Genomic DNA, 57,671 nt, shown 5'->3' with positions numbered 1-57,671 from the left:
AATGGCATGCTTACCATTCCGGCTGGTCAGGGGCCCTTCCCGGCCGTGGTGCTGCTCAGCGACAGCGGCCCGCACGACCGGGACGGTACCGTGGGCGACTTCGCCCCGCTGGGCCAGCTGGCCGATTACCTCACCCGCCGCGGCATCGCCGTGCTGCGATTCGACGACCGCGGCGTGGGCAAATCGGGCGGTACCCCCGCCGCTACCACCGCCGACCTCGTGAGCGATGCGCAATCCGGCCTCAACTACCTGCGTACCCGCCCCGAAATCGACCTCTCGCACCTGGGCCTAATTGGCCACGGCGAGGGCGGCAACGTGGCCCTGCTGGCCGCCGCGCAGCCCCTGCCGCCGGCTTTCGTGGTTACGCTGGCGGCCTATGGCCTGCCGGGCCGCGATATTGTAGTGCAGCAGCAGGCTACCACCCTGCGTACCCTCGGCACCGAGAATGCCCAGATTGAAGCCGCTACCAAGCGGCAGCAGGCCATGCTCGAAATTATCCGTCAGACCACGGACAACTCACAGGCCCAGGCCATTGTGGCCAATATGCTGAAGCAGAACAACGCCGCCATCGACAACGCCACGGCCCAGGCCAGCGCCACTGAGATGACTTCGCCGCACTACCGCTACTTCCTCGCTTTCAACCCCATCGAAAAATTGCCCACTGTGGCCTGCCCCGTGCTGCTGCTCAACGGTACTTCCGACCTTACCGTGAATGCCGATGCCAACCTGAACGCGTTGGAAAAAGGCCTGAAAGCCAGCAAAAAGACGGTAGTAGTGCACAAAATGCCCGGCGTAAACCACCTGTTTCAGCCCGAGCAGACCAAATGGCCCATCATCAATGGCCAGCAGCAGCCCAACTTTTCGCCCGAGTCAGAAGAGATTATCCGCGAGTGGATTATCGTTCAATCCAAAAAGTAAACTGCTGACGAGCAGTAATTTTTACTGCTTGTACTGCTGCGTCGCAAAAACGAGTTGTGCAGGAACAAAAAATGCCCGGTATAGCCGGGCATTTTTTGTTCCTGCATTAGCTAGCGGAAATCAGCGAAAACACGGTTAATCCACGCCAATCAGTAGCTTATTTAATCAGGTCAACCTCGGCCTTAACCATGGCGTTGTAGCGACGGCCTTCGCCATTGGTCAGCGTGAGCAGGTTCCAGCCGATGCCGAGGGTGTAGCTCCACGTCAGACTTTCCTTGAACTCAAAGGTGGGACGCAGCACGTGGTCTTCCCCCACTGCCTCGGGGCCTGGGCTTTCGGCGCTGCCAAGCCACTCCATCGCCACAAAAAAGCCTGCACGGGGAGCCGCAATGCGGTAGGGGGTCAAGTCAATATCAACCCATTTGCCGCCAGCGGGTGCCGCAACAATCAGTGGCTGCGACAGTAAATCAGTGCCAGGCATCCCCGATGCTTCGTTGGCTTGGTAAATGTGTACGCGGAAGGGCTTTTGCGGTGCTCCTTTCGCGTCGATGAAGAAGGAAACAGACCGGATATTGCCTAGGGTAGCATCCCGCCGGTTATTAATCCGCAAAGCGAACTGCGAACCCGGAGAGCCGTGTATTTCGCCTTCGTCTGGGCGATGGGCCCGTGAGCCCAACACGACGCTCGGAACGTGAGGAGCCGGTGCCTGGCCGGCACAACGATTGGCCAGGCCAACCGCCATGCACAAGAATAATAGGTGCGAGCGCATGATTAAAGAGTTGACAATAGAATACTCTTAATCAGCCTACGCCTTACTTGTACATGTCGACCTCGGCCTTAATCATGGCGTTGTAGCGGCGGCCGGCGCTGTTGGCCAGCGTGAGCAGGTTCCAGCCCTTGCCGATGGTATAGCTCCAGGTACGGCTCTCTTTGAACTCGAACGTGGGGCGCATAATCTGGCCGTAGGGCGTGTAGTTATCCATGAAGTTGGTGGTGTAGAACTTGTCGCCGCCCACAATCCACTCCATGGCCACAAAAAAGCCTTCCTCGGGCGCTTTGATGTTATAAGTGCTCAGGTCGATGGTGTACCACTCGCCGCCGCGCGAAGCCGATACCACGACGTTTTCCGTTAGCAGGTCGGTGTTGGGGGCGTTGTAGTTGCCATCAGCTTTGTAAATGCGCACGCGGAAGGGCTCACGCGGGAAACCGTTTTCGCCGATGTAGAACGACACCGTGCGCACGTTACCGAGCTTCTTCTGCTTCTCGTTTTTCACGAAGAAAGCGTATTGGCTGCCCGGCAGGCCCTGAATCATGCCCTCGCCCGGGTTGTTCGAGTTGGAGCCCAGTTCCAGGTTCTTAATGTTTTTGGCAGTCACTTTAACATCGGAAAGCTCGATGAAGCGCTTGTTAAGCTCTACAATCAGGTCTTCGGTGCTGCCGCGCTTGATGAAGATGGCGCTACGGTCGTAGCCCAGCGTCATCACGATAAGCGAGTCCTGGCTGGTTTTTTCCAGGCCGGCCAGCTGAAAGTAGCCGTACTCGTTGGTGAGGGCTCCGGTGCCTTCTTCCCGCAGGGAGATGGAAGCAAACGGCACCGGGTCTTTGGTTTTAGCATCCACGACGCGGCCGGTAATGCGGTTTTCCTGCGCCCAGCTCAGTGCCGGGAGTAGCAGTAGAACCCATAAAGCAAGAAAAGGTATGCGTTTCATCATCGCCAAGAATAGTTATAATGGGTGTAGTCTGGCAAATTTACAAATTCCGCACCACATATGGTAGTGATGGAGGCGCGGAATTGGTGAAAGGTAGGTTGGTAGAATAAACTTTTTTCGGCCCTTAAACGCTCTTAAATGGCGTTTATTGTGCTGGCAAAGGCTTTTGATAGGAGGGCAGAATTGTTTAAATTGCTGCTGCGCGGTGTTAAAATTAACTCATCGGCAGCAATTCCGTACCGGAAGCCAAATAATTTCTTTCACATTTTCTTGTTCATTCTCCATGATGAAGTACCTCCTGCCTGGCTTGGCTGCCACTTTGCTGCTAGCCAGCTGCGAAACCAAGCGCTCCGAAACCAAAGACCAACTCGGCGAAGCTGGCCAGGATACGGCCGTAATGGCCCGCGATGGCCAGACGGCCAGCCAGATGGCTGGCGATGCCACCGCCTCGGCCGCCGATGCCTGGGACATGACCAAAGCCAAGCTGGCCGATGTGAAATTCAAAGAGGTGACTACCGCTGGCGTAACAGTGCGCGGCGATAGCACCTACAGCGTATACAGCGTGGACGAAACCGTGCTCTTCGATACTGATAAGGCCGAAATCAAGCCCAGTGCGGCCGCCTCGCTCCAGCAAATCACGGCCTCCATCGGCCAGCGCTACGCTACTCAGCAGGTACGGGTGATGGGCTTTGCCGACTCACGCGGCGACAAAAGCTACAACCGCGAGCTCAGCGAGAAGCGCGCCGAAGCCGTGAAAAAATACCTCGTCGATACCGGTAAAATTGCTGGTGCGCGTGTAAGCGTTGAGCCCATGGGTGAAGCCCAGCCCGTAGCAACCAACGCTACCGCCGCCGGCCGCAAGGAAAACCGCCGCGTCGAGATTGCCGTGCGCACCCGCTAGCCTCAGCCATCCGGCGCTGCACTTGCTACAAGGCCCATCCTGTTTTTAGGGTGGGCCTTGTTTGTGGGCCACTAGCAAGGATTGCTCAAGCATGCGCTTTTTCCGGGGCTGAAAGGGGGCATTCTCTGTACTCATCCTGCTTTTCCGTACCTTGCAACTGCCCTAGTCAGGGCTGTTGACATATGAGAAAAAAATACATAACCCTGTTCCTTTCATTAATTGCTTGCAGTACGCTGGCGGCTGAGGCGCAGACCCCCGGTGCCGCTGCCGAAGCCTTGCCGCTAGGCGGCTTGTGGAAAGGAAAGCTGGCGGTGCTGGGCGGGCGGCTGGATTTGACTATCAGTATTGTGCCCTTGGCTGGTGGCAGGTTTTTCGCCGCCCTCGACGTGCCGGCTCAAAAAGTGACCCGTATGATGACGGAGCTGACCGTGCGTGGCGATTCCGTGTTGTTTGTGATGCCCGGCGCGGGCAGCCGTTACGCCGCCCGGTACGTAGCCACCAAGCGCCAGCTCGAAGGTACCTGGACGCAGTCGGGCGTGAAGTCGCCCCTGGAGTTGTACTACGCCCCTATGCCCACGCTGGGCAGTGGCACAACCAGCCGCCTAGCTCCACCCTACCACGAGGAGGAAGTCATGTTCAGCAATCCGGTTTCGCGGCTTAATCTGGGCGGAACCTTCACGGTGCCGCCGGGCAAGGGCCCGTTTCCGGCGGTGGTGCTCGTGAGCGATATTGGCGCGCAGGACCGCGACGGTACCATTGGCAATTTCCACCTGTTGGGTACGCTGGCCGACTACCTTACCCGCCGTGGCATTGCCGTGCTGCGTTACGACGACCGGGGCGTGGGCAAGTCGGGGGGCAACTCGGCCCTGGCTACCACGGCTATGCTGGTGAGTGATGTGCAGGCCGGCATGAATTTTCTGCGCTCGCGCATCGAAGTGAACATCGGCCATATCGGCGTGATTGGCCACGGCGAAGGGGCCGACGTCGCGCTGCTCGCCGCCGGCCAACCGCTGCCGCCGGCCTTCGTGGTCTCAATGGCCGGCTACGGCCTTACGGGCGAGCAGACGCTGCTTCAGCAGCAGGTGGCGCAGCTAAAAGCCAAAAAGCTGGACCCCGCCATTGTGCAGGTCGCCTACGAGCGCCAGAAGACGATGTATGAAATTATCCGGCAGAGCACGCCTTCGCAGGCCCTGTCCATCGTCAGCAACATGATGCGGCAGGACCAGCCCGACCTCACGCCCGAAGCGGCGCAACTGGCCGCCGCCGAGCAGCTCACCCCCTGGCGGCGCTACTTTCTCACCTTCGACCCCGTAGCCGAGCTCGACCAGGTGAAATGCCCCGTGCTGCTGCTCAGTGGTACCGACGATGCCGAAGCCCCCGCCGACCTGCACCTGGTCGCACTGGAAAAGGAGTTGCGCAGCATCAGCCACAGTACGGTGGTGCGGCGTTTGCCCGGTGCCAACCACCTGTTTCAGCCCCCCAAAACCGAGTGGGTGTTGATGAACGGGGAGATGCAGCCCATTCTGGCGCCCGTCGCGGCCGATGCCATCCGCGAATTCATCGAGGGACTAGGGCCGAAAAAGCCCGTTGCCCCTGCCGAAGCCAAGGCAAAATAATCTCGAAGTAAAATGAATAAAGAAAGGCCCTGCTTGCAAGCAGGGCCTTTCTTGTGATGTGGTAATATTGCCCAACAACAGGGCTACTTACTTAATCATGTCTACCTCGGCTCGAATCATGGCGTTGTAGCGCAGGCCCTGGCCGTTGGAGGCGGTGATGAGGCTCCAGCCCTTGCCCATGGTGTAGTTCCAGGTACGGCTTTCCTTAAACTCGTAGGTTGGGCGCATAATCTGGCCGTAGGGCGTGTAATCATCCATGAAGTTGGTAGTGAAGAACTTATCGCCGCTCACTACCCATTCCATGGCCACAAAAAAGCCTTCTTCTGGCGCAATGATGTTGTAGGGCGTCAAATCGACCGTGTACCACTGCCCGCCCTGCGGAGCCGATACTACCACGTTTTCCGTTAGCAGGTCGGTGTTGGGGGCGTTGTAGTTGCCGTCGGCCTTGTAGAGGCGCACCCGGAAAGGCTCGCGGGGGAAACCGTTTTCGCCAATATAAAACGATACCGTACGCACGTTGCCAAGGCGCTTCTTCTTGTCATTTTTCACGAAAAAAGCGTATTGGCTACCCGGCAGGCCCTGAATCATACCCTCGCCTGGGTCGTCGGAGCGCGAGCCCAGGCCCAGGTTTTTCACCTTGCCGGCTTTCACGGTTACGTTGCCCAGGGCTACAGCCCGCTTGGGTAGCTCGATGGTGAGGCTGGCCACGGCCACGCCCCGCTTCACAAGTACGGCCCGGCGGCCGTAGCCCAGCGCCACAACTATCAGCGAGTCGGCCAAATTCTGCGTAGGAGCAGGTACCACGAATTGGCCGTGCTCATTGCTAAGCGCCCCAATTTGTTCGTTTTTAAGACCGATAGAAGTGAAAGGCAACGGTTCTTTGGTATCCTTATCGATAATCACTCCTTTTATCTCCACCTTTTGCGCGCGGGCCAGGGGCACAATGGCAGATAAGAATAATGCTATAAAAAGTAGTCTTGCGTACATAGTTTATCGAGTAGTTCGAACAAAATTACAAATCAAGGGCTGAAAGTTAGTCGTTTTTTTTGCCGCGAGCAAGCAATTGCCGTTTTAGGATTCTGCAAAGATGGATGAATTGTTTGAAATCGAATTATTAGGGGATAAAAAAAATTGCGGGGCTGGTAAGAAAATGTCGGTGTACCTTTGTTTGTATTCTTTCTAAATAAGACTTTCGCGTTTTTACAGTGGCTCTTTTCCGGCGTAATCTTCCTTCTGCTTCCGTTGGGTCTGCGCGGCGTAGCGTGCGCGACTTGCGGTTGGGCGAAACCGGCACCGTATGTTGCCTCGAAGACCCTGAGATGGCCCTCAAGCTGCTGGAGATGGGCTGCGTGCCCGGCGTGCAGATACGCCTGAGCGGCCGTGCGCCCCTCGGCGACCCGCTGATGCTGGTACTGGGCGACCAGGAGTACACGCTTTCGGTGCGGGCCAGCGAGGCGGCCACCATTTTACTGAAAGAATAGCGCGTATGGCGGCAATCGCAGGCAATCCGGCTCCCACTAAGGTCGCCGGCCTTCCGGCCGACTCGCGGCCCCTGCGCATTGCCCTCATTGGCAACCCCAACAGCGGGAAGACGTCGCTTTTTAACCAGCTCACCGGCCTCAATCAGAAGGTGGGCAACTTCCCGGGGGTGACGGTGGACCGCAAAACCGGCGTGGCGCAGCTCACGGCTACTCAGCGGGCCGAGATTATTGACCTGCCGGGCACCTACTCGCTTTATCCGAAGAGCCTGGATGAGAAGGTGATTACGGATTTGCTCTACGACAAAGCCGCCGATAACTACCCCGATTTCGTGGTGGTGACGGTGGATGCTAACAACCTGCGCCGCAGCCTGCTGCTGTTCACGCAGCTCGGCGATTTGGGGTTGCCGGCCGTACTGGCCCTCAACATGATGGACGTGGCCGAGCGCCATGGGGTGAACATCGATTTGCCGGCGCTGGAACGCGAACTGGGCGTGCCCATCATTCCGATGAATGCCCGGAAAGGCATTGGCGTGGCGGCCCTCAAGATTGTGATGGCCCAGCGGCTGGATGCGCCGCCGGTGCGCTTTTGGCAACCCGATGAAAAGGTGCTGCCTCTGGTGCGCCAGATTCGCTACTACTTTGGCCTGCACAACGATTATCTGGCGCTGCACTACGCCCAGCAGTATCGCCAGGTTGGCTTTCTCACGGCTGAGGAAAAGACGCATATTCAGGAACTGACGCAGCAGGCGGGGTTTGATGCCACGGCAGCGCAGGCGGCCGAAACCATTGGGCGCTATGCGCGCATCAACGAGATTTTGCTTGAAACCGTGACGGTGGTGCGGACGGAAAAGCGTGAGCCGATAAGCAACCGGATTGACAAAGTGCTGACGCACTGGCTGGGCGGCTACCTGATTTTTTTGGGAATTTTGTTTCTGCTGTTTCAGGCCATTTTCGCCTGGGCACAATACCCGATGGACTGGATTGACCAGGGGATTTCGGGGCTGAGCGCGGTTATTCAGGCCAACTTTTCGGGGCCGCTGGTGCGGCTGCTCACGGAAGGGGTGCTGGCCGGGCTGGGCGGGGTGCTGGTGTTTATTCCGCAGATTGCGCTGCTGTTTGGCTTCCTGGCCATATTGGAGGAAACGGGGTACATGGCCCGCGTTACCTTTCTGATGGACAAGCTGATGCGTCCGTTTGGGCTGAGCGGTAAGAGTGTGGTGCCGCTGATTTCGGGGCTGGCCTGCGCGGTGCCGGCCATTATGGGGGCGCGCACGATTGAGAGCTGGAAGGACCGGATGATTACGATTTTCGTGACGCCGCTTATGTCCTGCTCGGCGCGCATTCCGGTGTACACGGTGCTGGTAGCGCTGGTGGTACCTGACCAGGCCGCCTGGGGCATTTTCAACCTGCGCGGCGTGGCACTGATGTCGCTGTACCTGCTCGGGCTATTCTCGGCGCTGGGTTCGGCCTGGGTGCTGAAAAAGGTGCTGAAGGCGCGGGAGCGGAGCTACTTCATCATGGAGTTTCCGGTGTACCAGTGGCCGCGCTGGAAAAATGTGGCGCTCACCATCTATCAGAAGGTGAAGACGTTTGTGCTGCAGGCGGGCAAGGTGATTATGGCTATTTCGGTGCTGCTTTGGGTGCTGGCCAGCTACGGGCCGGGCCAGCAGCAAGCCACGGCCGAAGCCCAGGCGCGCCGGGAAGCCACCGCTCGCGGCTGGGATGCGGCCGAAACCAGCCGCCAGGTAGCCTCGGCGCGGCTGGAAACTTCCTACGCCGGTAAGTTTGGCCACGTGCTGGAGCCGGCCATTCGCCCGCTGGGCTACGATTGGAAAATTGGCATCGCGCTGCTCACCTCGTTTGCGGCGCGGGAGGTGTTTGTGGGCACTATTTCCACCATCTACAGCGTGGGGCAGGATGCCGACATGGGCACGCTGCAGCAGAAGCTGAGCGCTGAAAAGGACGCCAATGGGCAGCCATTTTTCACGCCGGCGCGGGCGTTTTCGCTGCTGGTGTTCTACGTATTTGCCATGCAGTGCATGAGCACGCTGGCCGTGACGTACCGCGAAACCAAAAGCTGGCGCTGGCCGCTGGCGCAGCTCGTTTACATGACGGGGCTGGCCTACGCGGCGGCGTTTGTGGTGTACCAGGTGCTGGCGTAGCCAAGCGTTTTCACTCCGGTGGTGCAGGCCTTTTGTGTTGCGCAAAGCCAACTTTAAATAGGTAGCTGGGTTGGGGTAGAAACAGCCATGGCCAAGCGAAACTCGCCCAACGACATCCGGGAAATCGACGACCTCAACCGGCTCGGCGAAATTGTGGTGGACAAACGCAACGGTAAGCGGGCCGATGCCAAGAAGAGCCGGCGCAACCGCCACTACGAGAAGCAGTTTATCAAAGAGGCGCTGAAGGACGACCTGTACGGGAGCGATGCGGCATAGACCGGCAATGTGCGGTTCTTGTGTCATCGGGCAGCGACAAGACCTCCAATTATTACGTCGAGACTGTCCGGTTTGCACGCAGGTGTTCAGAAAAGGACACCTTTTTTCGGCGTTACGGAATCGAATACGGTAATAAAATGCTGAAAATCAATTGATTGAATAAATGGCACGCGGCTTGGCAACAGATGGGAGAACCTCCCTTTCTGCTGCACGAAAATGGACAGAGCCATTGCCAATTCAATTCAAACCCAACGCAAGCGCCGCCGCTGGCTCGCGGTAGCCGGGGCCGTGGTGCTGGTGCTGGGGGCCGTGCTGGCCTTCCGCACGATGCTGAAACCCAGTTTGCGGCGCGCCGATATCCTGACGGCCACCGTGGAAACGGGCGAGGTAGAAGCGGCGCTCACGGCCGCCGGCACCGTGATTCCGGGCCGGGAGGCGGTGCTGACCAGCCCGATTCAGAGCACTATTCGGCGGGTGGCGGTGGCGGTGGGCGCGCGGGTTCGGCCGGGCGAAACCATTCTGGAGCTGGATAAGGAGCTGGCTAATTCCAACCTGGCCAAGCTCGATGATGAGCAGCTGCGTAACCAGAACAAGAACTCGCAGCTGCAGCTGACCCTGGAGCGCAGCCTGACCGATTTGCGCGCCCAGGCCCAAGTGCAGGCCGTGAAAGTGCGCAGCCTGCAGTCGGCCCTGCGCGACGAGCAGCAGCTCTTGAAAATAGGTGGTGGTACCGCCGAAAACGTGCGTCAGGCTGAGCTAAACCTGACCGTGGCCAACCTCGAAGCCGACCGCCTCACGCGCCAGATTCAGACGCAGCAGCGCTCGAATGCGGCCGATGTGCGGGAGCTGGGCTATACGGTTTCGATGCAGCAGCGCAGCATTGCGGAGCTGGCCGGCAAGCTGCGGCAGGCCGACATCAGCAGCCCACAGCCCGGCGTGCTGACGTGGGTGAACGACAATCTCGGCACCACCGTGCAGGCCGGCGAGGCCTTGGCGCGGGTGGCCGATTTGAGCAGCTTTCGGGTGCGGGCCACGATTTCGGATAGCTACGCCGAGGCTCTGCACCAGGGCGACCCGGTGAAGGTTCGCATCAACGACACCGATTTGCGCGGCACGGTAGCCAGCATCAGTCCGAGCGTGGAAAAGGGCGTGGTGACGTTTTTCGCCCAGCTTGATAACCCGCACCACCCGGCGTTGCGGCCCAACCTGCGGGCTGATGTATTTGTGATAACCCGCGCCCACCACGGCGTGCTGCGCGTGAAGAACGGCCCGTTTTACCAGGGCGGCAAGGAACAGCCGGCGTTCGTGCTGACCAACGACGGGCGCGTGGTGCGCCGCACGGTGCGCTTCGGCGACAGCAATTTCGACTTCGTGCAGATTACGGGCGGCCTGCGGGCGGGGGAGGAGATTGTGGTGTCGGACATGAAAGAGCACCTGGATACGCCGGAGCTAACCCTGCACGATTAGCGCCTGATGACCATGAAATACCCTGCCTTTCTTCTGCTGCTGATGGTGTTGCTGACGGGTGGCCGCGTGCTGGCGCAGTCCGCCGCGCCGCCACTCACGCTAGCCGAAGTCATTGCCCAGGCGCTGGCCCACTCGGCCGCCGGCCAGCAAACCGTTACCAACCGTGAAACCGGCTACTGGGCCTGGCGCGGCTACCAGGCCAACTACCGGCCGCAACTGGGCCTGGCGGGCACCCTGCCCAACTTCAGCCGCGTGATTACGCCCGTGGTGCAGCCCGACGGTACCACCGATTTCCGGGCCGTGCGCATCAACAACTCCAACCTGGCCCTGACGCTGAGCCAAAACATCGGGCCGACCGGAGCGCAGGTGTTTGTGGGGGCCGAAGTGCAGCGGTTCGATGACTTTAACGGCAACCTGAAGCGCTACAACAACCAGCCCTTCACGCTGGGCATTGTGCAGCCGCTGGGCCAGTTCAACGGTCTGAAATGGGCGCGGGCCATTGAGCCGCTGCGCTACCAGGAAAGTGCCCGTAGCTACGTGGAGGAGCGCGAAACCGTGGCTCAGCGCGTCACGGAGCTGTATTTCGACGTGCTGCTGCAACAGGTGAACGCCGCCGTGGCCGGCCAGAACGCCGAGGCCACGGCTGAGCTGCTGCGCATTGGCCGCGAGCGGTTTGCACTGGGGCGGCTGTCGCAGAGCGACTTGTTGCAGCTGGAGCTGAACCTGCTCGATGCCCAACAGGCCCGCAATCAGGCCCGGCTCGATGCCGAAATTGCGGCCGTGGCCCTGCAGGCCTACACCGGCCAGCCGGCCGCCGAAGGCCCGCTGGCGCTAGCGGTGCCCGCGCCGGCCCCGCAGCCGGCCGTGCTGCCCACGCAGGCGCTAGCCGAGGCCCGGCAGTACCGCAGCACCACGCTGGCGCTGCGCCGCCGGCTGCTGCAGGCCGAGCGCGACGTAGCCCACGCGCGGGGCACCACTGGCTTTCAGGCCAGCCTCACGGCCAACCTGGGCTACGTGAACCAGGCTGCTGTCTTTGCCGATACCTACCTGAACCTGCAAAACCAGCAGCAGGTGCGCCTGGCCTTTGCGCTGCCGCTCGTGGACTGGGGACGCCGCCAGGCCATTGTGAAAACCGCCGAACTCATCCGCGACCAGACCCGGCACGATGTGGCCCAAGAAACCCAGAGCTTCGAGCAAACCGTGCTCACGCAGGCCGGGCAGCAGCCCGCGCTGGCCGAACAAATTCAGTTGGCTGGTCGCGCCGACTCGCTGGCTCAGCGCCGCTACGACATTGCCCGCGCCACCTATCTGCTAGGCCGCATCAGCCTGACGGATTTGACCCTGGCCTCGGTAGCCAAGGACGGGGCCCGGCGCGGCTACATCTACGCCCTGCGCGCCGGCTGGGTCGCTTACTACCGCCTGCGGGCCCTCACTTTATTCGACTTCGAAAACCAAACGCCCCTCCTCAAATGAACCCGGAAACCGACTTCCGCCACGCCGTGCCTACCACGCCCGCCGCTATGCCTGTTCTGCGTCTGCGCAACATTGAAAAAATCTACCAGACTAAAACCATTGAAACGGTGGCGCTGAATAGCGTGAACCTGACCATTGACCGCGGCGAGTTCGTGTCCATTATGGGACCGAGCGGCTGCGGGAAGTCAACGCTGCTCAGCCTGATGGGGCTGCTCGACGAGCCCACCAGCGGCACGATTGAGGTGGACGGCCGCGCCGTGACTTCCTACTCCGACAAGGAGCTGGCCGGGCTGCGCAACCTCAAAATCGGCTTCGTGTTTCAGAGCTACCATTTGATAAACGACCTTTCGGTGGTGGACAACGTGGAGCTGCCCCTGCTGTACCGGCCCGGCATGAGCGGCCGGGAGCGTCGGCAGCTGGCCCTCGCGGCGCTGGATAAGGTGGGGCTGAGCGCCCGCACCGGCCACTTCCCCAGCCAGCTGAGCGGCGGGCAGCGGCAGCGGGTAGCCATTGCGCGGGCCCTGGCCGGCGGCCCGGAAATCATTCTGGCCGATGAGCCCACCGGCAACCTCGACTCGGTGATGGGCGAGGAGATTATGGACCTGCTGCTGGACCTGAACCGCGAGCAGGGCGTGACCATCGTGATGGTGACCCACGACATGCAACAAGCGCAGAAGACCCAGCGCGTGATTCGATTTTTCGATGGCAGCCAGGTGGGCTGATTCAGGTCACTAAATCATTAGGGCTTCATGCTTCGACTGCACTTGGCACGACGTTCCTGTAAAATCAAAAAAGCCATGTTTTTAAGTTACTTAAAAATCGCCTGGAAGGTGCTCATGCGCCGCAAGTTCTTCACCTTCATCAGCCTGTTTGGTGTGAGTTTCACGCTAATGATTTTGCTGGTGGTAATGGCCATGTTCGACCACCTGGTAGGGCCGGGCACGCCGGCGAAGCGCGTGGACCGGATGCTGTTCGTGAACGTGATTCGGCAGCAGGTAGTGGGCGGGCGCGGCTGGATGAACATGCCGGCCAGCATTCACTTTGTGGACGACTACGTGCGCAAGATGAAAACCCCGGAGTTGGTAGGCATCAGCACGGGCACTTCCAACGCCACGGCCTTCACCCGGAGCAAGCTGCTGGCGCTGGACCTGGCGTACACCGACGGCAACTTCTGGCGCATCATGGACTTTGAGTTTTTGGGCGGGCGGGCGTTTACCGGCGGGGAAGTGAAGAGTGCCCAGCCGGTGTGCGTGCTGAACGAAGCCACGGCCCGCGCCTACTTTGGCAGCACCGCCGTGGTGGGCCGCACCATCGAAATCGACCTGAAGCGCTACCGCGTGGCTGGGGTGGTGCGCAACGTGTCGGCGGCCAAGGTATTTGCGTATGCCGACGTGTGGGTGCCCTACACGCTGAGCCCGCAGCTCTATAAGGACAACCGCCTGAACGGCGAGTTTATTGTGACGTTGCTGGCCCCCTCGGCCGCCGCCGTGCCCGCCGTGCGCGAGGAGTACCAGCAGGTGATGCGCCGGGTGGAAATCCCTAATCCCAAGGAGGTGGAGGCCGTTTTTTCCTACACCGACTCCATTCTGACCAGCTTCACGCGGGCAATGTTCAACAACCTGGATGACGACAACCTCGGCAAGTTTTACCTGCTGGTGGGCGGGCTGGCCCTGCTGTTCATGCTGTTGCCAGCCCTGAACCTGGTGAACCTGAACGTGACGCGCATCCTGGAGCGCTCGGGCGAGATTGGGGTGCGCAAGGCCTTTGGGGCGACGGGCAGCAATTTGGTGAGCCACTTTCTGGTCGAGAACGTGGTGCTGGCCCTGGTGGGCGGGCTGCTGGGGCTGGCGCTGGCCGCCGGGGCGCTGGCCCTGGTGAACGAGGCCCACCCCGTGGCCTACGCGCACTTCGCCCTGAGCTGGTCGGTGTTTGGCTGGGGAGTGCTGCTCACGCTGATTTTCGGGCTGATGAGCGGCGTGTACCCGGCCTGGAAAATGTCGCGCCTGAACCCCGTGGCCGCCCTGCGCGGCAGCGGCGGCGAACAGAAGTAAGCCATTGTGTTGCGCCTGTCATCCTGAGCGCGGCGAAGGACCTTGTCACCATCTCTTTAATTGACTATTGCCAACTGTTGAGCGGCGGTAAGGTCCTTCGCTGCGCTCAGGATGACAGACGGTTTTCCTCCCTGCTTTCCTATCCAAAACTCATGCTCCGCCATCTTTTTACCCTCATCTGGAACCGCAAGCGGGCCAACCTGCTGCTGATTTCCGAAATCTTTTTCTCTTTCGTGGTGCTGTTTGGAGTGGGCACGGTGCTCATCACCACGGCCAAAAACTACTTTGCCCCGCACGGCTTCAACTACGAGCAGGTGTGGCGGCTGGAAGTGCGCGCCGGCCAGAACCTGAAAATGCCCCGCGCCGAGCTCGACGACGTACTGCGGCAGGTGAAGGCCCTGCCCGGCGTGCGCACGGTGACCCTCACCAGTGGCAACTTCCCGTTCATATTCAACACCAACAACTCTAATCTTGCTTACAAGGGCAAGAAAACGCCGCCGGCTAATAACTACGCCGCCGATGACCGCTACGCCGAGGCCATGCAGCTGCACTTGCGCGAGGGCCGCTGGTTTGCCCCGGCCGACGACGGCAGTAACCACCGCCCCGTGGTCATCAGCCAGGACCTGCGTAAAATCATGTTTGGCGACGGACCGGCCCTAGGCAAAATTTTCACCTATAGCGAGCCCGGCCCCAACCCCAAGTCCGAAGACGAGTTCCAAGTGATGGGCGTAGTGGACAACGTGCGGATGGAAAGCGACTTCTCGGCCGCTATCCCCTCGGTGTGGCTACGCCTGCTGCCCTACGACACCACCCATTGGGAAACGGCCAACGTGCTGGTGCGCGTGGCTCCCGGCCAGGGCGGCGAGCTGCAGGAGAAAATAGCCCGCACCGTGGCCGGCGTCACGCGCCAGTGGACCACCGAAGTTCGCGTGATGGACGACGACCGCCTGCACCGCCGCCGCTACACGCTGGTGCCGGTGGTAGGGCTGTGCATCATGGGTCTGTTTCTCATTATTAATGTGGCGCTGGGGCTGTTCGGGGTGCTGTGGTACAACATCAGCCAGCGCCGAGCCGAGATTGGGCTGCGCCGGGCCATGGGGGCCACCGGCGCGGGCATCGGCCGGCAGTTTCTGGGTGAGACGATGGTGGTGACCACGTTTGGCGTGGTGCTGGGCGGGCTGCTGGCGGCGCAGTTTCCACTACTCAATGCCTTCGACCTGCCGGTGCAGCCGTACTTGCTGGCCATTGGCGCGGCGGCAGCGGCGGTGTACGCCATCACAGCTTTATGCGCCTGGCAGCCCAGCCGGCTCGCGGCGGCTATTCAACCGGCTACCGCTCTGCGCGAAGAGTGAGTTTTCCCATTTGTCATCCTGCGCTTGCGCAGGATGACAAGCTTTTCATAACTACTCACCCGCTCCGGTAACGAACCGTTACCTTGGCCGGTACCCCGGGCAACCAAACATTACCAAGCGGCATCTGCCGCTACAGTACTTCCGGCTTTTCTCCCCTTTTTTCTGTTTCAACTATGAAAAACCTTCCCGCCACCGCCTTCTTCTGCCTCCTGAGCACGGGCGTTGCCTTCGCCCAAACCGCTCCGCAGCTACGCGACGTGGCCAGCTTCCATGCCGTGGAGGTGAGCAACGGTATCGAGCTGAGCTTAGCCTCCGGCACCACCCAGCGCGTGGAAGCCAGCGCCGACGATGCCGACCAGCTCGAACGCCTCAAAACCGAAGTGCGCGACGGCGTGCTGAAAATCAGCTTCGACCGCAAGCTGAGCGAAACCTGGACCATGACTAAAACCCGCCACCTGCGCGTGAACGTGACGGCCACCAGCCTCGATGCCCTGCACGCCAGCAGCGGTGCAAAAGCGGAAGTTGTCGGTGCCTTCACCACCCAGAAACTCGACGTGGAAGCATCGTCTGGGGCCACAATCAAGGCTAATTTCAGCAGTACCGACCTGCGCGCTCAGGTGAGCAGCGGTGGCGTGGCCACGCTGGCTGGCAGCGCCCAGCGGCTTGATGTAGCGGCCAGCAGTGGCGGCGTGTTTAGGGGCGATGCCTTGATGGCCCGCGCCTGCGAAGCCACGGCCAGCAGCGGCGGCGATGTGGCCGTGGCCGTGCAGGAAACGCTCACGGCCCACGCCAGCAGCGGCGGCGACGTGCGCTACGCCGGCTCGCCCCGCGTGAGCAAGCGCACCAGCAGCGGCGGCAGCGTGCGAGGGCGGTAGGTTTCGCCCTCAAAGTCTGTCATGCTCATCTGGCGTCCGCGCAGCCGAAGCATCTCTACCGCACCACGCAATCCAATCGATTGGGGATTACTACTGTGGTGGAGATGCTTCGGCTGCGCGGACGCCAGATGAGCATGACGTGCCTTTATTTGGTAAATTTCAAGCACCAGCAACCTACCATGTTTCTCATCGTCGACGACGACCTTGCCATCCGTACTTCGCTGAAGCTGCTGCTGAAACAGGCCGGCTACCCGGCGCAGGCCGTGGCCACGCCCGCTGAGGCCCTGGCCGCCGTCCGCGAAGCCCTGCCCGAGTTGGTGCTGCTGGACATGAACTTCTCGCTCGCCACCACCGGTCACGATGGCCTGGCCCTGCTGCGCCAGCTGAAGGAGCTGGCCCCGCAAGTGCCCGTGGTGCTCATTACCGGCTGGGGCAGCATCGAACTGGCCGTAGCCGGTATGAAGGCTGGCGCGGCTGAGTTCGTGACCAAGCCCTGGCACAACGACTCGCTGCTCCAGACCATCGGCACGGTGCTGGCCCTACAGCAGGCTCCCGCCACGCCCACAGCCCCGGCCGGCCCGGCCAACCCGCGCCACCAGCTCGACCAGCAGTTCCACTTCCAGCCCATCATTGGGCACGATGCCCGGCTGCTGTACATATTGCGTCAGGTGGGCCAGGTGGCCGCCACCGACGCCGCCGTGCTCATCGAAGGCGAAAGCGGCACCGGCAAGGAGTTGATTGCCGAGGCCATTCACCGCAACAGCCACCGCGCCCGCCAGCCCTTCGTGAAGGTGAACCTGGGCGGAATTTCAGCTTCGCTGTTTGAAAGCGAGATGTTCGGCCACCGCCGGGGCGCGTTCACCGATGCCAAAACCGACCGGGTGGGCCGCTTCGAGCTGGCCAACGGCGGCACCATTTTCCTGGACGAAATCGGCGAGCTGGAGCTGGCGAGTCAGGTGAAGCTGCTGCGCGTGCTGCAGGACCGCACCTACGAGGTGCTGGGCGACTCGAAGCCGCGCCGGCTCGATATCCGCGTTATCGCCGCCACCAACCGCAACCTGGCCGAAATGGTGGCGCAGGGCTGCTTCCGCGAAGACCTGTTCTACCGCATCAACCTGATTGCCGTGCGTCTGCCCGCCCTGCGCGAGCGACCGGCCGATATTCCGTTATTAACGCAGCACTTCATCGCCGAGCTGCGCGCCACCTACCAGCGTCCGGCCCTCAAAGTGGGTGCCCGCGCCCTGCACTGGCTGCGCGAGCAGCCGCTGCCCGGCAACATCCGCGAGCTGAAAAACCTGGTCGAGCGCGCCGTGCTCGTCAGCGGCCACGAAGAGCTGGGCCCCGAAGATTTCCAGGCCAACGCGTTGCCGGCCACGACCCAACCCGGGCCCGCGCCTGGCGAATTGCCTGCCCCCGGCTCGATGACGCTGGATGAGCTCGAATCCCACATGATTCGGCAGAGTCTGGTGCACTACGCCGGCAATATCAGCCGCGTGGCCAGGGCGCTGGGGCTGAGCCGGGGGGCGCTGTACCGGCGGCTGGAGAAGCACGGCATTCCGTATGATGCGTAGCGGTGAAGAAAAATAGAACGTCATGCTGAGCTTGTCGAAGCATCTCTACCGCTTCGTTGAACGGCCCTTGCGAAGCGGTAGAGATGCTTCGACAAGCTCAGCATGACGGTTTAGACTCAGTAAACTGACTTAGAAACTGCTGTAAATCAATTACCACTACTGCCCGCGAGATGCTTCGGCTGCGCTCAGCATGATGGCCTTCAATCGTCTATTGGCCTGCTTCTGCTATTATGTCCCTCCGCGTTCAGTTCCTGCTTTTTGCTACCCTCATTCACGTCGTGCTCATTGCGGTGGCGGCCCAGCTGCGCACCACCAACGTGCCGCTGTTTCTGGGGAGCGAGGTGCTGCTGCTGCTCAGTATCACGCTCACTGCGAAGCTCTATCGGGGCTTTGTGCGGCCGTTTGAGCTCATCGCGGCGGGCACGGCGGCCATGCAGGCCCAGGACTTCAGCATGAAGTTCGTGCCCGTGGGCCAGCGCGAGATGGACCAGCTCATCGGCGTGTATAACCAGATGATTGATGCCCTGCGGCGTGAGCGCGTGAGCCAGCACGAAAAAAGCGTGCTGCTCGAACGCCTTATTCAAGCCTCGCCGGCGGGCATTCTCATTCTCGATTTCGAGGGCCGGATTGAAAGCGCCAACGCCGCCGCCGTCCGCTTCATTGGCCAGCCGGCCGCCGCGCTGGCCGGCCAGACCCTCGCCGCGCTGCCCGCGCCCTGGGGCCTGGCCCTGACGGGCTTAGCCGAAAATCAGCCCCAGACGCTACGGCTTTCCGGCTTGGCCACCTACCGGGCCACTGCCGCCCACTTCTTCGACCGGGGCTTCACCCGCCGCTTCGTGGTGCTGGAGGAGCTCACCCAAGAGCTCATCAAGCAGGAAAAGCAGGCCTACGAACAGCTGATTCGGATGATGGCCCACGAAATCAATAATTCCATCGGGGCCATTAACTCCATCCTGCACAGCTTCCAGCACTACGCGCCCCAGCTCGCGCCCGCCGACCAGCCCGATTTCACCGAAGCCCTCGACGTGAGCATAGCCCGCAACACGCAGCTGGCCAATTTTATCGGCAGCTTTGCGCGGCTGGTGCGCCTGCCTCCGCCCGCGCCCCGGCCCACCGACGTGCGCGCCCTGGTCCGCGCCACGGCCCGCCTGCTCCAGCCCCAGAGCGCGGAGCGCCGCATCCGCTGGCACCTCGATTTGCCCGACGAGCCCCTAATGGTCAGCCTCGATGCCCAGCAGCTGGAGCAAGTACTGCTGAATGTGGCCAAAAATGCCCTCGAAGCCATTGGGCAGGATGGCAACATCTGGGTGAGCGCCACGCTCCAACCGCCGGCCCTCACCATCGAAAACGACGGGGCCGCCCTCACGCCCGAAGTGCGGCAGCGGCTTTTCACGCCCTTCTTCAGCACCAAGCGCGACGGGCAGGGCATTGGCCTCACGCTGGTGCGCGACGTGCTGCTGGCCCATGGCTTCACCTTTCGGCTCGATACCAACGCCGCCGGCCGCACGGCTTTTGTGATTAATTTTTATAAAACGGGCTGAAAAAATAAGGGTTAACCAAAATTAATGAATGGATTTGATGGAATAGCCCTTGTACAAATGGGGTTTAGTTTGAAATTGTTGCTTAATTTCGCAGAGTGCCATTATAAAGCGCACCCTGCCATGACACGTAAGCAACTTCTCGCCACTGCCTGCCTGGGCCTGCTGCTGCTCCTGGCCGGCATCGCGGCTTTCCTGCCCCAGAACCACCCCGACGCTAAGCCCAACGCCTTCGAGCCCGCCGACCTGGCCTGGATGCTCTCCGCCTCCGGCCTCGTGCTGCTGATGACTCCGGGCCTGGCCTTCTTCTACGGCGGCATGGTGAGCAAGCGTAATGTGATTTCGACCATGCTCCAGAGCTTTATCGCACTGGGCGTGATTTCGGTGCTGTGGTACGTGGTGGGCTTTTCGCTGGCCTTTGGCGACAGCATTGGCGGCGTTATCGGCAATCCGCTCACGTTTTTCATGTTCAACAACGTGGGCACGGCCCCGCACCCGCGCCTGGCTCCCAACCTGCCGCTGGTGCTGTTTGCGGCCTTTCAGCTCAAGTTTGCCATCATCACGCCGGCCCTTATCAGCGGGGCTTTTGCCGAGCGCATCCGGTTTTGGGGCTATCTGCTGTTCATGTGCCTGTTCAGCCTGCTCATCTACTGCCCGCTGGCCCACTGGACCTGGCACCCCGACGGCTTTCTGATGAAGTGGGGCGTGCTCGACTTCGCGGGCGGCACGGTGGTGCACATCTCGGCCGGCTTCGCGGCGCTGGCCGGGGCGCTGGCCCTGGGCCGCCGCCACGCGCACCTCGAAGGCCACACCCACGTGCCGCCCAACGTGCCGTTCATCCTCCTCGGCACGGGCTTGTTGTGGTTCGGCTGGTTTGGGTTCAATGCCGGCTCGGCCTTGGCGGCCAATGCCACGGCGGTGCAGGCGTTCATGACCACGCATCTGGCGTCGGCCGCCGCCATGCTCACCTGGATGATGATTGAGGCCGTGCGCGGGCAGCGGCCTTCGGCGGCGGGCGCAGCCATTGGCGCGGTAGTGGGCCTGGTGGCCATCACCCCGGCGGCGGGCTACGTGAGCTACGGCCCGGCGCTGTTTATCGGTGTGGTCTCGGCCGCCATCAGCGCCGGTGCGGTCGATTTGAAGAACCGCACTACGCTGGATGATACCCTGGATGTGTTCCCCTGCCACGGCGTGGGCGGCATCGTGGGCATGATTCTAACGGCCATTTTTGCTAAGGAAGGCGGCTTGGCTACTACCGGTTCCTACACGCTGCTGCTGCACCACCTCGGTGCGCTGGCATTTATTTCGGTATTCACTTTCGGCGGCTCCTACCTGCTCTACAAAGTGACCAACGTGCTCATTCCCATTCGGGTAAATGCCACCCACGAGGCCGACGGCCTCGACCTGAGCCAGCACGGCGAAACGGTATTGCCCGCGCCCCAGGAACTGGAGCAACTAGCGCCGGAGCTGCGTTTCGTGGTGCGGGCCTCGTAGGGAAGTGGTTGTCATCCTGAGCATTCTGCGATTTAAGCAGAGACGAAGGACCTTATCACGGCTGAACGACTTGTTCAAACCTGATAAGGTCCTTCATCTCTGCTTAAATCGCAGAATGCTCAGGATGACAGCATATAGCACTACGTCCCAATTATAAACACCGTCGGAATCTTGTGCAGCTCCGGGGCTGGCAGTCGCTTCCAGTCGCTCACGGTCAGCGTCCTGATGAACTCGCCCGCGCCCGTCACTTCGGCCGCCACGCACAGGCGAGTGCTGGGCTGCAAATGCGCCAGCAAATCGGCAAACAGCGCCCCGTTGCGATAGGGCGTTTCGATAAACAGCTGCGACTGCTGCCGCTGCTGCGCCTCCTTCTCCAGCGCCTTGATGGCCGCCACGCGCGGCGCTTTCTCAATAGGCAAATACCCGTGGAAAGCAAACTGCTGCCCGTTCAGACCCGACGCCATGAGCGCCAGCAGCAGCGACGACGGCCCCACCAGTGGCACCACCCGCAAGCCCTGCCGGTGCGCCTCCCGCGCCAGCGCCGCGCCGGGGTCGGCAATGCCGGGGCAGCCCGCTTCACTCAGAATCCCGGCGTCAATGCCTTCTTTCACCAGCGGCGCGAGGGCCGCTTTCACCTCGGCATCGGTGCTGTCTTTGTCGATGACGATGAAGCGGATATCCTCGATGACGCGGTGCGGGGCTACGCTCTTCACAAAGCGCCGGGCCGTGCGGGCATTCTCCACCAGGAAGTAGGGGAGAGCGGCCACAGCGGCTACCACTTGCGGCGGTAGCACCTGCGGGGCCGTGTCATCGGCCAGCGGTGTGGGAATGAGATATAGCAAAGGAACTAAAAATGAAGAATTGAAAATCCGTAACTACCTGGATGTAAAGAAATTTAGAAAGTTAAAAGAATCAATCAAACGGTCATGCTGAGCTTGTCGAAGCATCTCTACCGTTTCGTTGGACGGCTCATGCGAAGCGGTAGAGATGCTTCGACAAGCTCAGCATGACCGTTCTTTTAACTTTCTAAACAGCTTCGGTATGTGCCTCATCTTTAATTTTTAATTATAAAAGTCTTCACCATCTCATAAACTTCCTCCGGCTTCTCGGCGTGCACCCAGTGGCCGGCATCGACCACGGTGGCCACCTGCGAGTTGGGGAAGAGCGTTGGAATGCCGTACAGCCTGTCCTCGGTGGTGATATAGTCCGACTTGCCGCCCCGGATGAAAAGGGCCGGCTTCAGGAACGGCGCGGCGCTGCTTGTGGCCTCGCCAATAGCCGCCAGCTGAGCGGCCAGCACGTTCAGGTTAATGCGCCAGGCGAAGGTATTATCTTCCTTACGGTAGAGGTTTTTCAGCAGAAACTGCCGGGTGCCTACGTTGGGCACGTACTTGGCCAGCGCGGTGTCGGCCTCCTGCCGGTTGGTGCAGGTGGTGAAATCGACGGATTGCAGGCCAGTCAGGATGTCGTCCTGGTGTTCCATGTTGGAAAAGCGCGGGGCGATATCGACGATGATGAGCTTAGCCAGCCGTTCGGGGTGGTCGAGGGCGAGGCGCATGGCCACTTTGCCGCCCATGCTGTGGCCCATAAGCGTGGTATCGGCCCCCAGCTGCAGGTGGTCGAAGAGTTCGAGCACGTCCTGCGCCATGAGGGCGTAGGTGTGCTCGGGCGAGTGAAACGAGCGGCCGTGGTTACGCAAATCCACGCTAATCACGCGCAGGCCGGCTTCGGTGGCCCAGCGGCGCGCCAGACTCTGCCAGTTATCAAGCGTGCCAAACAGGCCGTGGAGGATAACCAGCGGGCGGCCCTGGCCCTGGTCGAGGTAATGAAGTAGCGGCATGGCGCAAAAATAGGTTGCGGGCCAGGGAAAGCCGGTTGTCAGGTAAGGAGCCGGTCATGCTGAGCTTGTCGAAGCATCTCTACCGCAATAGTAATTAGTTGCTTACGCGGTAGAGATGCTTCGGCTCCGCTCAGCATGACGTGCTTTATATAATCGTTGTTACGCGCCCGCCGTAGCCGCCTGGAACACCGGCGCAAACACCGACTGGGCAAATTCTTCCAGCGTGGTGGGCGTGGTGCTGGCCGCGTCGCGCGGAGCAAGTACCATCACCTTCTCCTCGTTCATGCTGCGCGTCATCTCGTCGTAGAGGCTGGCCATGCTTTCGCTCAGGCCCGCGCCCAACATGCCTTTTTTCGCGTCTTCGTAGGAGAAGGGTACGTAGGGCAGCTCGGGCCGGCCAATGGCCTGGCCGATGGCGACCGTAGCTTCCTGCTGCGAGTAGTTGCGTGGGCCCAGCAGGTAGTGCACGGAGTGGCCTTCAAGGGCCGGGCCGTCCAGCAGCGCGGCGGCTTTGGCGGCGATGTCGCGGGTGGCCACCATCGGAAACCGCAGGTCGGGCCGCATGGCCGAGCCGGTGATGCCCATGTGCTGGACCATGCCCACGTTGGCCAGTAGATTTTCCATGAAATAAGCCGGGCGCAGGTGGGCTACATTAAGGCCCCCGATGGCATTGAGGCGGGCTTCCTGGTGGTGCAGGCCCAATACCGGGCCGGTGCCGGCCGGCTCGTCGGCCCCGATGCTGCTCAGATGCACGACTTGTTTCAGGCCTGCATCGCGCACGGCCTGGGCGGTGGCTTCGCCGATTTGGTCCATGTGGGCCAGCACGTCGGGGGCCGTCACATTGGGCGGAATCATGAGGAAGGCCGCGTCGGCCCCGCGCAGGGCCTCGGTGAGGAAGGGTGCGTCGTGGGCATCGCCGGCTTTGGTGATGGCTCCGGCGTGGGCGAGGGCATCGAGGCGGGCGCTGGGCCGGGACACGGCCGTTACCCGGTGGCCCTGCGCCAGCAGGTGATGAACGAGGGCGGTGCCGATGTTGCCGGTGGCGCCGAGGATGGTGATTTTCTTAGCCATAACCGTAAAATGATGAGCCGGGGCAGCGTTGCGCGGCGGCAATACAAAGGTGAATGATTAGCTTTGTTTTTCGCAAGTACCTACTAAAAAGTAGGGTACTTACTTAAAAGTAAAAATTGCTGTTAGTCAGCTAAATAATTTTATGTCGAAACTTACCAAGCAACAGACGGCCGAAGCCTACTGGTCGTCAGCCAGTCCCGAGCGCAGCCTCATTTGCCCCGTGCGCACCACCCTCAACGTGCTGGGCGGCAAGTGGAAGCTGCTCATCCTCTCCTATCTGCTCGACGAGCCCCGGCGCTACGGCGAGCTGCGCCGCCTCATGCCCGAAATCACGGAGAAGATGCTGATTCAGGAGCTGCGCGAGCTGGAAACCGACGGCATCGTGGCCCGCACCGTGCACCAGACCGTGCCACCGCGCGTCGACTACAGCCTGACGGAGCAGGGGCAGCGCGTGCGGCCCGTGTTTGCCGAGCTGCTGGGCTGGGGCATGCAGTACCTCGGCCGGGAGGGCGGCTGCCCACTGCCCGAAACGCCCGCCACAAACGAGGCCGCCGGGTAACTTCACTATTTCAACATCTGCGGTGCGGCACCTTTCATCCCAACTTATTCGGCCTTGTTAGTTCTTCGATTCTGAAACACCTATCTCTACTGTTCGCCGGGGCGCTGTTGGTGGCCCTGCCCGCCGTGGCCCAGGTCACGCCGCCCGGTTCTACCACGCCCGCCACGCCGCCCAACGCCGCCTCGGCTCAGGAGCCGGCTCATCTGCCTAATCCGAACGACCCAGGTGCCCCACGCAAGTGGAGCCTGCACTTTCAGCAAACCCTCATTAGCCAGTGGCACAATAATTTGACTACGCCCTATTCGGGCGACTATAGTCTGGCCGACCGCGAATCAGCTAAGCTCTCCTTTACCAGCACACTCTTCATCGGGCGGCGGCTGTGGCAGGGGGCGGCGGTGTATTTCAACCCCGAAGTGGCAGGCGGCAGCGGGCTAAGCGGCGCGCGCGGCATCGCCGGCTTCACCAACGGCGAAACGTTCCGTATCGGCGACCCGGCCCCTAACCTGTACCTGGCCCGGCTGTACCTGCGCCAGGTGTTTGCGCTGGGAACGGCCACCGACGTGGATTTGGACGACCTCAACCAAGTGGCCGGCCCCACCCCACGCCGCTACTTTGCCGTCAACGTCGGCAAGTTCAGCACTGCCGATTTCTTCGACCAAAACAGCTATTCGCACGACCCACGCACGCAGTTTCTGAACTGGAGCCTGATGAGCGCCGGCGGTTGGGACTACGCCGCCAATACCCGTGGCTACACCGTAGGCGGTGTTTTTGAGTACGTGACGCCCGGTTTCACGGCCCGTTTGGCCTCCACGCTCATGCCTACGGAGGCCAATGGCCCCACGCTGGATTTCCACTACGGCACGGCCCACGCCGAAACCGTAGAGCTAACTAAAGTATACCACCTCCGGGGCCGGCAGGGCACCATCCGGGCGCTGGGCTTCCGCAACGTGGCGGCGATGGCTACCTACAACACGGCTATCCGGTTGGCTCAGCTCACCGGCGAGCAGCCCGACGTGACGCTGGTGCGCCGCGCCGGTCATACCAAAATCGGTTTCGGCCTGAACGCCGAGCAGGAAATTGCCAAAAACGTGGGCTTGTTTGCCCGGGTGAGCTACAACGACGGCAAGAACGAAACCTGGGCTTTCACCGAAATCGACCACAGTGCCAGCCTCGGTCTGGTGAGCACCGGCGACCGCTGGCAACGGCCCGACGACCGCCTCGGTGCGGCCTTGGTCGTGAACGGTATCAGCCCCGAGCACCGCGCCTACCTGGCGGCCGGCGGCTACGGCTTCATCGTGGGCGACGGGGCGCTGAACTACGGCCTGGAGCAGATTGGGGAGGTGTACTACAGCTTCGCGCTGCCCACCTACCACGCCTCCATCAGCCCCGACTATCAACTGGTTATCAACCCAGCCTACAACCGCGACCGCAGCGGGCCAGTGCACGTGGTGGCCCTGCGGCTGCACGTCGAATTCTAGTGAAAGTTGGTCAGGAAAAAAGGTAAAAAAGAATAACTTCGGGCAACCGCTGTAACGCCGCTGGCATCAGGCAGGTAACCGGGTTCATACATTCAACCTTTTCACTTTTTTCGCATGAATAATTTTCGGATTACCTCCCTGTGCGCCAGCCTGCTGGTGTTGGCCGGGGGCGCGCTCTCGTCCTTCACGACGGCCCGACCCCTGGCCGACCGCGAAACCCGCTCGGTGGGCTCATTTACCGAAATCAGCCTCGGCGGCTCGGCCCACGTGGTGGTGAAGCAGGGCAGCCCCCAGAGCGTGGTGGTGGAAGCCAGCAAGGAAGACCTGGCCGATTTTGAAACTGAGGTGCAGGGCAGCAAGCTGCGTCTGGGCTTTCGCCAGAAGCCGGGCAGCGGCATGTTCGACTACAAAAGCCACGGTTCCGTAACGGTATACGTGACCGCGCCCAGCCTGACAGCCCTGCGCGTGGGCGGCTCGGGTAAGCTCGAGGTGAACGGGACGCTGGAGGCCGATGCCATGACGCTGGCCGTGAGCGGCTCCGGCGATTTGCTGGTGCCGCAGCTTAAGGCTGGGCACCTCGAAACGGTCGTGTCCGGCTCGGGCGATGTGCTGGTGGCCGGCACCTGCCCCGGCAACGAAATCCGCATCAGCGGCTCAGGCAAAGTGCGGGCCCACGACCTGAAAACCGAAACCAGCCGCGCCCGCATCAGTGGCTCGGGCAATGCCCATGTGTACGCCAGCCGCTCGGCCGAAGCCACTATTTCGGGCTCGGGCAACATGTACGTGGCCGGTGGGGCACAGCTCAGCAGCACCACGCGCGGCAGTGGCCGGGTCGCGAAGGAATAACGAGCTAAGACACTGTGAAAAAGCCCCGGTCTGCTGCTTGCAGCCGGGGCTTTTTGGTGGGTCGATAATGGCCTGCGAGTATAAAATTCGGGCATATGGCCGGCGCAGGCTGACCGCCGCCGGCCCGGAGCCGTACCTTTACCGGGCCGCAAGGCTTGCCCCAGTTTCTCACCCAATATCATTCTGTGTACCTTCACCATGTGGCGGCCTACCTCCCGGAGGCCGTCGTCACCAATGCTCATTTCACGCGCCTCAATGGCCTGGCCAGCGAGTGGATAATTGAGCGCACCGGCATTGAGGAGCGGCGTAAAGCGGCCCCTGGCGAAAACGCCAACACCATGGCCATTGCCGCCACCCGCGCCGTACTGGCCGCTGCCCCCGCTTTTGCCCAAGCTAGTGTCGACCTTATCGTGGCCGGTACTTACACCCCCCACGACACTATTTTTACGGCTGCCCACGCCGTGCAGCGCGATTTAGGCATCAACGAAATCCCGACGGTGAGTATCTCCTCGGCCTGCTCGTCGCTGCTGAATGCCATTGAAATCGTGGAGGGCTACTTTGCCATGGGCAAGGCCACCCGCGCCGTGGTGGTCGTAACCGAGCACAATACCGCCTACAACAACGAGGAAGATACCATGGCCGGCCACCTCTGGGGCGACGGCGCGGCGGCTTTGCTCATCAGCAAGGAGCGCATTAGTCCCGATGACCTGCACATTGCCGAAGTTATCACCGGTGGGGCAGCCCCCGTGGGCAAAGCCGACGAAGCCGTGACCCTGAAGCCCGTGGAAAAAGGCATTGTGATGCCCTTCGGCCGCGACGTGTTTCAGCAGGCCTGCACTTATATGGCCCGCGTAACCCAAACGCTGCTCGACAAGCACCACATTGCCACGCCCGACCTGACGTACCTCATCCCGCACCAGGCCAACCTGCGCATCTCAAAGAACGTGGCCAAACAGCTTGGCATCGAGGTGGAGCGCACCGTGAACAACATCGAGCGCCTCGGCAACACCGGTTGCGCGGGTGCTGCCATCGGCTTGGCCGAGGTATGGGATAAGCTCAAGGGCGGTGACAAGGTCATCATCACCGTGTTCGGCGGCGGGTACTCGTACGGGGCCATGCTCTTGAATAAGGGTTGATGATTAATGGTCAACGGTTACTAATTGACTGTCTCTCCTGCTATTAACTGCTAACCATTTATCATTAACCACTAAAAAAGTGCTTCCCGCCGCTGCTGCTTTCCTGCCCGAAATCACCTTTCAGACCAGCCGGGCCAGCGGGCCGGGTGGGCAGAACGTGAACAAGGTAGAATCGCGGGTGGAGCTGCGCTGGCACCTGATGGATTCGGAGGTGCTCACCGACACCCAGAAGCAACTGATTCTGGAGAAGGTAGCAAATCAGCTCACTGCCGAGGGCCTGCTGCTCCTCACCGCGCAGGACGACCGCAGCCAGCTTCGCAACAAAGAAATTGTGCTGGCTCGCTTCCACGAATTGCTCCTTAAGAGCTTGCGGCGGCCCAAGCCCCGCAAAGCCACCAAGCCCAGCAAAAGCGCCGTACGCAAGCGGCTGGATGGTAAGAAGAAGGACGGCGAGAAGAAGGCCAACCGGCGGCGGGTGGAGTAATTTTTCGCACAGAGGTCATCAGAGGAAAACTACAGCAGCGTACCGCGCAGCAGCAGCAGCGCCACCGAGAAGTAGATAATCAGGCCCGTGACATCGACCAGCGTGGCCACGAAGGGTGCGGAGGATGTGGCCGGGTCCAGGCCCAGCTTCTTGAGCAGCAGCGGCAGCATGGAGCCCGCCAGCGAGCCCCAGAGCACGATGCCCACCAACGCAATGCCCACTGTGAGAGCTACCAGCGCCCAATGCGGGCCATAGATGGGCGTGATGGCTTGCCAGATGGCAATGCGCCCGAAGCCTACGAGGCCCAGAATCAGGCCCAGCGCCAGACCGGTGATGATTTCGCGGCGCAATACCCGCCACCACTCGCCCAGCGTGAACTCGCCCAGTGCCATGGCCCGGATGATGAGCGAGGTAGCCTGCGAGCCCGAGTTGCCGCCCGAGCTGATAATCAGGGGCACGAATTGCATCAGCACAATGGCCTTTTGGAGTTCGCCCTCGAAGAACTGCATGGCCGAGGCCGTGAGCAACTCGCCCAGAAAGAGCACCACCAGCCAGCCAGCCCGTTTCTGTACCAGCGTCAGGAGTGGCATGGTGAGGTAAGGCTCGTCTAGCGCCTCCGAGCCGCCGAGCTTCTGCATGTCCTCGGTGTCTTCCTGCTCCCGAATGCTCAGAATGTCATCGATGGTCACGATGCCAAGCAGGATGCCCTGGTCCGAGACCACGGGCAGGGCGTTGCGGTCGTTGCGCCGGAAAATATCGATGGCCTCTTCCTGGTCCTGCGCCACAGTGAGTTGCACAAAGCGCCGGTCCATGAGGTCGCGCACCCGCGCCGCCGGGGCCGCCAGCAGAAACTCCCGAATGCGGATATCGTCAATCAGCACGCCGTGCGCGTCGGTCACGTAGAGCATGCTCAGCGTTTCGGACTGCCCGCCGTGCTGCCGGATGTAGTCGAGCACCTGTTGTACCGTCCAGTTCTCACGAATGGCAATGTAGTCGGGCGTCATCAGGCGGCCCACCGAGTCTTCGGGGTATCCCAGCAGCTGCAGCGTCACTTTGCGCTCTTCCTCGCTCAAGCTTTGCACGAGCTCAGCCACGAAGTTGGCGGGCAGAAACTCCAGCAGGGCCGTGCGGTCATCGGGCGACATCTCGTTGAGAATGTCGGCCATCTTATCCTGGGCCAGGTTATCGAGGAAGTGCCGCTGCTCCTCCAAATCGAGGTATTCGAACACCTCGGTGGCCAGCTTCAGCGGCAGCAGCCGGAAGATGATGAGCTGTTCCCGTTCTTCTTCGGCCTCAATCAGCGACACCAGCTCCGAAGGCTGGAAATCGCGAAGCAGCTGCTTCAGCTTAAAAAATTCGCCCTCCTGAATCAGGGACGTGATGGTTTCCACGGTCTGCGGCTGCATGAAAAGAGGAGGGGAGGTGCTTCGCTAGGCAAGCGGGGTTGATGAAAGGAATAAGCGCCACAAAAGTAGGGCTAAGCGGATGGGAAATGGGTAGGGTAACTGGTTGTTGTTTGGGTGATATCGAGTAAAGGCGGCCGTCATGCTGAGTGAAGGCGAAGCATCTCTACCGCGAGAGTAACTCAATCGAGAGGATTAGTGGCGCGGTAGAGATGCTTCGGCTCCGCTCAGCATGACGGCCATTGCCGCAACTCCTTCCGTAACTGCGCCGGCTGCTCCCAGTCCAAATCCCCGCCGCCGCCCCATCTTGCCGCCCCAATCTCGCGCCTATGTCTCCTGATGCTGCTGCCGCCGCGCCCCTGGGCACCCTCGTGGTGCTCGGTGGCGGCGACGACGACCTGTTTCTCAAACGCTTGGCCAGCCTGCTGCCCGACCGTACCGTGCCCATCGAGGTATTTACTACGGCCACCCGCCGCCAGCCCGCCCGCACCGCCGCCGCCTACGCCCACGCCTGGCACCAGCTGGGCTGCCCGCATGTGCGCCACCTGCAGGTGAACGAAGACCACCCCGCCGACGACCCCGCCACCCTGGAGCGCCTGCGCCGGGCAGCACTCGTGTTCATGAGCGGCGGCGACCAGGAGCGCATTACCGATTTCCTGCTCGGCAGCGAGTTTTTAGCCATTCTGCGGCACAAGTACCAGCACGAGGCGGGCTTCATCGTGGCGGGTACCAGCGCCGGGGCCTCCGCCCTGGCCGAGGTGATGCTCGTGGACGGCCACGGCTGGCGCAGCCTGCTCGGCGGCCGCATCGAGGTGAAGCCCGGCCTGAACCTGCTGCCCGGTGTGCTGCTCGACCAGCATTTCGCCGAGCGTGGCCGCTACCCGCGCCTGATGCACGCCGTGCTGGCCCAGCCCACGCTGCTGGGCATCGGCCTGAGCGAGGAAACCGGCCTCGTCATCCGCGCCGGGCAGCCGGTGCAGGTATTCGGCGAAGAAGCCGTGGTGGTGGTTGATGCCGCCCACGTCAGCCACAACAACCTGCCCGCGCTGGCCGAGGGTGCGGTTATCAGTGGGCACGGCCTGCGCCTGCACCTGCTGGTAGCCGGCCAGCAGCTGGATTTAGCCACGCGGGAGGTGGTGGGATAGGAGGGTGGGAGGGTACGAGGGTAGGCGTTTTTTTCTGCAGTCTGCAACCTCCTGCCCCCTTATCCTCCTACCCTCCTAAACTTACCGCCCCCGGGCACCAAACCCGGCTACCTTTGCGTTGATGGCCCGAAAATACTCCGTGCGTTTCATGCCAAATTCTCGTTTGTGGTCGCGGCGCTTGCCGGGCCTGTTGCTGGTGCTGCTCACGCTGCTGCCGTGGGCCTGCACTCGCAAAACCGTCTCCTTCAACAGCACACCCGAGGTGCCGGTTACGGCCCTGGCCGACACGCTCACGCGCACCTCCGATACCCTTGGGGGCAAGCCCTCGCTCAGCACGGCGCGCAAAGTAGTGCTCACCAAAGAGCAGGAGCGGCTGGCTAAAGAGCAGGAAAAGGACGCCCAGCGCAAATCAAAGAAACCCAAGAAAAACGTTTTCCTGGGCGAGCGCATCAAGCGCGCCTACACCAAGACCGGGCCGAAGGGGCGCAACCAGAAAATCACGGTTTTCTATTTCCTGAAGTATCCCAAGCCGCTGAATGCCTACGCGCCGTCGCACTATTACTTCGATACCAAGAAGCATAAAATCCTGCCGCTGGCCGCCATTGAAGACGAAGAGCCCGACCTGAAAATCCTGCACGGCCCCTACAAAGTAATGCAAAACAACAAGGTGCTCGAAACCGGCTACTATGCCCTCGGTACGAAGCACTTGCGGTGGGAGCAGTTCGATAAAAATGGCGTCCTACTAACCAAGACGCACTACGAAATGGGCTTCCCGCGCGACGCCAACGTGAGCTATTACGGCGAAGACCGCAGCCTCATCAACGAAGTGGTGCCCTACGTGAACGGCAAGCTCGAAGGAGAGTACGCCAAGTTCTTGGTGAACGGCCAGCCCGACTGGCGTGGCCAGTTCGAGAACGGCAAGCGCGTAGGCGTCTGGACCAAGTACTGGGGCTTCCGGGCCCGCCGCCGCTACGAGTACCAGTACGGCGAATCGGGCTACGACCCCGAGGTAACCGAGCCCGAGCTCATCCGCCAGTACACGCGCAACGCCGTGCTCATCTACGACAAAGAGAAAAACTACGACCACCGCGACGACCCTGGTGCCGTGGACCGGCCGGGGGCCACGCGCCGCCCCGGCTACACGCCGCGCCCCGCACGCAGAGCGCCGGGCAAAGTCCAGCCCAAGAAAAAGTAGTCCCGGGGTTGCCATATCGACCGCACGGCAGGTATCTGGCTCACGGTATCTGAGTCGGCAGGACGAGTTTGTCAGATGCCTCTCAAATGCTCTGCTACGCTCAGCATAACAATCTCGTGCTCCGCCAGTAAATCAATAAAACGCGTCCTCGAAGTGCTCGATGCGAAAGCCCGAACTGAGGAGCGTAAGGGCCAGAATATCGAAGCGGATGTCGCCGCGCCAGTCCATTTCCTCCTGTAGGTGCGTGGCCGCAAGCCGGAACAGTTCTTTCTTGCGCGCCGAAACAAACGTCTCGGGCGCACCGAACTGGCCCGAGGAGCGGGTTTTCACCTCGACGAATACCAGTAAATCCGAGCCCAGCTGCACCACCAAATCCACTTCGGCGCGGCCGTGGCGGTAGCCGCGCGCCAGCACCTGGTAACCCCGGGCCAGCAGGTAGTTGGCGGCGGCATCTTCGCCGGCTTGGCCGAGTTGGTGGGGCGCGTGGGCCATAGTCAGGTGGGGGATGAGTTGCGGTAGATAGGCAGCTGGCCCCGCAAGCTAGCCGTTGGTAGCCCAGCGGGCAAGCTTCTGCCAAAGCCTGCGGCGGGACGTACCTTTGCGGTCCGTTTTCGCTCCTGCCGCCTATGGTCACTTCCGCTCCTTCGTTTTCGGCCTTGCTGCCTGCTGACAGTCCGGCGGCCAACCGCGCCGTGCAGGTGCGGCGGCTGGGCCTGGTTGAATACGTGCCCACCTGGCAGCTTCAGGAGGCCCTGATGGAGGCCGCGCTGGCCATTAAAAACCAGAACCGGCTGGGCGAGCCCGCCGGCCTCGCCCCCCTGCCTACGCCCAACCACCTGCTGCTCTGCGAGCACCCGCACACCTACACACTGGGCAAAAGCGGCAAACCCGAACACCTGCTGCTAGATGATGAAGCCTTGGCCGCGCATGAGGCCAGCTTCCACCGCATCAACCGGGGCGGCGACATCACTTACCACGGTCCCGGCCAGCTGGTGGGCTACCCCATCCTCGACCTCGACAACTTCCGGCCCGACATCCACTGGTACCTGCGCACGCTGGAAGAGGCCGTCATCCGGACCCTGGCCGAGTATGGCCTGAAGGCCGGCCGCATCGCCGGCCTCACCGGCGTGTGGCTCGACTGGGAAGATGGCGCGCCCAACCCCCGCAAAATCTGCGCCCTCGGCGTGAAGTGCAGCCGCTGGGTTACCCTGCACGGCTTCGCCCTCAACGTCGCCCCCGACCTGTCCTACTTCGGCCACATCGTGCCCTGTGGCATCACCGACAAAGCCGTGACCTCGCTGGCCCGCGAGTTGGGGCCGGGCACTACCGTTACCGTGGCCGAAGTGCAGGAGCGCCTGCTGCCGCACTTACTGGAGCTGCTGGGCGGCACGGAATCTGCTTCGCAGGCAACCGCAGTGCCCGATTTTTCGAAACATGCGTAGCGGCACCTGGCAATCTGTGAAATCCGCTTAGTCCGTATGATGCTATAATGAAGCAAGACATTTCATTTGACCCCATTGAAGGCGTGTCCGTGGCCGTGGTGCTGGCCGCCGACAAGGCCCTGAACGCGGAAGGCCAGCCCATCTGGCAGGTGTATCTGCTGAACGAGAATGACTTCCCGCTCGAAAACGTCATCGTTAATGCCAATGGCTACGGCCAGCAGCCCGACGGCGAAAAAGTGCGCACCTCTACCCTTCGCTACCTCTTCGAGGAAGTGCCCCCGCGTACCGCCATCCCGGTCGAGCCCCTCGACCCGTCACTATTTCACCTCAACAACCAATACTGGGTGAGCTACTACCGAGGTCCCCGGATTTTCGACAAAAAATTCATCTTCGTGCCCGATTCCATCGTGCCCGACAATTTCTCCCTCATTCCCCTGCTCGACCGCGTGGGCGTGCTGCACAGCTAAATTTCTCTGGTGTTGTCCCTCCCCACGGGGTTCAGCTCTTATGCAATATTTTATGAATCATCTCGATATTCCCTTGGCGTTGTCCTGGATGTGGGCACTGCTGGTATCGTTGTTTGCCGTGCCATCCATCATCTACATCGCCCACCTCAAAAACATGCTCGATACGCCCAACGGGCGCACCGTGCACCAGTCACTCACGCCGCGCCTGGGCGGGGTGGCAGTATTTGCGGGCTTCATGTCGGCCCTCACCATCTTCGCGCCCCTGCAAAACGGGGTGAAAGAGCTGCTGGCCGGCTGCATCATTCTGTTTTTTGTGGGCCTGAAGGATGACCTGGTGGGTATGTCGGTGTCAAAAAAGTTTGTGGGCCAGCTTCTGGCCACGGGCATTGTGATGATAATGGCCGACGTACGCCTCACCAGCTTCCAGGGCATCCTGGGCATCGGTACGCTGCCGGTGGGTATCAGCTACGCCTTCACCTTCTTCGTAATTGTGGGCATCACCAATGCCATCAATCTGATTGATGGTCTCGACGGCCTGGCCGGCACCATCGTGCTCATCATCTGCAGCACCTTCGGCTACTATTTCTACGCCTATGGCGGGGCCAGCTTTGGCAACTACGCCTACGTGGCCATTTGCCTGATTGGTGGCCTGCTGGGCTTCCTGCGCTACAATTTCCATCGCGCCCCCATCTTTATGGGCGACACCGGCTCGCTTGTCTGCGGCTTCATCGTGTCCGTGCTGGCCATCCAGTTTATCGAAATGGGCCTGCGCGTGGGGCAGCCGTTCGGGGCCTCCGCCCCATCGGTAGCGGTGGGCATTCTGTTCGTGCCTTTGTTCGACACGCTTCGCGTTTTTTCGCTACGCATGGCCGCTGGCCAGTCGCCTTTCTCACCCGATAAAAACCACATTCACCACCGCATTATGGCTATGGGCTTCCAGCAAATCAGCACCGTGTTGCTGCTGGCCCTGCTCAATATTATCGTCACCCTGTTCGTCATTCGTTTTGCGCATTTGGGCAACACCATCCTCATTATTGCACTTGCGGGCTTCTCAGTGATGCTCAGTATCTTCTTGGGTGTGTACCAGAGCCGCCTCACCCGCCGCCAGATGCAAGCCGCCGAAGCTTCCGGCCAATAATCGACCGCGCCATGCCCGCTGCCCGCCTCTTGCGCCTGCCCCTGCCGCGCCTGTTTGGCTGGTTGTTGGCGTGCGTTGTCCTGCTGGTGGGGGCGGCTGCGCAGGCCAGTGAGTACCGGCAGCTGCCGCCCGCTTCGCCCACCGCCCTTTCGGCCGACTGGCTCATTCACAATGCGGCCCGCAACCGGCTCATTTTGTACCTGCCCGGCTACCATCAGCCCGCCCACGCCTATTACCAGTGGGTGCGCGTCAGCCGCAACCAGTCGTTTCCGCTTTCCTTCGCCGCCCAGCCCGGCCTCAGCCTCTTCTTAGATAATCAGCTCATTTTCACGGCCCGGGCTGCTACCGCCTATTCGCTTGACCTTGCCCAGCTGTTGCCCACGCAACTGCCCGCCGGCCGGCACCTGTTGGCCGTGTGGCAGCCCAATGGCTCGCCCGCGCTAGCGTCGTTTTCGGGCGTAGCTGCCGTGGCCAGCGCTGCCGCCACTGGCCTGCCCAAGGCCGCTGGCTTGGCGCTGCCGCGCCTGCCCGCCCCGCAGGGCCAGAACGTGTACCTCGGGTTTCTGCTGCTTTTGGGGCTGTCGTACGGGGCCATTCGTGTTACCTACCAGCCTGGCCTGGCGCGCATCTTTCAAATTGAAGAACTCTTCGGGGTGAGCGGCGACCAGTCTGCCTTCCTTGTTAAACCCGCTTTTTCGCTGCTGAACCTGCTTTTGGTGTTGCTGTTTGCCCTTTCGTTTGGCCTGCTGCTCACCGCCATTCACACCGACTTGCAGAGCCTGCCGCTGCTACGGCAGTTTTTCAATGTGCCCGAGTCGGCCATTGTCGGGCGGGTGGTGCTCTACACGGGCATCATCACGACCTTCGTATTTGGTAAGTACCTGTTTCTCTCGCTGATGGCTTACATCTTCGGCCTGCAGCCATTGGTCGATGTGCAGTATCGGGAGTTTTTGCGCACCACGTTGTTGGTGGGGCTCATTCTGCCGCTGGTGTTGCTGCTCTACCTTAGCCTCAACGGTTCTTTCCCGCTGGCAGTGGCCTGGGCAGCCAGCACGGCTATCGGCCTCGTATTGGTCGGCACGGTGCTGCGCGTGGCCCGCACGCTCCACCGCCATGCCTCCCTACTGAATCTACATTTGTTTGCCTACCTTTGCGCTACCGAAGTACTGCCTCTATTGGTGATACTTAAGCTTATTGTCTTTACGTATTGATTGATTTCGGCCCCACGGCCGAATCAGTTTCCTTCCGACTCTTATTGTTCTAAGCATTACCCTCCTTTTCTTCCCGTATGGCCGAGAGTGCAGACAAGCCGGGCACAGGCCGGCACGCCACGCGCATTAGCAGCATCCTGGTTACGCAGCCCAAACCCACCAACGACGTTTCCCCTTATTTTGCCATTGCCGAGAAATACGGCATCAAGGTAGATTTTCGGGAGTTTATCGACGTGCAGCCCGTGTCCTATAAGGACTTTCGGAAGGATAAAATCAATATCCTCGAATATACGGCTATTATTTTTACTAGCCGTAATGCTGTCGACCACTTCTTCCGCATCTGTCAGGAAGCCAAGCTCGAAATGCCCGCCGAAATGAAATACTTCTGCATTTCGGAGCAGACTGCCAACTACTTGCAGAAATACATCGTGCTGCGTAAGCGCAAGCTTTTCGTGGGTGAACGCACCGCTGCCGACCTTTTCGACGTCATCAAAAAGCACAAGGGCGAGAAGTTTCTCTACCCCTGCTCCGACATTCGGAAGGATGACCTTCCGGTATTCATGCGGGCCAACAACCTCAAGTTTAGCGAAGCCGTTATCTACCGCACGGTCGCCAGCGACCTGTCCGATTTGTCCGACGTGAAGTACGATTGCATCGCGTTTTTTAGCCCTTCGGGCATCAGCTCGCTGTTCATCAACTTTCCCAATTTTGTGCAGGATGGTACCCGCCTGGCCGCTTTCGGCCCCACCACTGCCAAAGCTGTTATCGATGCCGGGCTAATTCTGGACATCGAAGCCCCGCATCCCAATGCCCCGTCCATGACTGGGGCCATCGAAGCCTACATCCGCCGCCATGCTCAGCCCGAGTCTAATACGGCAGCCTCTAAAAGTGCTAAAAACAACGATTAAGCGACGATACGGAAGTAATTTCTCGTCGTCAAATACCGGTCTGGGAATTCCTGGGCCGGTTTTTTTTGTCCGAATTTTTTGAGGAGGGATTTTGAGTTACATTTGGAAGCTGTTCCTAACGCTGGCCCACCCCCTGCACTGGCTGTCCCCCCTTCCTTCTAATCCGCGGCACCTTACCCACATGAAAGGCACTCTACTCGCAACCCTATTGCTTTCAGCAACGGTTGGCTCGGCACTAGCTCAGCAGCAGCCCCAATTCACCCAGTATAGCCTTAATGGTATGTCGCTCAACCCAGCATATGCGGGTATAAAGGGGCAGGGAGAAATAAATTTACTTGGCCGCTACCAGTACTACAACTACGGCTCGTTTGGCGGAGCCAATGGCTCGCCGCGAACCGGCCTTTTTACCGCTTCACTACCCATTCTCGCCCTTAGCGGAGGGGTGGGCGTCAGTGTGTACTACGACCAGGTAGGTCAGTCTAAGATGACCAATGCAGCGCTCTCATACTCGCAGCATATCAAGTTGGGCGAGGGCAAACTGGGCATTGGCATTCAGGGCACCTACACTTACTTGGGCAAAGGCACCTACATCGCCATCGACCCCGACGATATCAACGTGCCGAAAGATGCTTCCGACAGCAAATTCGATGCCGGCGCGGGGGTGTGGTATGAAGCGCCAAAATTTTATGTTGGTCTGAGTGTTAACAACTTGTTGCGTTCGGGCTATACGTTCAAAAGCGCCGGTACCCAGGGCACTCCCAGTAAATATTTAGCGGAAAACCACGCTTATTTCACGGCGGGCTACAATTTTGACGTCTCATCTTCCGTTGTTGTCACGCCTTCGGCACTGGTGAAAGCCGTGTTACCGGGTAGTTACTCTGATAAAGGCAAATTTGATAATAGTAATAATTACTCTTTCGAAGGTGGCGTGCGCGCCACACTCGATGATAAATATTGGATTGGTGCAAACTATCGCCATCAGGAATCCGTTTCAGGCTTGTTTGGCGTAAGCTTTGCTAAGGATAATGCGTTGCGGCTTGGGGGTGCTTTCGATATCATCACAATCAATCAAGCCGCTCGGGCATTCAGCTCGTACGAAATCATGCTTTCCTACCGGTTGCCTAAAGTGGGGCTCATCACTCGCCCGGCTATCCGTACTCCGCGTTACAGCTTCTAATTTTACTATTTTTTTATTCTATCCAAAAAGTGGCATTATCCAATTGTGTTAGGATAAAATTTAGCTTGCTCCAAAATTAACAAATCGGATTAACCGAGTTATTTGCGCTGTTCAGCGTGTTTTTAGTAAAATTGGTTGGTTTTGGGAATGGCAGGGTATTGCACAGTATCCTAAAAAAGTGTAGATTTGCCAGCCCATCTAAATGTACTTTAGCGGTATCGGCAATTAAAACAGAATCTCTAACTCTCATGAACAAGCTTTTAGCAGTATCTCTTTTCGCTATCTCCGGAGCATTATTAGGTGGGTGCGGATTTGGCAAGGGCCCTCAGGGTGACCTAGTTGGAGCGGAGGACCGCCCCATCTTCAACCCGCAGGAAGTGCCCTACGGCATGGTACCCTGCCCGGGTGGTACTTTTCATATGGGCCAGACCGACCAGGATATTTCTGCGTCAATGGTAAACATGAACAAGCAGGTGACTATCGCCGGCTTCTACATGGACGAAACCGAGATTACCAACAACGAATACCGCCAGTTCGTCGATGCCATCAAGCAGGACTCGCTGGATGTACTCGGCGAAGAGTACGTAATGACTGAGCTTTACCCCGATACCACGGTGTGGGTGCGCGACTTTACCTACCACATGGGCGACCCCCTGCTGGAGTACTACTACACCCACCCCGCATTTGATGATTACCCGGTAGTGGGCGTTGATTGGTTTGCCGCCAAGTATTTCTGTAACTGGCGCACCAAGTTCCGCAATGCTGCCCGCGAGGAAACTGGCTTTGCCAACGACCCCAACTTCCGCCTGCCTTCCGAGGCTGAATGGGAATATGCAGCCCGCGGTGGCCGTGACATGGCTACTTATCCTTGGGGTGGTCCCTACCTGCGCAATAGCAAAGGGTGTATGCTGGCAAACTTTAAGCCCGGCCGCGGCGACTACGCTTCCGACGGCTTTGCCTACACCTCCGAAGTTGGCTCCTTCTTCCCCAACGATTTTGGCCTCTACGACATGGCCGGCAACGTATCGGAGTGGTGCGATGATGCTTTCATGGAGGCCTCCGTGCCGGTGGTTTGGGACTTGAACCCCACCAACCCTGACGACAATGAGCCGCGCAAAGTAGTACGTGGTGGCTCGTGGAAAGACATTGCCTACTTCCTCGAAACCGGTACCCGCAACTTCGAATATCAGGACTCGGCGCGCTCGTACATCGGCTTCCGCTGCTCCATGATTCAGATTGGCATGGGCTCCAACAGCTCGCTCAACTAGTATTATTTTATCAGTTCGTACCAACGGTTTTAACCACCCTCTCCCCAAACCCTTTTCAACCTCTTTCGAAAAATATCATGGCAGCTAAACCTAGTTTTCTCTACGATACGCTGATGCCCAAAATCTATGGCATCGGTGCAGCAGTTGTAATTGTTGGTGCTCTCTTCAAAATCGAACACTGGAATGGCGCCGACACCATGCTCATCGTGGGTCTGGGTACCGAAGCAGTTATCTTCTTTCTTAGTGCATTCCAGCCGGCTAGCAAGGACCACGACTGGTCGCTGGTTTACCCTGAGCTGAGCGAAGGCTACGACCCTTCGACTGGCAACCCGAGTTTCTCGAACGATAGCAACAGCAAGGGCCTGACGATGAAGCTGGACGACATGCTGAAAAATGCGAACGTAACTCCTGAGGCGCTCACCAGCCTGGGTCAGGGTCTGAACCGCTTGAGCACCACGACGTCGCAAATGTCGCAGTTGGGCGAAGCCGCCAACGTAACCGATGAGTACACGAAGAAAGTACGCTCGGCGGCCGATTCGCTCGATAAAATCAACGTTGCTTACGGCAACACGGTTGAAGCTATTTCGGCCATGTCGAACGCTACCTCGGATGCCAAAGAGTACCACATGCAGGTGCAGAACGTAACCAAAAACCTGGGTGCGCTGAATGCCGTGTATGAAATGGAGCTGCAGGATGCCAACACGCACCTGAAATCGATGAACCAGTTCTACGGCACGCTCAGCAAGGCCATGGATAACATGACCCAGGCTGGCAAAGACACCGAGCAATTCCAGAAGCAGGTATCGGACCTGACTGGTAACCTGACCTCGCTGAACCGGGTGTACGGCAACATGCTGAACGCTATGCGTGCCCCAGCTCAATAGAGTTGGTTTAGCAATTCAGTTAGTTCTCATCCAATATTAGCGGAAACAGATAATGGCAGGCGGAAAAGAAACCCCGCGGCAGAAGATGATTGGCATGATGTACCTCGTGCTGACGGCTCTTCTGGCGCTCCAAGTGAACTCAGCGATTCTGCTGAAGTTCAAGTTCATTGATGACAGCCTGTTGGGTGTCAACGATAAAACCGCAGTGGCGGCCGATGGTACGGTAAAAGGTATTGAGGCGGCGGTGAAGAAAAACCAGAACCAGGCCCGTGACCTTGCTGTGCTTAAGCAAAGCGAAGAAATTCGTGCGAAGACGAAGGACCTGGTAACTTACCTGCGCGACATCCGCCAGCAGTTGCTGAAGGCTACGGAAAACACCGGCCCGGAGATGACCAACCTCAGCGGCGAAGACAAGGTGGCCATTACCATGCTCGGTGGTAAGAAGAACGGTATTGCTTATACCAGCCTCAAGCCCAAGCTGAACGAATACGCTAACTACATTAAACAGTACGTGCCCGACGCGACTGCGCTGGCTTTGGATGCTACAGAGGACAAGCGTGTAACCGAGAAAGGCCAGAAAAACAAAAATTTCGCTGAGCTGAACTTCGAAAACACACCGGTTGTGGCTGCCCTGGCTACCATTTCGCAGAAAGAAACGGAAGTGCTGAAGTATGAAGCCGAAGCCCTTTCGGCTCAGGCGCAGAAGGTAGGTGCCAAAACTATCGTATTTGACAAAATTGGCGCTTTCGCTTCGGCCGAGTCGAACACAGTAGCTGCCGGTACCAAGTACAAAGCTGAACTGTTCCTGACCGCCTCGGCTTCGAGCATCCGCCCGTCGATGACCCTGAACGGTTCTTCGCTGGCAGTAGACCCGAGCAACGGCCATGGCAAAGTAGAGTTCACGGCTCGCCCCGGTGGCTTTGATGCCTCCGGCAATGCCAAGTCTTCGTGGACGGGTACGATTCGATTCAACCAGAACGGTCGTGATACTACCTTCACCGTGAAAGTGCCTTACACCATCACTAAGCCAGTGATGCAGATTCAGTCGGCTTCGGTGCAGGCCTTGTACTTCAAGTGCGGCAACAAGCTGAATGTATCGGTGCCCGCTTTGGGCGCGCAGTACAAGCCTAGCTTTTCGGCTTCGGGCGCTTCGGCCATCCAGGGCGCTAAGCTTGGTGACGTAACCCTGATTCCGAACTCGAGAGAGGTAACCCTGAACGTGAGCAGCGGTGGCAATGCTATCGGCTCGCAGACGTTCCAGGTGCGTCCCATCCCCAAGCCTTCGATTGAGGCTTTCGCGGGTGGCCGTCCCGTGAACGATAAGCAGGGTACCCCTGGTACCGCTGTGCGCTCGTTCACACTGAAAGCTATTCCAGATGCTGGTTTCGCTACCTTCCTGCCCGACGATGCCAAGTTCCGCGTGTCGCGCTACGAGGTGACGCTGGTACGTGGCAAGCGTCCCGCTATTCAGACCAAATCGATTAGCGGCCCCACCGCTGACCTGAGCGATGTGGTGAATGCCTACCGCGAAGGCGACCGCCTGTACGTGGAAGTGAAAGACGTGCAGCGTCAGAACTTCCAGGGCAATGTGGAGGCCGTGAACATGAGCCGTACATTCAACATTCCGTTGCTATAATATCCGTGGCTTGGTCACGTTAGCGAACTATCCTACAGCCAATTTGCTTTTGCCCGTTATGAAATCTTTGCACACGCTGGCGGCCATCGCCGCAGGCTTATCGCTCTCGCTGACTGCCGCTGCGCAGGAGCAGGCCACTACGGCCAGCAGCACCGGTTCGCACCGGCCTATTCCGCTCTCCGACCAGATGTTCCGCAAGAGCATCTGGCGTCAGGTTGACCTGCGTGAGAAGCAGAACAAGCCGATGTTTTCGGAAGGCAAGGAAATTAGCCGCGTGATTATGGATGCCGTGCGGCGGGGTGAGTTGCAGGCATACAAGAATGACTCGCTGACGTCGACTCTTACCTCTGTGGAGGTTCAAAGCAATAACTCGTATGTGGACGCGGTAGACAAGCTCAGCGCCGATGAAATCGCCGCGGGCTTCAAGCCAGAGTCGGGCGGTGATGATTGGGGTGCTCCGGCTCCCAAGAAAGTTGCTCCTAAGAAAGTAGCCAAGCTCGATGCCGCCGGCAAGCCGATGAAAGACAAAAAAGGCCGAGTTATCATGGTGAACGCGCCGGTAGCGGCCACGGTTGCCGTGGCCAAACCGGCCGGCAACGAGTACCGCCCGAAGGACATCTATGAGATGGAGATTAAGGAGGATATGATTTTCGACAAAAAACGGTCGAGAATGTATCACGATATTAAATCCATTACGCTGCTGGTTCCTTCGACGCTCGCTTCCAACACGTCGGGTATTGAGAAGCCAATTGGCACGTTCAAATACAGCGACTTGGTGAAGGTGTTCCGCGCCAATCCGCAAAACGCCATCTGGTTCAATGCTGAGAACGATGCGCAGCACAAGAATCTGGCAGATGCCTTTGAGCTGTGGTTGTTCAACTCTTACATCACCAAAGTGTCGAATGCCGGCGATAGCCGTTTGGACGACATCTACGGTGGCGCACAGCAAGGCATCCTGGCAGCTCAGCAGACGGCCGCTGATTTGATTGAGTACGAGTACAACCTGTGGTCTTTCTAAATCACGGATTTCGCAGATTTAAGCGGATTTCACGGATTTTGTAGCAGATTAAAAAGCCCCTTGCAGTGATGCGAGGGGCTTTTGCTTTTTCAGGATTGGGGAGTGGGGAGTTGCCGGGGGGGCATGGGGTGGGAGGGGGCTTCGTTTGATGCGAAGTAGGTTTGGAGGATTTTGGCTTTGGCTTTGCCTACTTCGGCGACTAATTCCGATTCGGTAAGCTCGCGTATTTTCTTAACGGACTTGAACTTGTTGAGGAGCTTGTCGGCGGTGACGGGGCCTAGGCCTTTGACATCGGTGAGTTCGGTTTTGAGGGTGCCGGCGTCGCGGCGGGAGCGGTGGAAGGTGATGCCGAAGCGGTGCACTTCGTCGCGCATGCGCTGGAAGAGGCGCAGGGACTCACTCCGTTTGTCGATGTAGATGGGCAGCGGGTCGTTGGGGACGTAGATTTCTTCGAGGCGCTTGGCGATGCCGATGACGGCAATCTGGCCCCAGAGGTTGAGGTCTTTCAGGGCCTTGACGGCCATGCTGAGCTGGCCCTTGCCGCCGTCGACGATGACGAGTTGCGGGAGGCTGGCCCCTTCGTCGGTGAGGCGGCGGTAGCGGCGGTGCACCACTTCGTACATGGAGTCGAAGTCGTTGGGGCCGATGACGGTTTTAATGTGGTAATGGCGGTAGTCCCGCTTGCTGGGCTTGGAGTTGCGGAAGCAGACCATGGCCGCCACGGGGTTATCGCCCTGAAAGTTGGAGTTGTCGAAGCACTCGATGTGCTTGGGAAGCTCGGTGAGGCGCAGGTCCTTTTTGATGGTTTCCATAATGCGCACCTCGTTGCTGTCCTTGCTCTTTTCGTTCATGCTTTCCTTCTCTTTGCGGGCGTAGAGCACATTTTTGATGGCTAGCTCGAGCAGCTTGCGCTTGTCGCCGATTTGGGGCACGGCGAGGCTGACGCCGGGTAGCGGAAGTTCGACGGCCACGTTGGTGAGGATTTCGCGCGATTCGCTTTCAAACTCCTGGCGCAGCTGCATAATAAGCGGAGCCAGGATTTCGGCGTCTTCCTCGTCGAGCTTCTTGGTAACTTCGAGGGATTGGGTGAGGATGATACTGCCGTTCATCACCTTGAGATAGGTGATAAAGCCCGATTTCTCGTTGCTGGCGATGGCAAATACGTCGATGTTGGTGAGCGTGTCGCTCACGATGGTAGACTTGGCCTGGAAGGCTTCCAGCTTATCGAGCTTAACCTTGAACTGGTGAGCCAGCTCGTACTGCATCTCCTGCGCGGCGGCCGACATCTTTTCCTTAAAGTACTGCTTGGGGATGCGCAGGTCACCGTTGAGAATGTTGCGGATTTGCTGGATGTAGGCGTTGTAGGTGGCCTCATCTTCGCGGGCGATGCAGGGGGCGTTGCAATTGCCGATTTGCAGCTCCAGGCAGGGCTTAAACTTGCCGGCCTCGACGTTGGCGACGGTTAGGTTGTAATTGCAGGTGCGCAGGGGGTAGAGGGCGCGGATGAGTTCCAACAGCACATTGAGGGCGGTGCCGTTGGCGTAGGGGCCGTAGTAGCGCGAGCCGTCGTTAATCTTGTTGCGGGTGGGGATGAGGCGGGGAAACCGCTCGTTGGTAATGCACAGGAAGGGGTAGGTCTTGCCATCCTTCAACAGGATGTTGTATTTGGGCTGGTGCTGCTTGATGAGATTATTTTCGAGCAGGAAGGCATCCGATTCGCTGTCGACGATGGTAAACTCCAGGCGCTTGATGTTGCGGACTAGCTGCTGCGTTTTCTTGTTGTGGTCGTTTTTAGTGAAGTAGCTGCTTACGCGCTTGCGCAGGTCGATGGCCTTGCCCACGTAGATGATGCCCTCGTCGTCGAAATACTTGTACACGCCGGGCTTGTGGGGCAGGGCGGAGATTTGGGCTTGGAGTTCGGAGTTGGCGGCCATGGACGAAAGTAGGCGAAGGATAGGAAGGGGTACGGCGGCAGAAACACCGAAAAATAAGCGTACGGAAATAACAAAAAATGACCGGCAAAAGTCGCCGGTCATTGAGAAGAAATAGAAAGTTGCCGGCTGTTTAAATGTCCTTGTCGTCCAAATCGCCGGCGTTGGGCACCTGCATCTTCTGGTCGGCGGGGATGGTGTCGCGCTGGCCCCCGTAATACTTCGAGCAGTCGATTTCGATGCTAAGTGGGGTGTTGGGTTTGGGGAAGGGGCCGGTGTTGATGCCGATGCTCTTGTCCTTATACACCTTCTGCATGAAGAGTCCATAGAGCGGTAGGGCCTCGCGGGCACCCTGGCCATAGGTGCCGGTGCGGAAGTGGATACTGCGGTCTTCGCCGCCCACCCACATGCCGCATACCAGGTCGGGGGTGATGCCCATGAACCAGGCATCGGAGTAGTTGCTGGTGGTACCGGTTTTGGCCCCAATTTCATATGGGAACTTGAAGCCGGTGTGCAGGATAGTGCTGGTGCCGCCGGGCTCGGTGGTGCTGGCCTGCAGCATGTTGGTCATGATGTAGGCGGTTTCTTCGCTCAGGACTTCCCGGGTACGGGGCACGAACTCGCGCAGCACGTTGCCGTTTTTGTCCTCGATGCGGGTAACCATGACGGGGGTGGTGTACACGCCCTTGTTCACGAAGGTGGAATAAACGCCGCACAACTCAAAAATACTGCAATCGGAGGTGCCAAAACCCATCGAGGGCACGGCATCGACCGGCGAAGTGATGCCGAGGCGCTTGGCGTAGGTGGCGATGGTTTCGGGGCCGAGCTTCATCACCAGCCAGGCCGTAATGGAGTTCATGGAGCGGGCCAGCGCCTGGCGCAGCGTGAAGGTGCGCCCCGAGAAGCTGCCCTCAAAATTGTGGGGCGTGTAGGGCGCGCGGCCGGCTACGGCCGGAAAGGTGGTGGCCACATCGGGGCGCGGGTAGCAGGGCGAGTAGCCTTGGTCGATGGCCGCCACGTACACGATGGGCTTAAAGGTGGAGCCGGGCTGGCGCTTGCCCTGGCGCACGTGGTCGAACTTGAAAAACTTGTAGTTGGGGCCGCCCACCCAGGCCTTAATCTGGCCATTCAGCGGGTTCATGGCCATAAAGCCAGCCTGCAGGTAGCGCTTGTAGTAGGCGAGCGAATCGTAAGGCGACATCAGCATCTCCTTTTCGCCCTGCCAGGAGAACACCTGCATCTTGTATTTCTTGTGCAGGTAGTAGTTCACCGAGTCGCGGTTGCCGTCGTATTGGGTCATCAGCGACTTGTAGCGCTGGGTGCGGCGCATGGAGTTCACCAGGAAGTTGGGGATAATCTTGCCATTCTCGTCGCGCCAGGGCAGCTGGCCCTTCCAATGGGCCGAGAACCACTTTTGCTGGAGTGCCATGTGCTCGGCCAGCGACTGTTCGGCGTGCTGCTGCATGCGCGAATCGATGGTGGTGTAGATTTTCAGGCCGTCGGCGTATAGGTCGTGGTCGGTTTCCTTGGCCCAGCTCAACAGCGACTTCACCACCTCGGCCCGGAAGTAGGGGGCCAGCCCCTTGCTGGGGTTTTCCACGGAGTAGTGTAGCACAATGGCCTTGGCGGTGTCCTGAGCCAGCTCGGTGGTGGTGATGTAGTTCGATTTAGCCATCTGGCGCAACACCCAGTTGCGGCGCTTACGCGAGCGGTCGGGGTGCACCACGGGACTGAAGCGGCCCGGTGCGTTCACAATACCTACCAACGTGGCGGCCTCGGGCGTGCTCAGGTTTTTGGGCGATTTGTTGAAGAACGTCTTGGCCGCCGTGTTGATGCCGAAGGCGTTGGAACCGTATTCTACCGTGTTGAAGTACATCCGGATGATTTCACGCTTCGTGTAGTTGCGCTCCAGCCGGATGGCCAGAATCCATTCCTTGGTCTTCGTAATAAGCAGTCCCAGCTTGCCGGTGCCGTTCAGGGTGCCGTCGTTCAGGTCGCCGCGGGTGCGGAACAGTACCTTGGCTACCTGCTGCGTGAGCGTGGAGCCGCCACCATTGTGCGAGAAGGTGAGCACGCCCGTCACGGCCCGCAGCACGCTCTTGGCATCAATACCGGAGTGCTGCTCGAAGCGCACGTCCTCGGTAGCAATAAGGGCATCAATCAAATTCTGAGGAAGGTCCTTGAAGTCGACCGGCGTGCGGTTCTCGCGGAAATACTTGCCCAACAGCACGCCATCGGCCGAATAAATCTCGGATGCCAGCTCCGACCGCGGGTTTTCGAGGCTTTTGAGGTTGGGCATGCGCCCGAACAGGTCTAGGAAGTTGCCGCTCACGGCCAGCACAAACAGCGCCAGCCCCACTACGCCCACGCCAAACAGCAGCCACATAGTACGCACAAACGCCGTGAACCTTCCCGAGCGAACCGGTTTCAAAGATTGAGGCTTGGGGCGACGAGCGGGAGGAGTACTGGGCATTGAGGGAGTTGGGAGTTAGGGGTTAAAAGTTAAGAGTTACAACTTTGGCCGGCCTAACCACGGTACAAAGGTCCGAATGCCAACCCGTAACTCATAACTCCTAACGTTTAACTCATTTGTATACGCGCTGGTAGAAGCTCAAATACCCCGCCAAATCGCCGCTGCTTTGCAATAGCGCCAGGTTTTCCACGCTAATGACCAAGGTCTGATAACCGGCCCCGCGCAGCTTGGCCAGCGGCGACTGCGGGCCGCGCAGCTTGGTGGCGTAGCTCTGCGCGACTTTCGCCCAGGGTAGGGCTTGCACCACCACCAGTTCTTGGTCGGTACCCAGCGCGGGGGTCTCCACGGTCAGGTTGTTGGCCTTGAAAAAGCGGCTGTTGTAGGTCGCCAGCTGGGCTGCCAGACCCGTCGCTGCGGGCGAACTTTTCGGAAACACCAGCACTACCGCGTGCGGCCCGTTCAATTGGGTGGTATAAGCTGTGGCTGGGGCCGAGGAGGCCGTGCTGGCTCCGGCCGTGGCCGCCGGGGTGCCAGCAGCCGGAGTGGTAGCGGGCGGCAGCGTACTAGCCGGAGCCGGAGCGGTGGGCGTAGCACCCGTGGCCGCCGCTGCTTTGGCTGCTGCAGCTTTCGCGGCAGCCTCATCGGCCAACTGCTTGCGCGTCGGCCGCCCCTTGCGAATGGGAGCCGCCGTAGCCAGCGGGGCGGCCACCGGTGCCGACAAAGGCTGATTAGGGGCCGTTGAAGCCGGCGAGATACCGGCGGCGGGCACGGTGCCGGCCGGGCTAATACCTGGTGCCGACCCAGTTGGGGCAGCCGCGGACTTTTTCGCGGCGGCTTCCGCGGCCAACTGTTTGCGGGTGGGCCGGCCCTTGCGCACCGGAGCCGCCGCGACTGCGGTCCCGGCTGGAGCTGCCGCAACAACTTCACTTGGCGCGGGTGCGCCCGGCACCGAGGTACCCACCGCCGCCGGGGCCGGAACCAACGGGGCCGGTTCCGCCGAGCCGCTCGGGGTTGTTTCAACGAGCTTGCCAGTGGGCACTTTCCCCTCATTACCGGACTTCGGCGTACCACTGGCCGGAGCAGGACCCAGGGCCTTAGCCGGCGTTTCGTCTTCCTTATAGAAAATGCGAATGCGGTTGTTCACCTCGCCGGGGCGGAACTGGGAAATCACCGGCTTTTCCGTCGAGGCTAGGGCTCCGGCCAGCGAGCCGCTTTCCTGTTTGCCGTAGGAGGCCGCCAATTCCTTCGCTTGCGGCTGGAGTGGGCTGTCGGGGTAGCTCTTTATAAACTGCTCTACCGAAGCCTTGGCCGTAATCGGTGCCTGGGTGCGGGCCATCAGCAGCACCTTCAGATAAGCCACCCGGTCGGTGAGGTCGCTCTTCGGATACTGCTTCTCGGTGCGGGCCAGTACCGCGTTGGCCTTGCGGAACTCCTGGTTCACGTAAAAAGTAAAGGCTGAGTCGACGCGGCTGGCTACGGCGTTGTGCAGGGCCAGCTCGTGTTCGCGGTACAGCGGGTCAGCAATCAGCTTGGCATAAATCGACTTCGGAAACTCGCGTTGCAGCGCCGCTGCATACTGCGCTGTTTTAGCTGCATCGGGCTTGTCTTTGTAATACAGATACAGTAAGTAATAGGCATCGGGGGCGTGCTCGCCGCGCTCGTAGCGGCTCACCTGCTGCTCGTAGGTTTCAAATCCTTTCTCCCGCTCCCGTAATTGCTCTTTGTAGATGCCGCCCAATTCATACAGTGCTGCCTCCACTTCCCGGTTCGAAACCGATAGCTGCCCAGGGTCGAAGGGAATGGTAGCGCGGTACTGAGCTACGAGCTTGTCGCGCGCCGCCGTGGGGCTGGCCGATGCGGCAGCGGCGGCCGAGTCGGCCGGGGCACCGTTCACCACGGTGCTCGAGTTGCCGGTTACACTCAGCGGCGCGCCACCCCCTGCTACCGTATTGGGCGAACCCAGCGCTTGCCGGTTGGTGCGCCAGTTGTCCTGGAGCTGGCGGTTGCCCCACTTCCGCAGAAACTCGGACCGGGCTGTGCCCAACAGGGTAGGGTTGTCGAAGTACCACTGCCCGGCGGCAGCCGTGGCGGTAGGGTCGAATGCCGTCACATCCCTTGCCGGCACGTCGAGCCCGCCAGTGGCCAGGCTGCTGCCGGGGGCCAGACTGCCGCCGGGCAGATTGCTGCCAATGCCGCTGTTGGCCGAAGAGGTACGACTGGCCAGGTCGGCGGCCCGGGCCTGGGTTTTGGCCAAGGCCGCCAGCCGGTCGGCCTCTCGCTGGCGGGTGGCCAGCTCGGCGGTGGCGTAGGTATTCAGGCGTTCGGTCAGCGCATCCGGAGCCAGTTTGGCTAGTGCCTGCAGGCTGTCCTGCGTTTCGATGATGGTGTACTGCTTGGCGAAATCCTTGAGAATGTCACTACGCTCCTTAATGGCCAGGTAGGTCTTAGCTTCTTTATTCAGGTTCTGCACCGTGCTATCGTAGTACGCGGCCGCCAACGGGTACTTATGCAGGTTTTCATAATAAATGCGCCCGGCCAGCAGGTAGGCATAGCTTTTCTGGAAGCGGTTGGTGGTGGTGGCTTTCACTGATTGCCGCAGCAGCTTCAGCGCCTCCGGGTAGTTCTTTTCGCGGTAGTTCAACCGCGCCATTTCGTAGTATACTTTGTCGCGGTAGTCCTTGTTCTTGAGGTCTTTTAGCAGCCCGGCGAAGTTTTTGTCCAGCCGTTCCCGGTCCCGCGTACTCAGGTCCGATACCTGGGCCAGCATCAGCTTGGCCTGGAAGTCGAGCTCATACGGTGGGTTGCGGGCCAGAATCTGGTCGAGCTGCTCGTAGGCTTTTTTGTTATCGCCGGCATCCTGGTACAGTTGCGCCAGCAGGTAGCGCGTGCGCGACCGCTCGTTCTTGTACTCAATCAACGGAATAGCCTTTTCGAGCTGGCCAATGGCCTTGGCGGGCTCCTCAGTGCGCAGGTAATAGTCGGCCCGGGTCAGAAAAAGCTGGCGCGCGTCCTTCGGCAGGCCCTGCTCTTTATCCAGCAAATCCGAAACGGCTTTGGCGCTTTCCAGCTCGCCCTGCGCCATAAACGTCCGCATCAGTCCAATCAGCGCCTCGTGCTTGGCGTTGTCGTCCTTGCTGGTCGAGTTCACATACTTAAACGTGAGCGCCGCGTCGTCGAACTGCATCAGGTAAAACCGTGCCCAGCCCACCAACACGTAAGCATCATCCGTCCAATCCGAACCCGGCCGGTGCTGAATCGGCATCGACGCCCGCTTAATGATGTCGTTCAATTCGGCCCGGCTCGCCTTCACGCTGGCGCTGTCCAGGGTCGGAAACAGCGGCAGCGGCTGGTTGTAGTCGTTGGGCCGGGCCGTGGTGTAGAGCTTGTCCTCCAGCCCCCGCAGCTTTTCGCGGGCGATGAAATAGGCATTGTCGCGCGCCGCCACGTTGTTAAAAGCGTGCGAAACAATGTTCTTATCCGAGGCGCAGCCCGCCGCCCCCAGCCCCAGCAGGACCAGAAACCTTGCCACCCAGCGATATGTCAGCGGTTGATGTATCAAAATCAGCGTAAAGGAAAAAGCTAGTCTGAGCAGCCGGAACGCCCAACGCGCCCCGAAATGTTCGCCGGCACTGCCAGATAACGGAGCCGGACGGGTAAAATTACGTTTTTTCGTCGGCCACGCCCGCCCGGCTCGTGCCGTACCTTTGTTCCCCGCCTTTTCGCGCCCGTCCATGCCTACTCCATCTGAGCCCCAGCCCTCCGGCTCCAACCGCTTGCAGGCTGTTATGAAGTATTCCGGCCTAGCCTTCCAGATGCTGGCCATCATCGGGGGAAGTGCCTGGCTGGGCATCTGGCTCGACGGCCGTTTGCATACCCAGCCCTGGCTCACCATTGGCCTGCTGCTGTTAGGCGTGTTCCTGGCCGTATTTCAGGTTATCCGCAGCCTCACCAAAGAGTCATTGTAAACCTTCAATCGTGTTACGTCATGTTGAGCGCAGTCGAAGCATCTCTAACGCAGAAGTAATCAACGTTGACTGCAACGAAGCGGCAGAGACGCTTCGACTGCGCTCAGCATGACAATATTTTAGCCCCGTTATTCATCCATGCACACGTTCCTGCGCCAGTTCCTGATTTTCACCGCCGCGCTGGGCCTGCCCATTTATATCCTGCATCGCATCTACGGGGTGGGCGTGGTGCATCCGCGCACGGGGCTGCTATTTGCCGTCATGGCTGCGCTCACTTACTTCGCCTACAGCCTCACGGCGCGGCTCGTGGCCCGCGACCCTCATAGTCTGGCGATGGGCTACCTTATCGGCATGACGGTCCGGCTGCTGACGTCGCTGGGCCTCGTTACGTGGCTGCTGGCTGGCGGCATCGCCCGCGAGCCGCGAGGCATCTGGACCTTCCTCGGGGCCTTCTTCCTGCTGTACTTTTCGTGGGCCGGGTTTGAAATCTGGGCTACTTTGAGTAACTTGCGGCCGATTTCAGGAAAGCAAGTAGCGCAATGATAATGCGTTAGCCCGAAATTGGTCATTAATTAACTTTGAATGAAGCGTTTACTCTCGATTCTCCTTTGCTTCGTCTCCCTGTCCGTTTTCGCTAACGAACCCGTCGGCGAGGGCGCAAAGGCCGAAGGCTTCAATCCCGGCGAAATGATTTTGCACCACATCGGCGATTCGCACGAGTGGCATTGGCTGGCCACTGATACCGGCAACTTCACCACCTACCTGCCCATCATTGCCTACCGCCCCGGCAAGGGAGTGTCGGTATTTTCTTCTGAGAAAATATCCAACGGCGAAGGCGAAGCCAGCGGCAAAGAATACGATGGCCTGAAGCTCGACCACGAGCACCTCGTGAGTACCGATGGTAGCAAGGTTTACGATTTCTCCATTACTAAAAACGTAGCCGGCCTCATCGGCAGCGCCGTGCTGATGCTCGTGGTGTTTACCGCCGTAGCCAGTGGCTACCGCAAGAACCAAGGCCGCGCTCCCAAAGGCATTCAGTCGTTCTTCGAGCCCATCATCGTCTTCATTCGCGACGAAGTAGCCAAGAAAAACATCGGCCCCAAGTACGAGCGCTACATGCCGTACCTGCTCACGGTGTTCTTCTTCATCTGGTTCAACAACCTGTTGGGCCTCACGCCCGGCGCGGCCAACCTCTCCGGCAACATCGCCGTGACCATGGTGCTGGCCCTGATGACGCTGGTTATCACCCTGGCTTCGAGCAACAAGTACTACTGGGCGCACATCTTCGCCACACCCGGCGTGCCTAAGCCGCTGTTGCCCATCATGATTATCGTGGAGGTGATTGGCATTTTCACTAAGCCTTTCTCACTCATGATTCGTCTGTTCGCCAACATCACGGCGGGCCACATCGTGGTGCTGAGCTTTATCAGCCTGGTGTTCATCTTCAAATCGTGGGCCGTAGCGCCGGTGACGCTGGCTTTCGGCCTGTTCATCAACGTGCTCGAATTGCTGGTGGCCCTGCTGCAGGCGTTCATCTTCACCCTGCTCACCTCGATGTACATCGGCGGCGCGGTAGAGGACCACCACGACGCCGACATGCAAATGGGCTACGACGACGGCTCCTCTTCGGCTCACGTTTCACACTAATCTGACTTAACGGCCGGGTGCCTGCCACCCGCCAACTGGCTGTTTCGGCCAGCCCGTGGCAATCCCCCCCTCCCCGCTGCGGAACTGACGAACTTTTTCATTTCCCCCTTTTTCCAATTTTTATGTTACTCTCTTTGTTTTTGCAAGCAGTTGCCATGGCAGCTAACTACGGTCCTGGTCTGGCTGTAATGGGTGCCGGTATCGGTGCAGGTCTGGTTGCTTTGGGCGTTGGCCTGGGCATCGGCCGCATCGGCGGCAGCGCCATGGATGCTATCGGCCGTCAGCCGGAAGCTTCGGGCAAAATCCAGACGGCCATGATTATCGCCGCCGCGCTGATTGAAGGTCTGGGCCTGTTCGCAGTCGTAGTCTGCGTGCTTATCTGGACGAAACTCGTTTAGCAACGGGCCGGGCTTTGGGCCCGGAAGTAGTTGGAAGCCCGCCGCCCGCTGCTGCAACATGCAGTTGGCGCGGCGGGCTTACCTGCTCCTAATCTGCCTAATTGATTAGTTGACATTTCTTTAAAATACCGTATCCATGCTGCCAGCTTTTTTATCCCCTGAACTCGGCCTGATTTTTTGGCAACTGGTTATTTTCCTGCTGGTTTTGTTTCTGCTGGCCAAGTTTGCTTGGAAGCCGATTCTGCTCGCCCTCAAAGAGCGCGAAGACAGCATCGAAGGTGCCCTGCGCATGGCCGACCAGGCCAAGATTGAGATGCAGCAGCTGAAAGCTGGCAACGAGAAGTTGCTGACCGATGCCCGCCTTGAGCGCGACCGCATGATGCAGGAAGCCACCCAAATGGCCAACCAGCACCGCGAAGCCGAAAAGGCCCGCGCTACCGCCGAAGCCAACACCATCATCCAGCAAGCCCGCGAAGCCATCCAGCAGGAGAAGAACGCGGCCCTAGCCGAAGTGAAAAATACCGCCGCCAAGCTTTCGCTCGACATTGCCGAGCGCATCCTACGCCGCGAGCTGACTGACCCCGCCGCCCAAACGCAGCTGGTCGATTCTTACCTGAAAGACGTAAAATTGAACTAACGCCTGTCATGCTGACGAAGGAAGCATCTTATCACCGCTGCTTTCGTCAGATTTAGCTTACCGAGCGGCGCGAACCTGATAAGATGCTTCGCAAGCTCAGCATGACAACCTCAAAATAATATGGCTGACCAACGAGTAGCGGCCCGCTACGCCAAGTCGCTCCTCGACTTGGGCAAGGAGATGGGCACCCTGAGCGCAGTGAAAGCGGACATGGACCTGCTGAGCAAGACCATGGCCGAAAGCCGCGACCTGCGCCTGCTGCTACGCAATCCGATTGTGAAGCACGACAAGAAGCTGGCCATCCTGAACGCCATCTTCGGTGGGAAGGTATCGGACATGACCCTGCGCTTCTTCACCATCCTGACCAGCAAAAACCGCGAGTCGGCGATTGAAGGAATTGGGCCGGAGTTTCTGGCGCAGTACAACAGCCTGCAGGGTATCCAGTCGGCCGAAGTAACGTCGGCTACGGCGCTCACGCCGGCCGCCCGCGCCGAAATAAAGGCATTGGTGACCAAGCAAACCGGCCTCATCGAGGTGCAACTCAGCGAGAAAGTTGACCCGGAACTCATCGGTGGCTTCGTGCTGCGGGTGGGCGACAACCAGATTGACGACTCCGTGCGGACCAGCCTGCGCAAGCTGCGTACCTCGCTGCAAGAAAATTCTTACCAACAACAACTGTAGGGTGCGGGGCTTGCCCCCGCCCGGCCGATTGAACGACCCGGCTGAGTGTCGTTCTATTTATCGCTCAACGACGGGCGGCTGCGAGCCGCCCCTACAACCCTAATACAAATGGCAGAAGTACGTCCGGATGAAGTCTCCGCAATCCTGCGGCAGCAACTGTCCAATTTCAAGTCCGAAGCCGAGCTGGAAGAAGTTGGCACCGTGTTGCAGGTTGGCGACGGCGTGGCCCGCATCTACGGCTTGAGCAAAGCCCAGGCCGGCGAGCTGATTGAGTTCGAAAACGGCCTGCAAGGGCTGGTGCTAAACCTGGAAGAGGACAACGTGGGTGCCGTGATGCTGGGCGACTACTCGGAAATCCGGGAAGGTGCCACGGTGAAGCGCACCAAGAAAATCGCCTCTATTAAAGTGGGCGAGGGCATTGTGGGCCGCGTGGTGAACACGCTGGGCCAGCCCATCGACGGCCGCGGTCCCATCACGGGCGAGCTGTACGAGATGCCCCTGGAGCGCAAGGCCCCTGGTGTAATCTTCCGTCAGCCCGTAACCGAGCCGATGCAAACTGGCATCAAGTCGATTGACGCGATGATTCCGATTGGACGCGGCCAGCGCGAGCTGATTATCGGTGACCGCCAGACGGGTAAGTCGGCCGTGGCCATCGATACCATCATCAACCAGCGCGAGTTCTTCGAAGCCGGCCAGCCGGTATACTGCATCTATGTAGCCATCGGCCAGAAGGCTTCGACGGTAGCCCAGGTAGTGCAGGCCCTCACCAAGGGCGGCGCGATGGACTACACCGTGGTAGTAGCCGCTTCGGCTTCCGACCCGGCTCCGCTGCAGTTCTACGCGCCCTTCACGGGTGCTGCTATTGGTGAGTTCTTCCGCGACACGGGTCGTCCCGCACTCGTGGTGTACGATGACTTGTCGAAGCAGGCCGTGGCTTACCGCGAGGTGTCGCTGCTGCTCCGTCGTCCTCCGGGCCGTGAGGCTTACCCCGGCGACGTGTTCTACCTGCACAGCCGTTTGCTGGAGCGGGCCGCCAAAATCAACTCCTCGGACGAGATTGCGAAAAACATGAACGACCTGCCCGAGAGCATCAAGCACCTCGTGAAAGGTGGTGGTTCGCTGACGGCGTTGCCCCTGATTGAGACGCAGGCCGGCGACGTATCGGCCTACATCCCGACCAACGTGATTTCGATTACGGACGGCCAGATTTTCCTCGAGACCAACCTGTTCAACTCAGGTGTTCGCCCGGCCATCAACGTGGGTATCTCGGTATCGCGTGTGGGTGGTAACGCTCAGATTAAGTCGATGAAGAAAGTGGCCGGTACGCTGAAGCTCGACCAGGCCCAGTTCCGCGAGCTGGAAGCCTTCGCCAAGTTCGGTTCCGACCTCGATGCCTCGACCAAGCTCACGATTGAGCGCGGCCGTCGCAACCTCGAAATTCTGAAGCAGCCCCAGTACTCGCCCGTGAAGGTGGAGGACCAGGTGGCCATCATCTACGCCGCCACCAACGGCCTGCTCGACACCGTGCCCGTGAACCGCGTGCGTGAGTTTGAGAAGGAGTTTGGCCAGGTGATGAACTCGCGCTACCCCGACGTGCTGAAGGCCCTGAAAGCCGGCAAGTTGGAGGACACGGCCACCAAGGCTATCCGCGAGGTAGCGAAGGACGTCTCGGCGAACTACGCAGTGAAGTAGTCAACTATTAAGTAAGGCCGTCATGCTGAGCGTGCCGAAGTATCTCTACCGCAACAGTAATAAATTGCGCGGTAGAGATGCTTCGACTACGCTTTGCTTCGCTCAGCATGACGTTCAATTAACCGTTATCAATGGCAAGCTTAAAAGAAGTCCGCAACCGCATTCAGTCGGTGAGCAGCACGCAGCAGATTACCAAAGCCATGAAAATGGTGGCGGCGGCCAAGCTGCGTCGGGCCCAGGACAACATCGTGCGGATGCGGCCCTATGCCCAGCGCTTGAATGCCATCCTGACCAACCTAACGCGCAACGCCGACGATGACATCGTGAGCGACTACGGCGTGGCCCGCGAGGTGCGCAAAGTGCTGTTGATTGCCATTACCTCGGACCGTGGCCTGGCGGGTGCCTTCAACACCAATGTGTTTAAGGGCGTGAACGCAGCTATTGCTTCGCGCTACGGCAACTTGCCAGCGACCAGCATTTCGGTGATGGCCATTGGTAAGAAAGCGCACGACTACTACACCCGCAAGGGCAACATCGTTGGCGACTACACCCACGTCTTCGCAAAGCTCTCGTTCGAGACGGTGCGCGAAGCAGCGGAAGTGGCGATGGACGGTTTTCGCAACGGCATGTACGACGAGGTAGTGATGGTGTACAACGAGTTTCGCAACGTGGCCACGCAGATTATCCGGACCCAGCAGCTGTTGCCGCTGGTGCAGGAGGCCGCGCCCGCCACGGCCACGCCGGAGGCGAACGTGGATTACTTGTTCGAGCCCTCGAAAGAGGACATCGTGCAGACGCTGATTCCGCAATCCATCAAGATTCAGCTCTATAAGGCGGTGCTGGAAAGCAATGCCTCGGAGCACGGTGCCCGCATGACGGCCATGGACAAAGCCACCGATAACGCCGGTGAGCTGCTCAAGGCCCTCAAGCTGACTTACAACCGGACGCGTCAGGCGGCCATCACGACCGAGATTCTCGAAATCGTGGGTGGTGCCGAGGCCCTGTCGGCGGGGTAATAGCTGCCCATGCAATTTGCAAGGCCCGTCTCCACAAGGAG

The 57,671-nt window shown here is 59.8% G+C and carries 51 protein-coding genes (1 of these 51 only partly in view); 40 read left to right on the top strand and 11 right to left on the bottom strand.

Going from position 1 to position 57,671, the window contains the following annotated elements; genetic code table 11:
* Positions 1-918: the 3' portion of an alpha/beta hydrolase family protein gene (locus ABIB44_RS06315; protein WP_354583789.1), read on the top strand. Its footprint begins 486 nt before the window's first position; the window shows 918 of its 1,404 coding nt (coding positions 487-1,404); its start codon lies beyond the left edge, outside the window; its stop codon occupies positions 916-918.
* Positions 919-1,075: 157 nt separating this feature from the next.
* Here the strand turns inward: ABIB44_RS06315 and ABIB44_RS06310 are convergent, their stop codons facing one another.
* Both ABIB44_RS06310 and ABIB44_RS06305 read right to left on the bottom strand, forming a co-directional pair.
* Complete coding sequence (locus ABIB44_RS06310) at positions 1,076-1,660, bottom strand: hypothetical protein (protein ID WP_354583788.1); 585 nt, start codon at positions 1,658-1,660, stop codon at positions 1,076-1,078.
* A 70-nt stretch (positions 1,661-1,730) separates the two neighbouring features.
* Positions 1,731-2,627, bottom strand: a complete 897-nt coding sequence (locus ABIB44_RS06305) for a carboxypeptidase-like regulatory domain-containing protein (RefSeq protein ID WP_354583787.1) — start codon at positions 2,625-2,627, stop codon at positions 1,731-1,733.
* Between the two features lie 283 nt (positions 2,628-2,910).
* Between ABIB44_RS06305 and ABIB44_RS06300 the strand changes: the two genes are divergently transcribed.
* Both ABIB44_RS06300 and ABIB44_RS06295 read left to right on the top strand, forming a co-directional pair.
* Positions 2,911-3,528, top strand: a complete 618-nt coding sequence (locus ABIB44_RS06300) for an OmpA family protein (RefSeq protein ID WP_354583786.1) — start codon at positions 2,911-2,913, stop codon at positions 3,526-3,528.
* A gap of 290 nt (positions 3,529-3,818) precedes the next feature.
* Positions 3,819-5,144 carry an alpha/beta hydrolase family protein gene (locus tag ABIB44_RS06295; protein ID WP_354583785.1) on the top strand — a complete coding sequence of 442 codons (1,326 nt, stop codon included), beginning with the start codon at positions 3,819-3,821 and terminating at the stop codon, positions 5,142-5,144.
* Between the two features lie 87 nt (positions 5,145-5,231).
* Here the strand turns inward: ABIB44_RS06295 and ABIB44_RS06290 are convergent, their stop codons facing one another.
* Entirely contained in the window at positions 5,232-6,086 is an 855-nt protein-coding gene (locus ABIB44_RS06290) for a carboxypeptidase-like regulatory domain-containing protein (protein WP_354583784.1), read from the bottom strand.
* 320 nt (positions 6,087-6,406) lie between these two features.
* Between ABIB44_RS06290 and ABIB44_RS06285 the strand changes: the two genes are divergently transcribed.
* The 12 genes from ABIB44_RS06285 (at position 6,407) to ABIB44_RS06230 (ending at position 20,884) form a co-directional block, all read left to right on the top strand.
* Positions 6,407-6,625 (top strand): FeoA family protein, encoded by a 219-nt coding sequence (locus ABIB44_RS06285; protein WP_354583783.1) that lies wholly within the window; start codon positions 6,407-6,409, stop codon positions 6,623-6,625.
* Positions 6,626-6,630: 5 nt separating this feature from the next.
* A complete protein-coding gene (gene feoB, locus ABIB44_RS06280; RefSeq protein ID WP_354583782.1) occupies positions 6,631-8,787 on the top strand; it encodes a ferrous iron transport protein B in 2,157 nt (718 codons plus the stop codon).
* A gap of 87 nt (positions 8,788-8,874) precedes the next feature.
* Positions 8,875-9,063 (top strand): hypothetical protein, encoded by a 189-nt coding sequence (locus ABIB44_RS06275; protein WP_354583781.1) that lies wholly within the window; start codon positions 8,875-8,877, stop codon positions 9,061-9,063.
* A 216-nt stretch (positions 9,064-9,279) separates the two neighbouring features.
* Positions 9,280-10,530: an efflux RND transporter periplasmic adaptor subunit gene (locus ABIB44_RS06270; protein ID WP_354583780.1), complete on the top strand. Its 1,251-nt coding sequence runs from the start codon at positions 9,280-9,282 to the stop codon at positions 10,528-10,530.
* Positions 10,531-10,542: 12 nt separating this feature from the next.
* Positions 10,543-12,003, top strand: a complete 1,461-nt coding sequence (locus tag ABIB44_RS06265; RefSeq protein WP_354583779.1) for a TolC family protein — start codon at positions 10,543-10,545, stop codon at positions 12,001-12,003.
* Entirely contained in the window at positions 12,000-12,725 is a 726-nt protein-coding gene (locus ABIB44_RS06260; protein ID WP_354583778.1) for an ABC transporter ATP-binding protein, read from the top strand. Before ABIB44_RS06265 ends, ABIB44_RS06260 begins: the two co-directional genes overlap by 4 nt.
* Positions 12,726-12,800: 75 nt before the next feature.
* The gene (locus tag ABIB44_RS06255) at positions 12,801-14,054 is read left to right on the top strand and encodes an ABC transporter permease (RefSeq protein ID WP_354583777.1); all 1,254 of its coding nucleotides are present in this window, start codon (positions 12,801-12,803) and stop codon (positions 14,052-14,054) included.
* A 152-nt stretch (positions 14,055-14,206) separates the two neighbouring features.
* A complete protein-coding gene (locus ABIB44_RS06250; protein ID WP_354583776.1) occupies positions 14,207-15,406 on the top strand; it encodes an ABC transporter permease in 1,200 nt (399 codons plus the stop codon).
* Between the two features lie 173 nt (positions 15,407-15,579).
* Positions 15,580-16,281 (top strand): head GIN domain-containing protein, encoded by a 702-nt coding sequence (locus ABIB44_RS06245; protein ID WP_354583775.1) that lies wholly within the window; start codon positions 15,580-15,582, stop codon positions 16,279-16,281.
* Positions 16,282-16,460: 179 nt separating this feature from the next.
* Positions 16,461-17,852 (top strand): sigma-54-dependent transcriptional regulator, encoded by a 1,392-nt coding sequence (locus ABIB44_RS06240; RefSeq protein ID WP_354583774.1) that lies wholly within the window; start codon positions 16,461-16,463, stop codon positions 17,850-17,852.
* 230 nt (positions 17,853-18,082) lie between these two features.
* Positions 18,083-19,393, top strand: a complete 1,311-nt coding sequence (locus tag ABIB44_RS06235; RefSeq protein WP_354583773.1) for a sensor histidine kinase — start codon at positions 18,083-18,085, stop codon at positions 19,391-19,393.
* Positions 19,394-19,513: 120 nt separating this feature from the next.
* Positions 19,514-20,884, top strand: a complete 1,371-nt coding sequence (locus ABIB44_RS06230; protein ID WP_354583772.1) for an ammonium transporter — start codon at positions 19,514-19,516, stop codon at positions 20,882-20,884.
* A 140-nt stretch (positions 20,885-21,024) separates the two neighbouring features.
* Here the strand turns inward: ABIB44_RS06230 and ABIB44_RS06225 are convergent, their stop codons facing one another.
* The 3 genes from ABIB44_RS06225 to ABIB44_RS06215 all read right to left on the bottom strand — a co-directional run bounded on the left by ABIB44_RS06225 (position 21,025) and on the right by ABIB44_RS06215 (position 23,795).
* Positions 21,025-21,726 (bottom strand): SAM-dependent methyltransferase, encoded by a 702-nt coding sequence (locus tag ABIB44_RS06225; RefSeq protein ID WP_354583771.1) that lies wholly within the window; start codon positions 21,724-21,726, stop codon positions 21,025-21,027.
* A 212-nt stretch (positions 21,727-21,938) separates the two neighbouring features.
* Entirely contained in the window at positions 21,939-22,724 is a 786-nt protein-coding gene (locus ABIB44_RS06220) for an alpha/beta fold hydrolase (RefSeq protein ID WP_354583770.1), read from the bottom strand.
* A 159-nt stretch (positions 22,725-22,883) separates the two neighbouring features.
* Entirely contained in the window at positions 22,884-23,795 is a 912-nt protein-coding gene (locus tag ABIB44_RS06215) for an NmrA family NAD(P)-binding protein (protein ID WP_354583769.1), read from the bottom strand.
* A gap of 142 nt (positions 23,796-23,937) precedes the next feature.
* On the opposite strand from ABIB44_RS06215, the gene ABIB44_RS06210 reads away from it, so the two are divergent.
* The 5 genes from ABIB44_RS06210 to arfB all read left to right on the top strand — a co-directional run bounded on the left by ABIB44_RS06210 (position 23,938) and on the right by arfB (position 28,298).
* Positions 23,938-24,354: a winged helix-turn-helix transcriptional regulator gene (locus tag ABIB44_RS06210; protein ID WP_354583768.1), complete on the top strand. Its 417-nt coding sequence runs from the start codon at positions 23,938-23,940 to the stop codon at positions 24,352-24,354.
* A gap of 110 nt (positions 24,355-24,464) precedes the next feature.
* Entirely contained in the window at positions 24,465-25,832 is a 1,368-nt protein-coding gene (locus ABIB44_RS06205; protein WP_354583767.1) for a carbohydrate porin, read from the top strand.
* A 114-nt stretch (positions 25,833-25,946) separates the two neighbouring features.
* Positions 25,947-26,678, top strand: a complete 732-nt coding sequence (locus tag ABIB44_RS06200) for a head GIN domain-containing protein (RefSeq protein ID WP_354583766.1) — start codon at positions 25,947-25,949, stop codon at positions 26,676-26,678.
* A gap of 185 nt (positions 26,679-26,863) precedes the next feature.
* A complete protein-coding gene (locus ABIB44_RS06195) occupies positions 26,864-27,814 on the top strand; it encodes a 3-oxoacyl-ACP synthase III family protein (RefSeq protein ID WP_354583765.1) in 951 nt (316 codons plus the stop codon).
* A gap of 79 nt (positions 27,815-27,893) precedes the next feature.
* A complete protein-coding gene (gene arfB / locus ABIB44_RS06190) occupies positions 27,894-28,298 on the top strand; it encodes an alternative ribosome rescue aminoacyl-tRNA hydrolase ArfB (RefSeq protein WP_354583764.1) in 405 nt (134 codons plus the stop codon).
* 29 nt (positions 28,299-28,327) lie between these two features.
* On the opposite strand, the gene mgtE is transcribed toward arfB, so the two are convergent.
* On the bottom strand, positions 28,328-29,704 hold the full coding sequence (mgtE, locus tag ABIB44_RS06185) for a magnesium transporter (protein ID WP_354583763.1): 1,377 nt from the start codon (positions 29,702-29,704) through the stop codon (positions 28,328-28,330).
* Positions 29,705-30,030: 326 nt separating this feature from the next.
* On the opposite strand from mgtE, the gene ABIB44_RS06180 reads away from it, so the two are divergent.
* Both ABIB44_RS06180 and ABIB44_RS06175 read left to right on the top strand, forming a co-directional pair.
* Positions 30,031-30,846, top strand: coding sequence for a cyanophycinase (locus ABIB44_RS06180; protein ID WP_354583762.1), 816 nt, complete (start codon positions 30,031-30,033; stop codon positions 30,844-30,846).
* 148 nt (positions 30,847-30,994) lie between these two features.
* On the top strand, positions 30,995-32,041 hold the full coding sequence (locus ABIB44_RS06175) for a toxin-antitoxin system YwqK family antitoxin (RefSeq protein ID WP_354583761.1): 1,047 nt from the start codon (positions 30,995-30,997) through the stop codon (positions 32,039-32,041).
* 132 nt (positions 32,042-32,173) lie between these two features.
* Here ABIB44_RS06175 and ABIB44_RS06170 read toward each other — a convergent pair whose 3' ends face one another.
* Entirely contained in the window at positions 32,174-32,533 is a 360-nt protein-coding gene (locus tag ABIB44_RS06170; protein ID WP_354583760.1) for a YraN family protein, read from the bottom strand.
* Positions 32,534-32,667: 134 nt separating this feature from the next.
* On the opposite strand from ABIB44_RS06170, the gene lipB reads away from it, so the two are divergent.
* From lipB to porN, 10 genes are all read left to right on the top strand, one after another.
* Positions 32,668-33,483 (top strand): lipoyl(octanoyl) transferase LipB, encoded by an 816-nt coding sequence (gene lipB, locus ABIB44_RS06165; protein ID WP_354583759.1) that lies wholly within the window; start codon positions 32,668-32,670, stop codon positions 33,481-33,483.
* Positions 33,484-33,530: 47 nt separating this feature from the next.
* Positions 33,531-33,950: a hypothetical protein gene (locus tag ABIB44_RS06160; RefSeq protein WP_354583758.1), complete on the top strand. Its 420-nt coding sequence runs from the start codon at positions 33,531-33,533 to the stop codon at positions 33,948-33,950.
* Positions 33,951-34,002: 52 nt separating this feature from the next.
* Complete coding sequence (locus tag ABIB44_RS06155) at positions 34,003-35,088, top strand: MraY family glycosyltransferase (protein ID WP_354583757.1); 1,086 nt, start codon at positions 34,003-34,005, stop codon at positions 35,086-35,088.
* An 11-nt stretch (positions 35,089-35,099) separates the two neighbouring features.
* Positions 35,100-36,299 carry a DUF4271 domain-containing protein gene (locus tag ABIB44_RS06150; protein WP_354583756.1) on the top strand — a complete coding sequence of 400 codons (1,200 nt, stop codon included), beginning with the start codon at positions 35,100-35,102 and terminating at the stop codon, positions 36,297-36,299.
* 77 nt (positions 36,300-36,376) lie between these two features.
* Entirely contained in the window at positions 36,377-37,207 is an 831-nt protein-coding gene (locus ABIB44_RS06145; RefSeq protein ID WP_354583755.1) for a uroporphyrinogen-III synthase, read from the top strand.
* A 181-nt stretch (positions 37,208-37,388) separates the two neighbouring features.
* Positions 37,389-38,384 (top strand): PorP/SprF family type IX secretion system membrane protein, encoded by a 996-nt coding sequence (locus ABIB44_RS06140; protein WP_354583754.1) that lies wholly within the window; start codon positions 37,389-37,391, stop codon positions 38,382-38,384.
* 248 nt (positions 38,385-38,632) lie between these two features.
* Positions 38,633-39,652: a T9SS ring complex lipoprotein PorK/GldK gene (gene porK / locus ABIB44_RS06135; protein ID WP_354583753.1), complete on the top strand. Its 1,020-nt coding sequence runs from the start codon at positions 38,633-38,635 to the stop codon at positions 39,650-39,652.
* A 77-nt stretch (positions 39,653-39,729) separates the two neighbouring features.
* On the top strand, positions 39,730-40,536 hold the full coding sequence (gene porL, locus ABIB44_RS06130) for a type IX secretion system motor protein PorL/GldL (RefSeq protein ID WP_354583752.1): 807 nt from the start codon (positions 39,730-39,732) through the stop codon (positions 40,534-40,536).
* A 52-nt stretch (positions 40,537-40,588) separates the two neighbouring features.
* Positions 40,589-42,172, top strand: coding sequence for a type IX secretion system motor protein PorM/GldM (gene porM, locus ABIB44_RS06125; protein ID WP_354583751.1), 1,584 nt, complete (start codon positions 40,589-40,591; stop codon positions 42,170-42,172).
* A 58-nt stretch (positions 42,173-42,230) separates the two neighbouring features.
* Complete coding sequence (gene porN / locus ABIB44_RS06120; protein WP_354583750.1) at positions 42,231-43,190, top strand: type IX secretion system ring subunit PorN/GldN; 960 nt, start codon at positions 42,231-42,233, stop codon at positions 43,188-43,190.
* Between the two features lie 89 nt (positions 43,191-43,279).
* Here porN and uvrC read toward each other — a convergent pair whose 3' ends face one another.
* The 3 genes from uvrC to porW all read right to left on the bottom strand — a co-directional run bounded on the left by uvrC (position 43,280) and on the right by porW (position 51,123).
* Positions 43,280-45,124 carry an excinuclease ABC subunit UvrC gene (gene uvrC / locus ABIB44_RS06115; protein WP_354583749.1) on the bottom strand — a complete coding sequence of 615 codons (1,845 nt, stop codon included), beginning with the start codon at positions 45,122-45,124 and terminating at the stop codon, positions 43,280-43,282.
* Positions 45,125-45,254: 130 nt separating this feature from the next.
* Entirely contained in the window at positions 45,255-47,507 is a 2,253-nt protein-coding gene (locus ABIB44_RS06110) for a penicillin-binding protein 1A (RefSeq protein ID WP_354583748.1), read from the bottom strand.
* 199 nt (positions 47,508-47,706) lie between these two features.
* A complete protein-coding gene (gene porW / locus ABIB44_RS06105; protein ID WP_354583747.1) occupies positions 47,707-51,123 on the bottom strand; it encodes a type IX secretion system periplasmic lipoprotein PorW/SprE in 3,417 nt (1,138 codons plus the stop codon).
* 202 nt (positions 51,124-51,325) lie between these two features.
* Here porW and ABIB44_RS06100 point away from each other — a divergent pair, with 202 nt between their 5' ends.
* The 8 genes from ABIB44_RS06100 to atpG all read left to right on the top strand — a co-directional run bounded on the left by ABIB44_RS06100 (position 51,326) and on the right by atpG (position 57,630).
* A complete protein-coding gene (locus ABIB44_RS06100; RefSeq protein WP_354583746.1) occupies positions 51,326-51,559 on the top strand; it encodes an AtpZ/AtpI family protein in 234 nt (77 codons plus the stop codon).
* Positions 51,560-51,697: 138 nt separating this feature from the next.
* Positions 51,698-52,102 carry a hypothetical protein gene (locus tag ABIB44_RS06095; RefSeq protein ID WP_354583745.1) on the top strand — a complete coding sequence of 135 codons (405 nt, stop codon included), beginning with the start codon at positions 51,698-51,700 and terminating at the stop codon, positions 52,100-52,102.
* A gap of 39 nt (positions 52,103-52,141) precedes the next feature.
* Positions 52,142-53,206 (top strand): F0F1 ATP synthase subunit A, encoded by a 1,065-nt coding sequence (gene atpB, locus ABIB44_RS06090; protein ID WP_354583744.1) that lies wholly within the window; start codon positions 52,142-52,144, stop codon positions 53,204-53,206.
* A gap of 122 nt (positions 53,207-53,328) precedes the next feature.
* A complete protein-coding gene (atpE, locus tag ABIB44_RS06085) occupies positions 53,329-53,604 on the top strand; it encodes an ATP synthase F0 subunit C (protein ID WP_168671467.1) in 276 nt (91 codons plus the stop codon).
* 136 nt (positions 53,605-53,740) lie between these two features.
* Positions 53,741-54,241, top strand: a complete 501-nt coding sequence (gene atpF, locus ABIB44_RS06080; protein WP_354583743.1) for a F0F1 ATP synthase subunit B — start codon at positions 53,741-53,743, stop codon at positions 54,239-54,241.
* A gap of 120 nt (positions 54,242-54,361) precedes the next feature.
* Positions 54,362-54,922, top strand: coding sequence for an ATP synthase F1 subunit delta (gene atpH / locus ABIB44_RS06075; protein ID WP_354583742.1), 561 nt, complete (start codon positions 54,362-54,364; stop codon positions 54,920-54,922).
* 108 nt (positions 54,923-55,030) lie between these two features.
* The gene (gene atpA, locus ABIB44_RS06070; protein ID WP_354583741.1) at positions 55,031-56,614 is read left to right on the top strand and encodes a F0F1 ATP synthase subunit alpha; all 1,584 of its coding nucleotides are present in this window, start codon (positions 55,031-55,033) and stop codon (positions 56,612-56,614) included.
* Between the two features lie 131 nt (positions 56,615-56,745).
* Positions 56,746-57,630 (top strand): ATP synthase F1 subunit gamma, encoded by an 885-nt coding sequence (gene atpG / locus ABIB44_RS06065; protein WP_354583740.1) that lies wholly within the window; start codon positions 56,746-56,748, stop codon positions 57,628-57,630.
* The last annotated feature ends 41 nt before the right edge of the window (positions 57,631-57,671 follow it).

Origin of the sequence: Hymenobacter sp. UYCo722 (assembly GCF_040547115.1) — a bacterium.
GTDB lineage: Bacteria > Bacteroidota > Bacteroidia > Cytophagales > Hymenobacteraceae > Hymenobacter.
The sequence above is the reverse complement of the archived record's forward strand: the minus strand, read 5'-3'. Positions and strand labels throughout refer to the sequence as shown.

Excerpts from the sequence above, each read along its gene's own strand:
- ABIB44_RS06230 (WP_354583772.1), top strand. The coding sequence starts at position 19,514 with ATGACACGTAAGCAACTTCTCGCCACTGCCTGCCTGGGCCTGCTGCTG.
- ABIB44_RS06155 (WP_354583757.1), top strand. The coding sequence starts at position 34,003 with ATGAATCATCTCGATATTCCCTTGGCGTTGTCCTGGATGTGGGCACTG.
- ABIB44_RS06265 (WP_354583779.1), top strand. The coding sequence starts at position 10,543 with ATGAAATACCCTGCCTTTCTTCTGCTGCTGATGGTGTTGCTGACGGGT.
- ABIB44_RS06220 (WP_354583770.1), bottom strand. The coding sequence starts at position 22,724 with ATGCCGCTACTTCATTACCTCGACCAGGGCCAGGGCCGCCCGCTGGTT.
- lipB (WP_354583759.1), top strand. The coding sequence starts at position 32,668 with ATGGTCACTTCCGCTCCTTCGTTTTCGGCCTTGCTGCCTGCTGACAGT.
- mgtE (WP_354583763.1), bottom strand. The coding sequence starts at position 29,704 with ATGCAGCCGCAGACCGTGGAAACCATCACGTCCCTGATTCAGGAGGGC.
- ABIB44_RS06160 (WP_354583758.1), top strand. The coding sequence starts at position 33,531 with ATGAAGCAAGACATTTCATTTGACCCCATTGAAGGCGTGTCCGTGGCC.
- atpA (WP_354583741.1), top strand. The coding sequence starts at position 55,031 with ATGGCAGAAGTACGTCCGGATGAAGTCTCCGCAATCCTGCGGCAGCAA.
- ABIB44_RS06235 (WP_354583773.1), top strand. The coding sequence starts at position 18,083 with ATGTCCCTCCGCGTTCAGTTCCTGCTTTTTGCTACCCTCATTCACGTC.
- porM (WP_354583751.1), top strand. The coding sequence starts at position 40,589 with ATGGCAGGCGGAAAAGAAACCCCGCGGCAGAAGATGATTGGCATGATG.
- ABIB44_RS06145 (WP_354583755.1), top strand. The coding sequence starts at position 36,377 with ATGGCCGAGAGTGCAGACAAGCCGGGCACAGGCCGGCACGCCACGCGC.
- ABIB44_RS06250 (WP_354583776.1), top strand. The coding sequence starts at position 14,207 with ATGCTCCGCCATCTTTTTACCCTCATCTGGAACCGCAAGCGGGCCAAC.
- ABIB44_RS06170 (WP_354583760.1), bottom strand. The coding sequence starts at position 32,533 with ATGGCCCACGCGCCCCACCAACTCGGCCAAGCCGGCGAAGATGCCGCC.
- atpH (WP_354583742.1), top strand. The coding sequence starts at position 54,362 with ATGGCTGACCAACGAGTAGCGGCCCGCTACGCCAAGTCGCTCCTCGAC.
- ABIB44_RS06270 (WP_354583780.1), top strand. The coding sequence starts at position 9,280 with ATGGACAGAGCCATTGCCAATTCAATTCAAACCCAACGCAAGCGCCGC.
- uvrC (WP_354583749.1), bottom strand. The coding sequence starts at position 45,124 with ATGGCCGCCAACTCCGAACTCCAAGCCCAAATCTCCGCCCTGCCCCAC.
- ABIB44_RS06255 (WP_354583777.1), top strand. The coding sequence starts at position 12,801 with ATGTTTTTAAGTTACTTAAAAATCGCCTGGAAGGTGCTCATGCGCCGC.
- ABIB44_RS06180 (WP_354583762.1), top strand. The coding sequence starts at position 30,031 with ATGTCTCCTGATGCTGCTGCCGCCGCGCCCCTGGGCACCCTCGTGGTG.
- ABIB44_RS06305 (WP_354583787.1), bottom strand. The coding sequence starts at position 2,627 with ATGAAACGCATACCTTTTCTTGCTTTATGGGTTCTACTGCTACTCCCG.
- ABIB44_RS06310 (WP_354583788.1), bottom strand. The coding sequence starts at position 1,660 with ATGGCGGTTGGCCTGGCCAATCGTTGTGCCGGCCAGGCACCGGCTCCT.
- ABIB44_RS06140 (WP_354583754.1), top strand. The coding sequence starts at position 37,389 with ATGAAAGGCACTCTACTCGCAACCCTATTGCTTTCAGCAACGGTTGGC.
- atpE (WP_168671467.1), top strand. The coding sequence starts at position 53,329 with ATGTTACTCTCTTTGTTTTTGCAAGCAGTTGCCATGGCAGCTAACTAC.
- atpF (WP_354583743.1), top strand. The coding sequence starts at position 53,741 with ATGCTGCCAGCTTTTTTATCCCCTGAACTCGGCCTGATTTTTTGGCAA.
- ABIB44_RS06260 (WP_354583778.1), top strand. The coding sequence starts at position 12,000 with ATGAACCCGGAAACCGACTTCCGCCACGCCGTGCCTACCACGCCCGCC.
- ABIB44_RS06245 (WP_354583775.1), top strand. The coding sequence starts at position 15,580 with ATGAAAAACCTTCCCGCCACCGCCTTCTTCTGCCTCCTGAGCACGGGC.
- ABIB44_RS06200 (WP_354583766.1), top strand. The coding sequence starts at position 25,947 with ATGAATAATTTTCGGATTACCTCCCTGTGCGCCAGCCTGCTGGTGTTG.
- feoB (WP_354583782.1), top strand. The coding sequence starts at position 6,631 with ATGGCGGCAATCGCAGGCAATCCGGCTCCCACTAAGGTCGCCGGCCTT.
- ABIB44_RS06275 (WP_354583781.1), top strand. The coding sequence starts at position 8,875 with ATGGCCAAGCGAAACTCGCCCAACGACATCCGGGAAATCGACGACCTC.
- ABIB44_RS06100 (WP_354583746.1), top strand. The coding sequence starts at position 51,326 with ATGCCTACTCCATCTGAGCCCCAGCCCTCCGGCTCCAACCGCTTGCAG.
- atpG (WP_354583740.1), top strand. The coding sequence starts at position 56,746 with ATGGCAAGCTTAAAAGAAGTCCGCAACCGCATTCAGTCGGTGAGCAGC.
- ABIB44_RS06150 (WP_354583756.1), top strand. The coding sequence starts at position 35,100 with ATGCCCGCTGCCCGCCTCTTGCGCCTGCCCCTGCCGCGCCTGTTTGGC.
- ABIB44_RS06210 (WP_354583768.1), top strand. The coding sequence starts at position 23,938 with ATGTCGAAACTTACCAAGCAACAGACGGCCGAAGCCTACTGGTCGTCA.
- porL (WP_354583752.1), top strand. The coding sequence starts at position 39,730 with ATGGCAGCTAAACCTAGTTTTCTCTACGATACGCTGATGCCCAAAATC.
- ABIB44_RS06240 (WP_354583774.1), top strand. The coding sequence starts at position 16,461 with ATGTTTCTCATCGTCGACGACGACCTTGCCATCCGTACTTCGCTGAAG.
- ABIB44_RS06110 (WP_354583748.1), bottom strand. The coding sequence starts at position 47,507 with ATGTGGCTGCTGTTTGGCGTGGGCGTAGTGGGGCTGGCGCTGTTTGTG.
- ABIB44_RS06215 (WP_354583769.1), bottom strand. The coding sequence starts at position 23,795 with ATGGCTAAGAAAATCACCATCCTCGGCGCCACCGGCAACATCGGCACC.
- ABIB44_RS06175 (WP_354583761.1), top strand. The coding sequence starts at position 30,995 with ATGCCAAATTCTCGTTTGTGGTCGCGGCGCTTGCCGGGCCTGTTGCTG.
- ABIB44_RS06095 (WP_354583745.1), top strand. The coding sequence starts at position 51,698 with ATGCACACGTTCCTGCGCCAGTTCCTGATTTTCACCGCCGCGCTGGGC.
- porK (WP_354583753.1), top strand. The coding sequence starts at position 38,633 with ATGAACAAGCTTTTAGCAGTATCTCTTTTCGCTATCTCCGGAGCATTA.
- atpB (WP_354583744.1), top strand. The coding sequence starts at position 52,142 with ATGAAGCGTTTACTCTCGATTCTCCTTTGCTTCGTCTCCCTGTCCGTT.
- porN (WP_354583750.1), top strand. The coding sequence starts at position 42,231 with ATGAAATCTTTGCACACGCTGGCGGCCATCGCCGCAGGCTTATCGCTC.
- ABIB44_RS06300 (WP_354583786.1), top strand. The coding sequence starts at position 2,911 with ATGATGAAGTACCTCCTGCCTGGCTTGGCTGCCACTTTGCTGCTAGCC.